The 57,122-nt window shown below is 64.5% G+C and carries 50 protein-coding genes (1 of these 50 running past the window's edge); 27 read left to right on the forward strand and 23 right to left on the reverse strand.

Annotated features, from left to right (window positions below):
* The first annotated feature begins 70 nt into the window (after positions 1–70).
* The gene (locus tag C2134_RS10975) at positions 71–916 is read left to right on the forward strand and encodes a transporter substrate-binding domain-containing protein (protein WP_103319984.1); all 846 of its coding nucleotides are present in this window, start codon (positions 71–73) and stop codon (positions 914–916) included.
* 6 nt (positions 917–922) lie between these two features.
* Here C2134_RS10975 and fumC read toward each other — a convergent pair whose 3' ends face one another.
* Positions 923–2,308: a class II fumarate hydratase gene (gene fumC / locus C2134_RS10980; protein WP_103319986.1), complete on the reverse strand. Its 1,386-nt coding sequence runs from the start codon at positions 2,306–2,308 to the stop codon at positions 923–925.
* Positions 2,309–2,450: 142 nt separating this feature from the next.
* Between fumC and acnA the strand changes: the two genes are divergently transcribed.
* The 8 genes from acnA to C2134_RS11020 all read left to right on the forward strand — a co-directional run bounded on the left by acnA (position 2,451) and on the right by C2134_RS11020 (position 12,790).
* On the forward strand, positions 2,451–5,123 hold the full coding sequence (gene acnA, locus C2134_RS10985) for an aconitate hydratase AcnA (protein WP_103319988.1): 2,673 nt from the start codon (positions 2,451–2,453) through the stop codon (positions 5,121–5,123).
* A gap of 119 nt (positions 5,124–5,242) precedes the next feature.
* Entirely contained in the window at positions 5,243–6,307 is a 1,065-nt protein-coding gene (gene hemE / locus C2134_RS10990; RefSeq protein WP_103319990.1) for a uroporphyrinogen decarboxylase, read from the forward strand.
* Positions 6,308–6,860: 553 nt separating this feature from the next.
* Complete coding sequence (locus C2134_RS10995; RefSeq protein ID WP_103319992.1) at positions 6,861–9,044, forward strand: primosomal protein N'; 2,184 nt, start codon at positions 6,861–6,863, stop codon at positions 9,042–9,044.
* 4 nt (positions 9,045–9,048) lie between these two features.
* On the forward strand, positions 9,049–10,449 hold the full coding sequence (gene dacB, locus C2134_RS11000; RefSeq protein ID WP_103319994.1) for a D-alanyl-D-alanine carboxypeptidase/D-alanyl-D-alanine endopeptidase: 1,401 nt from the start codon (positions 9,049–9,051) through the stop codon (positions 10,447–10,449).
* A gap of 55 nt (positions 10,450–10,504) precedes the next feature.
* On the forward strand, positions 10,505–10,762 hold the full coding sequence (gene grxC, locus C2134_RS11005) for a glutaredoxin 3 (protein WP_043620686.1): 258 nt from the start codon (positions 10,505–10,507) through the stop codon (positions 10,760–10,762).
* Between the two features lie 110 nt (positions 10,763–10,872).
* Positions 10,873–11,325 carry a protein-export chaperone SecB gene (gene secB, locus C2134_RS11010; protein WP_103319995.1) on the forward strand — a complete coding sequence of 151 codons (453 nt, stop codon included), beginning with the start codon at positions 10,873–10,875 and terminating at the stop codon, positions 11,323–11,325.
* A gap of 10 nt (positions 11,326–11,335) precedes the next feature.
* Entirely contained in the window at positions 11,336–11,776 is a 441-nt protein-coding gene (locus C2134_RS11015; protein ID WP_043620680.1) for an SH3 domain-containing protein, read from the forward strand.
* Positions 11,777–11,785: 9 nt separating this feature from the next.
* Positions 11,786–12,790, forward strand: coding sequence for an NAD(P)H-dependent glycerol-3-phosphate dehydrogenase (locus C2134_RS11020; RefSeq protein ID WP_103319997.1), 1,005 nt, complete (start codon positions 11,786–11,788; stop codon positions 12,788–12,790).
* A gap of 417 nt (positions 12,791–13,207) precedes the next feature.
* On the opposite strand, the gene C2134_RS11025 is transcribed toward C2134_RS11020, so the two are convergent.
* A complete protein-coding gene (locus C2134_RS11025; RefSeq protein WP_103319999.1) occupies positions 13,208–14,392 on the reverse strand; it encodes an FAD-dependent oxidoreductase in 1,185 nt (394 codons plus the stop codon).
* A gap of 41 nt (positions 14,393–14,433) precedes the next feature.
* Positions 14,434–15,399 (reverse strand): LysR family transcriptional regulator, encoded by a 966-nt coding sequence (locus tag C2134_RS11030; RefSeq protein ID WP_103320000.1) that lies wholly within the window; start codon positions 15,397–15,399, stop codon positions 14,434–14,436.
* A gap of 267 nt (positions 15,400–15,666) precedes the next feature.
* On the opposite strand from C2134_RS11030, the gene C2134_RS22065 reads away from it, so the two are divergent.
* From C2134_RS22065 to adhE, 5 genes are all read left to right on the forward strand, one after another.
* On the forward strand, positions 15,667–15,798 hold the full coding sequence (locus tag C2134_RS22065) for a hypothetical protein (protein WP_255408088.1): 132 nt from the start codon (positions 15,667–15,669) through the stop codon (positions 15,796–15,798).
* A complete protein-coding gene (locus C2134_RS11035; protein WP_103320002.1) occupies positions 15,795–16,211 on the forward strand; it encodes an ester cyclase in 417 nt (138 codons plus the stop codon). The genes C2134_RS22065 and C2134_RS11035 overlap by 4 nt, the downstream gene beginning before the upstream one ends.
* Before the next feature lie 87 nt (positions 16,212–16,298).
* The gene (locus tag C2134_RS11040; RefSeq protein ID WP_103320004.1) at positions 16,299–17,162 is read left to right on the forward strand and encodes a DMT family transporter; all 864 of its coding nucleotides are present in this window, start codon (positions 16,299–16,301) and stop codon (positions 17,160–17,162) included.
* 176 nt (positions 17,163–17,338) lie between these two features.
* On the forward strand, positions 17,339–18,373 hold the full coding sequence (locus C2134_RS11045; protein ID WP_233196418.1) for a carbonic anhydrase: 1,035 nt from the start codon (positions 17,339–17,341) through the stop codon (positions 18,371–18,373).
* Positions 18,374–18,737: 364 nt separating this feature from the next.
* On the forward strand, positions 18,738–21,401 hold the full coding sequence (gene adhE, locus C2134_RS11050) for a bifunctional acetaldehyde-CoA/alcohol dehydrogenase (protein ID WP_103320005.1): 2,664 nt from the start codon (positions 18,738–18,740) through the stop codon (positions 21,399–21,401).
* Positions 21,402–21,437: 36 nt separating this feature from the next.
* On the opposite strand, the gene C2134_RS11055 is transcribed toward adhE, so the two are convergent.
* Complete coding sequence (locus tag C2134_RS11055) at positions 21,438–22,250, reverse strand: substrate-binding periplasmic protein (protein WP_103320007.1); 813 nt, start codon at positions 22,248–22,250, stop codon at positions 21,438–21,440.
* A 232-nt stretch (positions 22,251–22,482) separates the two neighbouring features.
* Here C2134_RS11055 and C2134_RS11060 point away from each other — a divergent pair, with 232 nt between their 5' ends.
* Entirely contained in the window at positions 22,483–23,874 is a 1,392-nt protein-coding gene (locus C2134_RS11060; RefSeq protein ID WP_103320009.1) for an amino acid permease, read from the forward strand.
* A gap of 39 nt (positions 23,875–23,913) precedes the next feature.
* Here C2134_RS11060 and C2134_RS11065 read toward each other — a convergent pair whose 3' ends face one another.
* Positions 23,914–24,819 (reverse strand): LysR family transcriptional regulator, encoded by a 906-nt coding sequence (locus C2134_RS11065; protein WP_103320010.1) that lies wholly within the window; start codon positions 24,817–24,819, stop codon positions 23,914–23,916.
* 99 nt (positions 24,820–24,918) lie between these two features.
* Between C2134_RS11065 and C2134_RS11070 the strand changes: the two genes are divergently transcribed.
* Both C2134_RS11070 and C2134_RS11075 read left to right on the forward strand, forming a co-directional pair.
* Entirely contained in the window at positions 24,919–25,908 is a 990-nt protein-coding gene (locus C2134_RS11070; protein ID WP_103320012.1) for an aldo/keto reductase, read from the forward strand.
* Positions 25,909–26,212: 304 nt separating this feature from the next.
* On the forward strand, positions 26,213–27,415 hold the full coding sequence (locus C2134_RS11075; RefSeq protein WP_103320014.1) for a GGDEF domain-containing protein: 1,203 nt from the start codon (positions 26,213–26,215) through the stop codon (positions 27,413–27,415).
* Here C2134_RS11075 and C2134_RS11080 read toward each other — a convergent pair.
* The 3 genes from C2134_RS11080 to mfd form a co-directional block, all read right to left on the reverse strand.
* Entirely contained in the window at positions 27,412–27,930 is a 519-nt protein-coding gene (locus C2134_RS11080; protein WP_199152855.1) for a DinB family protein, read from the reverse strand. The genes C2134_RS11075 and C2134_RS11080 overlap by 4 nt on opposite strands.
* A 281-nt stretch (positions 27,931–28,211) precedes the next feature.
* Entirely contained in the window at positions 28,212–28,829 is a 618-nt protein-coding gene (locus tag C2134_RS11085) for a Clp protease ClpP (RefSeq protein ID WP_103320016.1), read from the reverse strand.
* 306 nt (positions 28,830–29,135) lie between these two features.
* Positions 29,136–32,525, reverse strand: coding sequence for a transcription-repair coupling factor (mfd, locus tag C2134_RS11090; RefSeq protein ID WP_103320018.1), 3,390 nt, complete (start codon positions 32,523–32,525; stop codon positions 29,136–29,138).
* Between the two features lie 287 nt (positions 32,526–32,812).
* On the opposite strand from mfd, the gene C2134_RS11095 reads away from it, so the two are divergent.
* Together C2134_RS11095 and rlmB are read left to right on the forward strand one after the other, a co-directional pair.
* Positions 32,813–36,079 (forward strand): bifunctional diguanylate cyclase/phosphodiesterase, encoded by a 3,267-nt coding sequence (locus C2134_RS11095; protein WP_233196419.1) that lies wholly within the window; start codon positions 32,813–32,815, stop codon positions 36,077–36,079.
* Positions 36,080–36,142: 63 nt separating this feature from the next.
* A complete protein-coding gene (rlmB, locus tag C2134_RS11100; protein WP_103320020.1) occupies positions 36,143–36,892 on the forward strand; it encodes a 23S rRNA (guanosine(2251)-2'-O)-methyltransferase RlmB in 750 nt (249 codons plus the stop codon).
* Positions 36,893–36,933: 41 nt separating this feature from the next.
* Here the strand turns inward: rlmB and C2134_RS11105 are convergent, their stop codons facing one another.
* Complete coding sequence (locus C2134_RS11105) at positions 36,934–37,824, reverse strand: LysR family transcriptional regulator (RefSeq protein WP_103320022.1); 891 nt, start codon at positions 37,822–37,824, stop codon at positions 36,934–36,936.
* A gap of 104 nt (positions 37,825–37,928) precedes the next feature.
* On the opposite strand from C2134_RS11105, the gene C2134_RS11110 reads away from it, so the two are divergent.
* Together C2134_RS11110 and C2134_RS11115 are read left to right on the forward strand one after the other, a co-directional pair.
* Positions 37,929–38,372: a CidA/LrgA family protein gene (locus C2134_RS11110; protein ID WP_103320023.1), complete on the forward strand. Its 444-nt coding sequence runs from the start codon at positions 37,929–37,931 to the stop codon at positions 38,370–38,372.
* 7 nt (positions 38,373–38,379) lie between these two features.
* Entirely contained in the window at positions 38,380–39,045 is a 666-nt protein-coding gene (locus tag C2134_RS11115; protein ID WP_103320127.1) for an LrgB family protein, read from the forward strand.
* A 76-nt stretch (positions 39,046–39,121) separates the two neighbouring features.
* Here the strand turns inward: C2134_RS11115 and C2134_RS11120 are convergent, their stop codons facing one another.
* The gene (locus tag C2134_RS11120; RefSeq protein WP_103320025.1) at positions 39,122–39,628 is read right to left on the reverse strand and encodes a Cd(II)/Pb(II)-responsive transcriptional regulator; all 507 of its coding nucleotides are present in this window, start codon (positions 39,626–39,628) and stop codon (positions 39,122–39,124) included.
* Positions 39,629–39,708: 80 nt separating this feature from the next.
* Between C2134_RS11120 and C2134_RS11125 the strand changes: the two genes are divergently transcribed.
* Positions 39,709–42,099, forward strand: coding sequence for a heavy metal translocating P-type ATPase (locus tag C2134_RS11125; RefSeq protein WP_233196420.1), 2,391 nt, complete (start codon positions 39,709–39,711; stop codon positions 42,097–42,099).
* A gap of 1 nt (position 42,100) precedes the next feature.
* Here C2134_RS11125 and C2134_RS11130 read toward each other — a convergent pair whose 3' ends face one another.
* Positions 42,101–42,823, reverse strand: coding sequence for a putative metalloprotease CJM1_0395 family protein (locus C2134_RS11130; RefSeq protein WP_103320026.1), 723 nt, complete (start codon positions 42,821–42,823; stop codon positions 42,101–42,103).
* 96 nt (positions 42,824–42,919) lie between these two features.
* On the opposite strand from C2134_RS11130, the gene C2134_RS11135 reads away from it, so the two are divergent.
* Both C2134_RS11135 and C2134_RS11140 read left to right on the forward strand, forming a co-directional pair.
* Positions 42,920–43,396 carry an acyl-CoA thioesterase gene (locus tag C2134_RS11135; RefSeq protein WP_103320028.1) on the forward strand — a complete coding sequence of 159 codons (477 nt, stop codon included), beginning with the start codon at positions 42,920–42,922 and terminating at the stop codon, positions 43,394–43,396.
* 71 nt (positions 43,397–43,467) lie between these two features.
* Positions 43,468–44,142 (forward strand): TIGR01621 family pseudouridine synthase, encoded by a 675-nt coding sequence (locus tag C2134_RS11140; protein ID WP_103320030.1) that lies wholly within the window; start codon positions 43,468–43,470, stop codon positions 44,140–44,142.
* Between the two features lie 14 nt (positions 44,143–44,156).
* Here C2134_RS11140 and C2134_RS11145 read toward each other — a convergent pair whose 3' ends face one another.
* The 5 genes from C2134_RS11145 to C2134_RS11165 form a co-directional block, all read right to left on the reverse strand.
* On the reverse strand, positions 44,157–44,966 hold the full coding sequence (locus C2134_RS11145) for a ChbG/HpnK family deacetylase (protein WP_103320032.1): 810 nt from the start codon (positions 44,964–44,966) through the stop codon (positions 44,157–44,159).
* A gap of 55 nt (positions 44,967–45,021) precedes the next feature.
* Complete coding sequence (locus C2134_RS11150; RefSeq protein ID WP_103320034.1) at positions 45,022–45,411, reverse strand: GtrA family protein; 390 nt, start codon at positions 45,409–45,411, stop codon at positions 45,022–45,024.
* The gene (locus C2134_RS11155; protein ID WP_103320036.1) at positions 45,408–46,418 is read right to left on the reverse strand and encodes a glycosyltransferase family 2 protein; all 1,011 of its coding nucleotides are present in this window, start codon (positions 46,416–46,418) and stop codon (positions 45,408–45,410) included. Before C2134_RS11155 ends, C2134_RS11150 begins: the two co-directional genes overlap by 4 nt.
* A gap of 14 nt (positions 46,419–46,432) precedes the next feature.
* A complete protein-coding gene (locus C2134_RS11160) occupies positions 46,433–47,902 on the reverse strand; it encodes an ArnT family glycosyltransferase (RefSeq protein WP_103320038.1) in 1,470 nt (489 codons plus the stop codon).
* A gap of 118 nt (positions 47,903–48,020) precedes the next feature.
* Positions 48,021–49,397: a peptide MFS transporter gene (locus tag C2134_RS11165; RefSeq protein WP_103320040.1), complete on the reverse strand. Its 1,377-nt coding sequence runs from the start codon at positions 49,395–49,397 to the stop codon at positions 48,021–48,023.
* Between the two features lie 584 nt (positions 49,398–49,981).
* Between C2134_RS11165 and C2134_RS11170 the strand changes: the two genes are divergently transcribed.
* Complete coding sequence (locus C2134_RS11170; protein WP_103320042.1) at positions 49,982–51,367, forward strand: tryptophanase; 1,386 nt, start codon at positions 49,982–49,984, stop codon at positions 51,365–51,367.
* A gap of 11 nt (positions 51,368–51,378) precedes the next feature.
* Here the strand turns inward: C2134_RS11170 and C2134_RS11175 are convergent, their stop codons facing one another.
* On the reverse strand, positions 51,379–51,954 hold the full coding sequence (locus C2134_RS11175; RefSeq protein WP_199179921.1) for a class I SAM-dependent methyltransferase: 576 nt from the start codon (positions 51,952–51,954) through the stop codon (positions 51,379–51,381).
* Between the two features lie 140 nt (positions 51,955–52,094).
* Here C2134_RS11175 and C2134_RS11180 point away from each other — a divergent pair, with 140 nt between their 5' ends.
* Together C2134_RS11180 and C2134_RS11185 are read left to right on the forward strand one after the other, a co-directional pair.
* Complete coding sequence (locus C2134_RS11180) at positions 52,095–52,571, forward strand: YbaK/prolyl-tRNA synthetase associated domain-containing protein (protein WP_103320044.1); 477 nt, start codon at positions 52,095–52,097, stop codon at positions 52,569–52,571.
* On the forward strand, positions 52,568–52,906 hold the full coding sequence (locus C2134_RS11185; RefSeq protein ID WP_103320046.1) for a hypothetical protein: 339 nt from the start codon (positions 52,568–52,570) through the stop codon (positions 52,904–52,906). Before C2134_RS11180 ends, C2134_RS11185 begins: the two co-directional genes overlap by 4 nt.
* A gap of 73 nt (positions 52,907–52,979) precedes the next feature.
* Here the strand turns inward: C2134_RS11185 and C2134_RS11190 are convergent, their stop codons facing one another.
* From C2134_RS11190 to ccoN, 6 genes are all read right to left on the reverse strand, one after another.
* Entirely contained in the window at positions 52,980–53,513 is a 534-nt protein-coding gene (locus tag C2134_RS11190) for a FixH family protein (RefSeq protein ID WP_103320048.1), read from the reverse strand.
* 4 nt (positions 53,514–53,517) lie between these two features.
* Positions 53,518–54,951: a cytochrome c oxidase accessory protein CcoG gene (gene ccoG, locus C2134_RS11195; protein ID WP_103320050.1), complete on the reverse strand. Its 1,434-nt coding sequence runs from the start codon at positions 54,949–54,951 to the stop codon at positions 53,518–53,520.
* 113 nt (positions 54,952–55,064) lie between these two features.
* Positions 55,065–55,994, reverse strand: a complete 930-nt coding sequence (gene ccoP, locus C2134_RS11200; RefSeq protein WP_103320052.1) for a cytochrome-c oxidase, cbb3-type subunit III — start codon at positions 55,992–55,994, stop codon at positions 55,065–55,067.
* On the reverse strand, positions 55,991–56,182 hold the full coding sequence (locus C2134_RS11205) for a cbb3-type cytochrome oxidase subunit 3 (RefSeq protein WP_103320055.1): 192 nt from the start codon (positions 56,180–56,182) through the stop codon (positions 55,991–55,993). Before C2134_RS11205 ends, ccoP begins: the two co-directional genes overlap by 4 nt.
* A gap of 3 nt (positions 56,183–56,185) precedes the next feature.
* Positions 56,186–56,800, reverse strand: coding sequence for a cytochrome-c oxidase, cbb3-type subunit II (ccoO, locus tag C2134_RS11210; protein ID WP_103320058.1), 615 nt, complete (start codon positions 56,798–56,800; stop codon positions 56,186–56,188).
* Positions 56,801–56,818: 18 nt separating this feature from the next.
* Positions 56,819–57,122 carry the 3' portion of a cytochrome-c oxidase, cbb3-type subunit I gene (gene ccoN, locus C2134_RS11215; RefSeq protein ID WP_103320060.1) on the reverse strand. It continues 1,121 nt past the right edge of the window, so the window shows 304 of its 1,425 coding nt (coding positions 1,122–1,425); its start codon lies beyond the right edge, outside the window; its stop codon occupies positions 56,819–56,821.

Here is a 57,122-nt window from a genome sequence, read left to right on the forward strand (position 1 = left end):
CGTGGCGGGCGGCTTGGGCTGGCTGTGATCTGCGGCCATAATGGCCTTATCGCTATGTAATGGACCGCATATGGCCAAGATGCTGAGTCTGTTGCTGCTGGGGTGCTGGCTGTCGCTGGCTCAGGCGGCCGGCGTGCAGATCAACTATGCGCTGGTGTCAGGCGACAACGATCCGCACTGGCCGTATATCCAGGCGCTGTTGCTGCTGGCTTGCGGCCAGATGAACCTGCGCTGCGAGCTGCTGGCCGCGCGCGACATGAACCAAGGCCGGGCGATGGAGCAGATGCAGCGTCCGGACAGCAGCGTCGACCTGTTCTGGGGCATGACCAGCCGCGAGCGCGAACGCAAGCTGTTGACCGTGCGCATCCCGCTGGACAAGGGGCTGATAGGCTGGCGCGTGCCCTTGATCAACGCCGACCGGCCGCAGCTGTTCAAGGACGTCAAAACGCTGCGGCAATTGAGCGCGTTCCGGGCCGGCCAGGGCCAGGACTGGCCGGATACTCAGATCTTGCAGCATGCCGGCCTGCCGGTGCTGACCAGCCCGGACTACCCCAATCTTTTTTCCATGCTGCGCCAGCGCCGCTACGACTACTTCCCACGCAGCGTGATCGAGGTGCAGCAGGAACTGGCATCGCCGTCCGGCAAGGGACTGATGCTGGACCCGTATCTACTGCTTCATTACCCCACCGCCTTTTATTTCTTCGTTTCGCCGCAGCGGCCGGAGCTGGCGCGGATGCTGCAGCAGGGTCTGGAGAAGAGCGTGCGCGATGGCAGCTTCGACCAGCTGTTCAAGACCTTCAACAGCGACCATCTGCGCGCCTTGAAGCTGTCCGGCCGCACCGTGATCGAGCTGGACAACCCGCTGCTGCCGGAAGGCACGCCGCTGGCGCGGCGCGAGCTGTGGTTCCATCCGTGAGGACGCTTAGATCATGTCTTCCGGTCTGACCCAGGCATCGAACTGTTCCGCGCTGAGATAGCCCAGCGCCAGCGCGGCCTCGCGCAAGGTGGTGCCGTGGTGGTGGGCGTGCTTGGCGATGGCCGCCGCCTTGTCGTAGCCGATGTGCGGGTTCAGCGCCGTGACCAGCATCAGCGAGCGCGCCATCAGCTCGGCGATGCGGCCGCGGTTGGCCGCCATGCCGTCCACACAGTGCTCGCGCAGGCTGTCCATGCCGTCGGCCAGCAGCCGCACGCTTTGCAGGAAGTTGTGGATGATCAGCGGCTTGAACACATTCAGTTCGAAATTGCCGGAGGCGCCGCCTATGGCCAGCGCCGCGTCGTTGCCCAGCACCTGGCAGCACAGCATGGTCATCGCCTCGCATTGGGTGGGGTTGACCTTGCCCGGCATGATGGAGCTGCCCGGCTCGTTTTCCGGCAGGGTCAGCTCGCCCAGGCCGCTGCGCGGGCCGGACGCCAGCCAGCGGATGTCGTTGGCGATCTTCATCAGCGCGGCGGCCAGCGTTTTCAGCGCGCCGTGGGCGAACAGGAGCGGCTCGTGGCCGGCCAGGGCGGCAAACTTGTTGCCGGCGCTGGCGAACGGCAGGTTGCATTCCTCTGCCAGCCGCGCGGCTACCTTGTCGCCAAAACGCGGATCGGTATTGAGCCCGGTGCCGACCGCGGTGCCGCCAACGGCCAGCTGGCACAGCATGGGCAGCGTCGCGCGCACGGCCTCTTCGGCCAGGCACAGCTGCGTCGCCCAGCCGGAGATCTCCTGACCCAGTGTCAGCGGCGTGGCGTCCTGCAGATGGGTGCGGCCTATCTTGACGATGTCGGCGAATTCGGCGGATTTGGCCTCAAATGCTTGCCGCAGCAAGGTCAGCGCAGGCAGCAGCCTGGCGTGCAGCTGCTCCGCCGCGGCGACGTGCATCGCGGTGGGGAAAATATCGTTGGACGACTGGCCGCGATTGACGTCGTCGTTGGGATGGACCAGGCGGCCTTCGCCGCGCTTGCCACCCAGCAGCTCGGAGGCGCGGTTGGCCAGCACCTCGTTCATATTCATATTGCTCTGGGTGCCGGAGCCGGTCTGCCAGACCGACAGCGGGAACTCGCCATCATGGCGGCCGGCCAGCACTTCTTCGGCGGCGGCGGCGATGGCCGCGGCCTTGACCTCGTCGAGCGTGCCCAGCTCGCGGTTGGCGATGGCGCAGGCGCGTTTGACCCGGGCCAGCGCCAAGATCAGCTCCGGCGGCATCTTCTCGCTGGAAATATGGAAGTGCGCCAGCGAACGCTGGGTTTGCGCTCCCCACAGCGCATCGGCGGGCACGTCTATCGGGCCGAAGCTGTCGCGCTCGGCGCGCATGGATTTTTTCATGTCATCATCCTTTCCTGGCAGAACCGCTGGCGGGGCGGGCTGTCCTACGTTTGTTCAGAAGCAGATCCCGCGGGCGGTCGGCAGACCGCTCTTCCATCGTGGTCTTTCCGGCCAGCACGGCCGGCGTTCACCGGAGTCGATCATGTCCCTGCAAGCTCAAGACAGTCTGCGCGAATTTACCCTGGCGTCGGGCCGGCGCGCGTTTTTCCACTCGCTGCCGGCGCTGGCTGCGCTTGGCGTCGGCGATGTCAGCCGGTTGCCGGTGTCGCTGCGCATCGTGCTGGAGTCGCTGCTGCGGAAGCTGGATGGCCAGCGTATAACCGAAATGCATGTTCGGCAACTAGCCGGCTGGCAGCCGCAAGCCGAGCGCAGCGAGGAGATTCCCTTCGCCGTCGCCCGCATCTTGCTGCAGGACTTCACCGGCGTGCCGCTGTTGTGCGATCTGGCGGCGATGCGCAGCGCCGCGGCGCGTTTTGGCAAGCCGCCGGCGCGGATCGAGCCGCTGGTGCCGGTGGACCTGGTGGTGGACCACTCGGTGCAGGTGGACTACTTCCGCGAGGCCAATGCCTTGGATCTGAACATGAAGCTGGAATTCCAACGCAATGCCGAGCGCTATCGCTTCATCAAGTGGGGCATGCAGGCTTTCGAGACGTTCAAGGTGGTGCCGCCGGGCATCGGCATCGTTCATCAGGTGAATCTGGAGCATCTGGCGCGCGGCGTGCTGCAGGATGGCGATGTCTACTATCCGGACACCCTGGTCGGCACCGATTCGCATACCACCATGATCAACGCGTTGGGCGTGGTGGCTTGGGGTGTCGGCGGCATCGAGGCCGAGGCCGGCATGCTGGGCCAGCCAGTGTATTTCCTGACGCCGGATGTGGTGGGCGTGCATCTGAAGGGCCGGCTCGCGGCCGGCGTCACCGCCACCGATCTGGTGCTGGCGGTGACCGAGCTGTTGCGCGGCGCGCATGTCGTCGGCAAGTTCGTCGAATTCTTCGGCGAGGGCGCCGCTTCCTTGTCCTTGCCGGACCGGGCGACGCTGGCCAATATGGCGCCGGAGTACGGCGCGACCATGGGCTTCTTTCCGCCGGACGAACGCACCGTCGATTATCTGGCGGCGACCGGACGCAGCGACGAAGAGATCGACGCCTTCCGTCGCTATTTCCAGGCGCAGCAGCTGTTCGGCATGCCGCAGGCGGGAGAGATCGAATATAGCGAAACCCTGGTGTTGGATTTGGCCTCCATCGTCCCCAGCGTGGCCGGCCCGCGCCGGCCGCAGGACCGCATCGCGCTGACAGCGTTGAAGCCGCGCTTCAGTGAGCTGCTGCGCAAACCGGCGGCGGATGGCGGCTATGGCAAGGGCGCCGCGGTCGCTTCCGGGCGCGCGCTTGCCGACGGCGCGGTGCTGATCGCGGCCATCACGTCCTGCACCAATACTTCCAATCCCGGCGTGATGCTGGCCGCCGGCCTGCTGGCGCAGAAGGCGGCGGCGCGCGGGCTGACCGTGGCGCCGCACATCAAGACCTCGCTGGCCCCCGGCTCCCGCGTGGTGACCGACTACCTGGGCAAGGCCGGCCTGCTGGCGCCGCTGGCGCAGCTGGGTTTCCGCGTGGTGGCTTACGGCTGCACCACCTGTATCGGCAACGCAGGCCCGCTGGATGTGGATATCGAGACCGAAATCGCCGCGCGGGAGCTGGTGTGCGCGGCCGTGCTGTCCGGCAACCGCAATTTCGAGGCGCGCATCCATCCGGCGCTGAAGGCCAACTTCCTGATGAGCCCGCCGCTGGTGGTGGCTTTCGCCATCGCCGGCCGGGTGGACATCGATCTGGACGCCGAGCCGCTGGGCATGGGTAGCGACGGCCAGCCGGTGTTCCTGCGCGAGGTCTGGCCCAGCCAGGACGACGTGGCCGCGGCGCTGGCCCAGGCGGCCGATCCGGAAACCTATCGCCGCCTGTACCGCGATCTCGGCAGCCTCAATCCGCTGTGGGGCGGCATCGTGGCCGATCGCGGCGAGACCTATGGCTGGGCGCTGTCCAGCTATATCGCCGAGCCGCCGTTTTTTGCCGATTTCGCGCTGACGCCGCCGGCGCCAAAGCCAGTGCGCGGCGCGCGGGCGCTGGCGATCTTCGGCGACTCGGTCACCACCGATCACATCAGTCCGGCCGGCTCGATCAAGCCGGCGTCGCCGGCCGGCCTGTACCTGCAGGCGCAAGGCATCAAGCCCGCGGACTTCAACAGCTACGGCTCGCGTCGCGGCCATCATGAGGTGATGATGCGTGGCACCTTCGCCAATGTGCGCATCCGCAACCTGATGCTGCCGCCCGGCGCCGATGGCCGGCCGGTGGAGGGCGGGCTGACGCTGCATCAGCCGAACGGCGCGCAAATGGCGATCTACGACGCCGCGATGGCCTACCAGGCCGAAGGCACGCCGACCGTGATCTTCGCCGGCGAGGAGTACGGCACCGGCTCCAGCCGCGATTGGGCGGCCAAGGGCACGCGGCTGCTGGGCGTGCGCGCGGTGATCGCCAAAAGCTTCGAGCGCATCCACCGCTCCAATCTGGTGGGCATGGGCGTCTTGCCCTTGCAGTTTCAGCCGGAGGACAGCGCGGCGGGCCTGGCGGGCGACGAAACGTTCGATCTGGAAGGGCTGGACGGCGAACTGAAGCCGCGCCAGGACGCGACTTTGGTGATCCGCCGCCCGGACGGCGGCGAGCGGCGGCTGCGGCTGACGCTGCGCATCGACACCCCGGTGGAGGCGGAATACTACCGTCACGGCGGCATCCTGCCGTATATGCTGCGCCAGTTGCTGGCCTGAGCCAACCGGCTGGCAGCGCGCGTCCTGACAAGGCTCGGCCGTTTTTTTGAGCGGCCGCAGTCGGGCCCCGGCGCGCGCTGCGCTATAATGGCCGCCGATTTCCATAGCCGCGTGACGCCATGACCCAGCTGAAAAACGATACCTTCCTGCGGGCTCTGCTGAAGGAGCCGGTTGAATACACCCCGATCTGGATGATGCGCCAAGCCGGACGCTACCTGCCGGAATACCGCGCCACCCGCGCCCGCGCCGGCAGCTTCATGGGCCTGTGCACCAGCCCGGACTACGCCACCGAAGTGACGCTGCAGCCCTTGGAGCGCTTTCCGCTGGACGCGGCCATCCTGTTCTCCGACATTCTGACGGTGCCGGACGCCATGGGCCTGGGCCTGTATTTCGCCGAAGGCGAGGGGCCGAAGTTCCAGCGCCCGCTGCGCGACGAAACCGCCATCCGCGCGCTGGTTCCGGCCGAGCTGGACAAGCTGCGGTATGTGTTCGACGCCGTGGCCAGCATCCGCCAGGCGCTGGACGGCCGCGTGCCGCTGATCGGCTTCTCCGGCAGCCCGTTCACGCTGGCCTGCTATATGGTGGAGGGCGGCGGCTCCGACGACTTCCGCCACGTCAAGGCCATGCTGTACAGCCGGCCTGAGCTGCTGCACCACATCCTGGAAATGAACACGCAGTCGGTGATCGCCTACCTGAACGCCCAGATCGATGCCGGCGCGCAGGCGGTGCAGATTTTCGACACCTGGGGCGGCGCGCTCAGCCATGCCGCTTACCGCGAGTTTTCGCTGGCTTATATGCAGCGCATCGTCGCCGGCCTGAAGCGCGAGGCCGACGGCCGTCGCGTGCCGGTCATCGTGTTCACCAAGGGCGGCGGGCAGTGGCTGGAAGACATCGCCGCCATCGGCGCCGATTGCGTGGGCCTGGACTGGACCACCGACATCGGCCAGGCGCGCGCGCGCGTCGGCGCCAAGGTGGCGCTGCAAGGCAATTTCGATCCCAATGCGCTGTTCGCCGAGCCGGCCGCCATCGAGCGCGAAGTGGCGCGCATCCTGGCCGGCTACGGCCAGGGCAGCGGTCACGTGTTCAATCTGGGACACGGCATTTCGCAATTCGCCGATCCGGCTCATGCCGGCGCCTTGGTGGACGCCGTCCATCGTTTGTCCCGCCGCTATCATTGCGATTGAGCGGCGCCGGCGGGCGAGATGGCGCGGCCCGGCGGCTGCGCCATCTTGGTGCGTTGGACGGTGTTTTGAAGGATTTTCTTCAAACAGACGGAAGACTCGATTGCAGAATTTCTTAGCGGCGCCGGGTGAAAGGCGCTTGATTTTTTTAAATTTTTATTAAATTTGCATCGCTTGCACGGCGCTAAGCCATTGCCGCATGGCAGGGTATTCTTGCCCGCCGCTAGGCTGTTCGAGTACGAATCAAGTCGTTGATGTCGATGCCCCAACATGCGGGTTGACAGCCGAAGCGGCTGGTGTTCCAGAAGTTATGCACACCGCCTAGTCCCTGCGTCCTGCCTTGTCAAGCATGGGCGGCAAAAAAAATGGCAACGATTTAAGTTGTTGAAAATAAAAGACTTTTACATTTGATTAATTTTTGTGCAATCCAGCGGAAACACTGATTTAGCGGCTTTTTGCTGGCTATCGCCAGGGTTGTTCACAAAGTTATCCACAAGATCTGTGCACAGCGAATGCAAAGCCTTGTCGCAGCAGGGTTTGCCGAGGAAGAGCATAAATGTCCGAGCGGGATTCTGTTCAAGTGGCGGTCGACGTGCCGCTGGCAGGAACGTTCAGTTACCTGACTGAATCGCCTGTCATGAGCGGCATGCGCGTCTGCGTCCCCTTCGGTCCGCGGCGGCTGTGTGGCGTCGTGGTCACGCCGATACCGGGGGAGGGTGTGCCGGATTGCGACAGCGCCAAACTCAAACGCATCGAAATGGTGCTTGATGGCCTGCCGCCGCTGCCCGAGGAGTTTCTCGCCCTGGTCCGTTTCGCCGCGGATTATTACCACCACCCGCTGGGGCAGACCTTGTTCACGGCCTTGCCGACCACGCTGCGCGAGCCGCGGGACATCAAGCGGCCGGACCGTCGTCCCTTCGCGCTGACCGCGCAGGGCCTGGCGGAGCCGCCGCCGGCGCGGCAGAAGGCCAGGCTGGCTTTGTGGCAGGCCTTGCTGGACGGGCCGTTGACCTTGGAGGCCGCCAAGGCCCATACGCCGCAGGCCGGCAAATGGCTGGCCGACTGGCTGGCCGAAGGCAAGACCGAGCGCGTGGCGTTGGAGCCGCCAGCCTTGCAACTGGGCGAATCGCCGGCGCTGAACGACGAGCAGCAGGCTGCGCTGGACGCGTTGCGCCGCAGCGAGGGCTTCCAGCCCTGGCTGCTGCATGGCATCACCGGCAGCGGCAAGACCGAGGTCTATCTGCGGCTGATCGCCGACAGTTTGGCCGCGCGCCGCCAGGTGCTGGTGCTGGTGCCGGAAATCAATTTGACGCCGCAGCTGATCGACCGCTTCGCGCGCCGCTTTCCCGCCAGCCGCATCGTGGTGCAGCACAGCCATCTGGCCGATGGCGAGCGCTTGCAGGGCTGGCTGGATGCCTGGCATGGCGAGGCCGATGTGGTGATCGGCACTCGGCTGTCGGTGTTCACGCCGTTGCCGCGGCTGGGGCTGATCGTGGTGGACGAGGAGCATGACGGCTCGTTCAAGCAACAGGACGGTTTGCGCTACCATGCGCGCGACCTGGCGGTGTGGCGCGCGCGCCGCGCCGGCATCGCCATCGTGCTCGGCTCGGCCACGCCCAGCCTGGAGACGGTGGCCAATGTCGAGGCCGGCCGTTACCAGAAGTTGGCTTTGAGCCGGCGCGCCCATGGCGCGGCGCGGCTGCCGGACGTCCGGCTGGTGGACACCCGCCGCAAGAAGCTGGTGGAGGGTTTGGGCGAGCCGGTGCTGGAGGCCTTGAAAACCAGGCTGGCGCGCAAGGAAATGAGCCTGGTGTTCATCAACCGCCGCGGCTTCGCGCCGGTGGTCGCCTGCACCGCCTGCGGCTGGACCAGCGGCTGTCCGCATTGCTCGGCCAAGCTGGTGGTGCACCTGATGGAGCGCAAACTACGCTGCCACCATTGCGGCTGGGAGGAGCCGGTGCCGCCGGCCTGCCCGGACTGCGGCGATCCCGACATCAAGCCGCTGGGCGAGGGCACGCAGCGGCTGGAATCGGCCTTGCAGCGCATGCTGCCGGAGGCGCGGGTGTTGCGCATCGACCGCGACACCACCAGCCGCAAGGATGCGTGGGACGAGATTTACCGCAAGGTGAACGGCGGCGAAGTGGACATCCTGGTGGGCACCCAGATGCTGGCCAAAGGCCACGATTTCGGCACGCTGTCGCTGGTGGCGGTGCTGGGGGCGGACGGCGGGCTGTATTCCGCCGATTTCCGCGCCTCGGAGCGCTTGTTTTCGCAGCTGATGCAAGTGGCCGGCCGCGCCGGGCGCGCCGAGTCGCCGGGCGAGGTGCTGGTGCAGACGCAATGGCCGGACCACCCCTTGTACCAGGCCTTGGTGGCGCACGATTTCGACGGCTATGCCGCCAGCCTGTTGAACGAACGACGCCAGGCCGGTTTCCCGCCTGGCGTGTTTCAGGCCTTGCTGCGCGCCGACAGCCCGCAGCTGGCGCAGGCCACGGTTTTTTTGCGGGAGGCGCGCCAGGCGCTGGAGCCGTTGGCGGAGGGCGTGCTGATCTCGGGCCCGGCGCCGGCGCTGATGGCGCGGCTGGCGCAACGCGAGCGCGCGCAATTGGTGCTGGAATCGCCGCAGCGCGCCGCGCTGCATCGCCTGTTGGATGTTTTGCCGCCGCTGCTGGATGGCTTGGCCAAGACGCATGGCCGCGCCCTGCGCTGGTCGCTGGATGTCGACCCGCAGGATTGGTGAAAGGATGAAAATGAAATACGCGTTTGTCGCGCTGATGCTGGCCGGGCTGGGCGCCCAGGCTTCGGCGCTGGACCTGCATGGCCTGAAGCCGGACGAGGTGGCGGTATGGGCGGCGCCGGTGGAGGGCGGCGCGCCGCTGGCCAGCCACCGCGCGGACAAGCCGGTCAACCCGGCCTCGACCATGAAGCTGCTGACCGGCTGGGCCGCGTTGAACCGGCTGGGGCCGGACTACCGCTGGAAGACCGCGTTGCTGTCGGCCGCGCCGGTGGAGGGCGAGGCGCTGAAGGGCGATCTGTACTGGCTGGGCGGCGGCGATCCGCGCTTCGACAACGGCAATCTGCTGAGCCTGTTGTACAGCTTGCGCTTGCGCGGCATCCGCCAGCTGGACGGCCGGCTGCTGCTGGACAAGCGGGCCTTCGGCAAGGTCGGCGGCGCCGATGATTTCGACGACGACGCCGGGCGCGCCTTCGTGGTCGGCCCCGATACCCATCTGGTGAATCTGAAGGTAGCCTGGCTCACCTTCTACCGCGACGGCCAGAGCGCGCGCGTGGTGCTGGATCCGCCGCTGGCCGGCGTGGAGGTCCGCAGCGAGCTGAAGCCGGGCGGCGACGAGCCGTGCCCCGATGTGCGGCGTTTTGTCTCCATCGCCAACGACGGCCGCCATGTCAGCGTTGCCGGCAGCCTGCCGCAGGCCTGCGACGGCCAGCGCGCCTACGTCAATGTGCTGGAGCACGACGAATTCGCCGCGCAGGATTTCGCGGCGCTGTGGCGTGCGCTGGGCGGCGTCGGCCCCTTGCGCACGGAGCAGGGCACGGCGCCGGACGGCGCGCGCGAACTGGCCACCTGGCAGTCTCAGCCCTTGTCGGTAGCGTTGGCCGACATCAACAAATACAGCAACAACACCATGGCGCGCACGTTGTTCCTGACGCTGGGGCGCGAGGCCGGAGGCGGGGACGATACCGCCGCCGCGGCAGAGCGCGCCTTGCGCGACGAGTTGCAGCGCCGCGGCATCGCCGACGCGGACGCGCTGCAGCTGGAAAACGGTTCCGGCCTGTCGCGGCGCGAACGGGTGACGGCCCGGTTGCTGGGAGAGGTGCTGCTGGACGCGGCGCGCGGGCCCTATGCCGGCGAGTTCATCGCCAGCCTGCCCATCGCCGCCACCGACGGCACGCTGAAGAAGCGCTTCGCCGATCTCGGCCCGCGCCTGCGCATGAAAACCGGCACGTTGAACGACGTCAAGGCGCTGGCCGGCTACTGGCAGGCCGCGGACGGCAGGCGGCTGGCCATCGTCGCCATCGTCAACGGCCCGCGGGCCAAGGCGTCCGGCCCGGCGCTGGACGCGCTGGTGTCGGACCTGGCCCTGAGTTTCAATACCGCCGCGATGCGACCCAGCGCAAAGCCTTGAGCGGCCAACTCAGGCTATAATCGTCGGCGATTGATATTTTACCCAGGCAATGAACATGAAACCGGTAACGATGTACACCACCGCGGTCTGCCCCTACTGCGTCCGCGCCAAACAATTGCTGGCCAGCAAGGGCGTCAGCGGCATCACCGAGATCCGCATCGACCTCGACCCGGCCGAGCGCGACAAAATGATGGCGCTGACGGGCCGCCGCACCGTGCCGCAAATCTTCATCGGCGAGACCCATGTCGGCGGCTGCGACGACCTGGTGGCGCTGAACCAGGCCGGCAAGCTGGACACGCTGCTGGCCGACTGAGCGGCGCGGCCATCCGCGGTGTTGGCCGTGGCCGGCTTTCGTGCGATGATGCCCGCCGTTGGACCGATAAAATTCTACCGTCATCGAGACGGTTTTTTGTGAGATAGAACATGAGCGAACAACAAGAGCTGCAACCGGCGTTTTCCATCGAAAAAATCTATGTGAAGGACTTGTCGCTGGAGGTGCCGAACGCGCCGCAGGTATTCCTGGAACAAGCCCAGCCGGAAATCGACATGCAGCTGGCCAGCGCCGGCCAGCAACTGGATGACGGCTTCTTCGAAGTGACCCTGACCGTCACCGTGACCGCCAAGCTGCCGGAAAAGACCCTGTTCCTGTGCGAAGTGGCCCAGGCCGGCATCTTCCAGATCCGCAACATCCCGGCCGAAGACCTGGACCCGATCCTGGGCGTGGCCTGCCCGAACATCCTGTTCCCGTACGCCCGCGAAGCGGTGTCCAGCGTGGTGAACCGCGCCGGCTTCCCGCCGGTGCTGCTGGCCCCGATCAACTTCGAAGCCCTGTACATGCAGCAGCGTGCGCAGCAGGCCGAAGCCGGCAACGCCTGAGGCTGACCGGATGAAGCGCCTCGTTATCACGCTGCTGCTGGTCCTGGGCGTCGCCCAGGCCGCCCAGGCCCTGGAGTTCCGCTCGGTCAAGGAAACCGGCGTCGCGTTATACGAGGCGCCCACGCTGACCGCCAAGAAACTGTTCGTGGTCAGCCGCTATTACCCGGTGGAAGTGCTGCAAAGCCAGAAGGAATGGGCGCGCGTGCGCGACGCCACCGGCGGCATCGCCTGGATTCCTTCCGCTGCGCTGTCCAAGCAGCGCTGGCTGCTGGTGGTGTCCGCCCAGGCCGGCGTGCGCGACAAGGCCGGCGAGGACGGCAAGCTGCTGTTCACCGTGCCCAAGGACGGGGTGGTGGAGATGCAGGACGCGCCGCAGGCGGGCTGGGTCAAAGTCCGCCACCGCGACGGCAGCGTCGGCTATGCTCGAATCACCGACCTCTGGGGTTTGTAAGGGCTTGCCATGAAACTGGCCATACTTGGCGCCGGCGCTTGGGGAACCGCGCTGGCGATCGCTTTTTCCCGCCACCATCAGGTGACGCTGTGGGGCCGCGACCCCGCGCAAATCCAACAGATGGCCGATGAGCGCGTCAACCGGCGCTATCTGGCCGATTGTCCGTTTCCCGGCGCGCTGAATGTGTCGGCCGATTTGGCCGAGGCGGCCGACGGCGCCGAGCTGCTGTTGATCGTCACGCCGATGTCCGGCCTGCGGCCCACGTTGCGCGCGCTGACGGCCCTGGACATCGCCTTGCCGCCCATCTTGTGGGCGTGCAAGGGCTTTGAGTCCGGCTCCAGCCTGCTGCCGCATCAAGTCGTGGCGGAGGAGCTGCCCAGCGATCACCGCTGCGGCGTGCTGTCCGGCCCCAGCTTCGCCCGCGAAGTGGCGCAGGATCTGCCCTCAGCCGTGACCATCGCTTCCGACGACGCCGAATTTGCCGCCTATGTGGCGCGGGAGCTGCACAGTCCGCGCCTGCGGCTGTACGCCAATAACGACCTGGTGGGCGTGGAAGTGGGCGGCGCGGTCAAGAACGTGATGGCGATCGCCACCGGCGTGGCCGACGGCCTGCATTTCGGCCTGAATGCCCGCGCCGCGCTGATCACGCGCGGCCTGGCCGAGATCACCCGCCTGGGCGTCGCGCTGGGCGCCAGCCAGCAAACCATGATGGGCTTGTCAGGCATGGGCGATCTGATCCTGACCTGCACCGGCGAGCTGTCGCGCAACCGCCAGGTCGGCCTGAAGCTGGCCGAGGGCAAGGCCTTGGAACAGGTGCTGCAGGAGCTGGGCCATGTCGCCGAAGGCGTGGCCACGGCGCGCGAAGTGCTGACCATGGCAGAACGCCTGCAGGTGGACATGCCGATCACCGCCGCCGTGTGCGGCCTGCTGTATCAGGGCAACGACCCGCAGCAGGTGGTGGACGGCCTGCTGGGCCGCTCGCCCAAATCCGAGTCCGGCGGCGCGCTGGACTGATCGCCGCGCCGAAAGCGCTTGAATGACCAAGGCCGCACCCGATCGGGGCGGCCTTTTCGTTTGCCCTAGGGGCTGTTGACGTTTGGTGAGTGGATCGCGTTTGCGCCGATTTGGGCCGGAAGCAAGGCGCACAGTCTGCCGCATAGTCATTCTATGCAAGGGCTGGGCAACGTGGCTTCCGGCCCAAAGCGGCCAAACCCGCAGGGCCGGGCGCCTTTCGTGCCGACTCTTCGTTGTTCCGCGCTGGCAGAGAATGACTATGCGGCGCGCGAAACGCCTCGATTCGGCGCAAAACGCATCCCGGCGCGACCGCTCACAAAACGTCAACAGCCCCTAGTGGCTTGGTGAGATGCCTAATCTGAGATTTTTCGTGCGATAGGCGATGTATGGAGCGCCCGGTTTGGCCGGGCTTGCGCGCTATTTTGAGGATAGGCCCAGCGCATAGCGTATCACGCCGCGCTTCAGCGGCCCGGCCTTGTCGGCTAGCCGCAAGCCCAGTCCGCGCAGCGCCTTGAGCGGCGGTATGTCGTTGCCGAATCCATAGCAGAACGCGTCCATGCCGGTCTGCATCGCCAGGTTGGCCGGCTTGCGCGCGCGCTGGTAGCGCGCCAGCGTCTTCTCGCTCGCCCAGTCCTCGCCCTTGGCGTGGGCGTCCAGAATGGTCTTGGCCAGCAGCGCGGCGTCCTGGAAGCCCAGGTTGACGCCCTGGCCGGCCAGCGGATGGATGGTGTGGGCGGCGTCGCCGGCCAGCGCCACGCCTTCGCGGACATAGCATTGGGCATGGCGGCGGGTCAGGCCGAAGCTGCCGCGCGCCGCGATGTGCTTGATGCCGGGCAGTTTGCGCGGGAAAGCCTGGCTGACGGCGGCGATCAGCTCGTCATCCGGCAGCGCCAGCAGCCGCTTCACCTCTTCCGGCCGGTGATACCACACCAGGGAAGCCGCGTCGCCGCACAGCGGCAGGAAGGCGAGCGGGCCGCTGGGGGTGAAGCGCTGCCAGGTGATGTCCTGCTGTTCGCCATCGATATGGCAGGCCAGCACCAGCGCATGCATCGGGTAATCCCAGCTGGTGATGCCGATGCCGGCCGCCTCGCGCACCTGGGAGCGCGCGCCGTCGGCGGCGACCAAGAGCCGCGCCTGCAGCTGGCTGCCGTCCGCCAGCGTCAGTTGCGAGGCCTGCGGCCGGTAGACGATATCGCGCACCGCCGCCGGGCAGCGATAGTCGATGTCGCCCTTGTCGCGCAGCGCCGCGGTGGCGGCCAGCTGCACCACGCGGTTCTCCACGATGTGGCCCAGCTCCGGCACGCCGGCTTCGGCGGCGTCGAACAGCGTGCCGCAAGACTCGTCCTGTTCCCATACCTGCATGCGCCGGTACGGCGCGGCGCGCATCGCCAGCACCTGGTCCCAGGCGCCGATGCGCTGCAGAAAGGCGGCCGATGCCGGACTGATGGCCGAGACGCGCAAGTCCGGCGCTTGTTCCGGGGCAAACGGCACCGGCGCTTCGCGCTCCAGCACCGTGACCGACAGTCCGCTGCCGGAGAGCGCGGCGGCCAGCGCGCTGCCTACCATGCCGCCGCCGACGATGACGATGTCGCGATGTTCCATTGCATTCTCCTTGCTGTGCCGGCCATCGGCGCAAATGGGCGTCATTCTGACAACGATGGCATGGCCGCGCCTTGGTCTGGATCAAGCCTGTCGTCCAGCAGCGCGCGCATCCGCGGCACCACGTACTGGATGAAAGCCTCGTACTTGCGCGGCAGCGGGTGGCGATACGGGTAGACCAGGAACACCGGCCAGCAATCATGGCTCCAGCCCGGCAGCACCGGTACGAGGCGGCCGCTTTTCAGGTGCTCGCTGGCGACATAGCGCGGCAACAGGGCGATGCCGCTGCCGGCAATGGCGCCGGATAGTAGCGGGGCATACTGGTGGCTGCTGAACACCGGCTGTATGCCGATCTGTTTTTGCACGCCGTCTTTTTCCAATAGCCATTCCGGCGTGGCGCGCAGCTTGGGGCGGCTGGTGTCCAGCAGGATGCGGTGGCGCGCCAGGTCTTCCGGCTCAGCCAGCGGCGGCGCCTTGGCCAGGTAGTCCGGCGAGGCGTAGGCCCATTCGCGCACAAAGCCCAGCGGTTTGGCCACCAGCGCGTCATCGTGGACGTTGCGGGTGCGGATGCAGAAATCCAGGCCTTCGGCTATCGGGTCTTGCAGCCGGTTTTCCACCTGCAGATTCAGCTTCAGGCCGGGATGCAGCACGGCCAGCTCGGCCAGGATGGGGGCCAGCAGGTACTGGGCGAACGAGGTGATGGAGCTGATCACCAGCGGGCCGCTGACTTCTCCCTCCGCCTCGTTGATGTCTATGCGCGCGCGCTCCAGCAGGCTGCGCAGCTCGCGCGCGTGCGCGGCCAGGCGCTGGCCGGTTTCAGTCAGCGCCACGCGGCGGGTGTTGCGCAGCACCAGCACGGAGCCCAGGTCTTTTTCCAGGGCCTTCACCAGTTGGCTGATCCGGCTCTTGGTGCAGTCGAGTTCCTCGGCGGCGGCGGTGAAGCTGCCGCATCGGACCAAGGCGTCGAAGGCCAGCAGCGCTTGGGCATCGGGTAGGTGGTTTGTTCTCATTTCTTGAACAGTGTGTCATGACATATGGGCTTTTTCAATCATCAAGCGCTCTATAGCATCTTGGCATGATGATTGATTGAACAATGGAGGCCGTAATGTGGGTGATCAGACCGTGGCGGAAGCTGCGCAGATGGCTGTGGAGATTATTGGGCGATGAGCGCCAGGTCAGGGAGCGCATCCATTGGGTAGAGGGGCGGCAGGGCTGAGCGCGGCCCAGACATGCTGGGCCGCGGATAGATCGGATAGGGATGGGAAAGGCGGGCGAAGATGGACAAGTTGCGTGCGGTGTTCCGAACGTGGGTGGATTGGTGGTGGCAGGGCATGACGATACATGCCCGCCAGGTGTGCCGAGACGAGTCGGAGATACTGGAGCGCATCCGCGACGGAGGAAGACGATGAGCAGTGAACAAACCCAAGCCGTGGTGCAAGGCTTTCTGACCGAGGTGCGCTCCGGCCGCAACCCAGACGCGGCAGCGCGATATATGGCGACCAGCGTGGCGGCGCATCAGCTGGAATCGGAAAATCCGCGCACGCTGGCGCGCAGCCCGGCGAATTACGCCGAGCACGTGCGCGATTTCCTGCGGCTGTTCGGCAATTTCGAGCTGCGCATAGACGAGCTGTTGGTCAACGGCGACCGCGCCTATGCGCGCTGGACCCAGTTTGGCCATCACCAGGCCGAAATCAACGGCGTGCCGGCCAGCGGCGAGCCGCTGGTGCTGATCGACAGCGCCTGCTACCGGGTGGCGGACGGCAAGATCGTAGAATACTGGATACAGGCGGACCGGATGGGCCTAGCGCGGCAGCTGGAGTGAGACAGCGTTCGACAGCCGTCATCGGATTCTGAAACAATGTCTCCTTAGGGCTGCGCAGACGGCCCGACTACCGCAACAGGAGACGCCTTGCCCTACCTCGCCCTGACGCTGGCCATGTTTCTATGGTCCAGCGCCTTCATTGTCCTGAAATACGTTTTCCAGTTCTACCACCCGCTGGCCGTGCTGTTCGCGCGCATGGCCGTGGCCACGCTGTGCCTGTTGCCGCTGGCGATGGGCGGCCGCATCAGCTGGCATTACCGCAAGGGCGACTGGCGCTGGCTGCTGGCGATGGGCCTGGCTGAACCCTGCCTGTACTTCCTGTTCGAGGCCAACGCCTTGACCTTGACCAGCGCCTCGCAGGCCGGCGTGATCACGGCCACGCTGCCGATGCTGATGGCGATAGGCGCCAGCCTGTTCCTGCATGAGCGCCAGCCGCGCCAGGTGTGGTTGGGCATCGCCTTGTCGTTTGCCGGGGTGATCTGGCTCAGCATGGACAGCCGCGCCGGACCGGGCGCGCCCAATCCTTCGCTGGGCAATGCCCTGGAGTTCTGCGCCATGGTGTGCGCCTGCGGCTATGTGCTGATCGCCAAACGGATGTCCGCGCGCTATTCGCCGCTGGCCATTACCGGCATCCAGACGCTGACCGGTTGCGTCTGGTTCGGCCTGGCCATGCTGACGCCGTGGGGCGTCTGGCCGGACACGCTGTATCTGATTCCCAGCCTGTGGGTGTTGTATCTGGGCGCGGTGATCACGCTGGGCGCGTATGGGCTGTATACCTGGGCCGTGTCGCGCATCCCGGTGGCCAAGGCGGGAGCTTTTAATAATCTGATCCCGGTGTTCACCGTGTTGTTGGCCTGGCTGCTGCTGAATGAGCGCTTCGAAGCCTGGCAGGCCGCTGCCGGCGCGCTGGTGTTCGCAGGGGTGTGGCTGAGCCAGCGGCGGCAGGGGTGAGGGGACGCGACAGGGGTAGACTCAGACGACACGGTTGTCAGTTTTGTCCTGCCTGCCAATGGATGGCTTAGGCAGTTTGCTGCCACGCGGCAATATCGCAATGACGCTGGCGGCTTCCCCGCCCATGGTCGATGATGCAGAATACAAACCATTGCGTATGACCTAAGGAATCGAGCATGAGTCCACGGCTGATCATAACTTGCATGGCGGTGCCGCTGATATTGGCCATGGCGATGGCGCGCGCCGAAGACACGCCCAGCGCGCCCCAGGTGCAGCAGGTGATCAAGCTGCCGCTCAAGGTCAAGCCGGCTGTCGCGGCCCCGACTACGCCTATGCCGGCGTCTTCGGGGGCGATGCAGGCCGCGCCGGCTGCCGCCGGCAAGATGGCTCCGGCGCAGGGCAAGTCCATGCAGCAGGCGGCGCCGGAAACGATGGCGCCGGGCGTCACCATGGGCCAGCCGCCTGCCCGCGATCTGTCGCAACCGAGCCCCGAGGTCCGGGCGCCGGGCGCCAAACCCAGAGCGGCGCATCGCGCCAAATCCAAGAAGACCAAGATGGCGCATGGCGGCGCCAAGACCATGGGCGAGGCCGCCCAGGTCAAGGATGTGGTGTCCAGCATTCTCAAGGCCAATAGCGTCGCCATCAGCAAGCATAATCCGGGCTATCTGGCCAAGCTCGGCGATCGCGTCATGCCCAAGGCCACGGTGGTGACCTGCTCCAGCCCGGGCGGCCAGTTGGGGATGTCGGGCGGCGATGCGGATCTGTTCGTGATCAGCAATATGGGCAACCAGCTTGCTACATCCGAGGGATCGGTCGAGTACGGCGTGCGCCATCTGCACACGCCCTTGCTGATGTTCGTCAGCCATACCGGCTGCGGCGCGATCAAGGCGGCGGCCGGCGACTACAGCAATATGGAGCCGTCCATCCAGAAGGAGCTGGACAGTATCGAGATCCCCAAGGGAATCGACGCCACCAACGGCGCGCTGATCAACATCAACAACCAAGTGGAGGGCGCCATCCTGAAGTTTTCCGGCGAGGTGGAGGCCGGCAAGCTGGCGGTGCTGGGCGGCTACTACGATTACAACAACGATCTGAAGCAGGGCCGCGGCCGGCTGGTGATCACCAATATCAATGGCGAGACCGATCCGGCGCGCATCCGCGAGCTGAGCAGCAGCGGCCGCTATTTCCACTATGGCTTCATGGGGCGTTGAGCGGCCCGGTAGCGATGCCGTTACAACCGTTCTGATCCAGACCATGCAGAGAGCGCCGATTCGGCGCTCTTTTTCATGGAAAACTGAAAATTGTTTGGCCGTGCGCAAAAACGAATATCCGAAAACGGACTACGATGGCAGGGAATCGAGCGAGTCATGGCCGATTGCCAGTAAAGCCCCTGAATTTTATAGGGGTATAGTCGGGCGGATGTAATGGCTCCGCTACAAAGGGTTTGATGGCGCCGTCATGGTTTGATGGCGCGAAATGGGTTTTTTGCCGGTTGTTTTTTCGATTGTGAAAATTTTTAGTCGAAAACGAACAATTAGGCGCTCGATATTTTCATTTGGTTTCTGGAGAGACAAAATGGCTGTTAGCAATCAAATCGAACTCGACGCCCTGGTGGCCCGCGTAAAGAAGGCGCAAGTCGCCTTCGCGCAGTTCACGCAAGAGCAGGTTGACCACATCTTCCGTTGCGCCGCGCTGGCCGCCGCCGACGCCCGCATTCCGCTGGCGCGGATGGCCGTCGCCGAAACCGGCATGGGCGTGATGGAAGACAAGGTGATCAAGAACCACTTCGCTTCCGAGTACATTTACAACAAGTACAAGGATGAGAAGACCTGCGGCGTGCTGTCCGAGGATGACACCTTCGGCACCATCACCATCGCCGAACCCATCGGCGTGCTGTGCGGCATCGTGCCGACCACCAACCCGACTTCCACCGCCATCTTCAAGGCGCTGATCTCGCTGAAAACCCGCAACGGCATCATCTTCTCGCCGCACCCGCGCGCGCGCCGCTCCACTTGCGAAGCCGCCCGCCTGGTGCTGGAAGCCGCCGTCGCCGCCGGCGCGCCGCAAGACATCATCGGCTGGATCGATGAGCCGTCCGTCGCGCTGTCCAACCAGCTGATGCACCACCCCGACGTCAACCTGATCCTGGCCACCGGCGGCCCGGGCATGGTGAAGGCCGCTTACTCGTCCGGCAAGCCCGCCATCGGCGTGGGCGCCGGCAACACCCCGGCCGTGATCGACGAAACCGCCGACATCAAGCGCGCGGTGGCCTCCATCCTGATGTCCAAGACCTTCGACAACGGCGTGGTCTGTGCTTCGGAGCAGTCCGTCATCATCGTCGACCAGATCTACGACGCGGTGCGCGAACGCTTCTCCAAGCACGGCGGCTACATCCTGTCCAAGAGCGAAGCCGAGGCCGTGCGCAAGGTGATACTGCAGGACGGCAGCTTGAACGCCGCCATCGTCGGCCAGAGCGCCGCCAAGATCGCCGCCATGGCCGGCATCACCGTGCCGCCCACCACCAAGGTGCTGATCGGCGAAGTGACCGAGGTGTCCGATCAGGAAGCCTTCGCTCACGAAAAACTGTCCCCGACCCTGGCCATGTACCGCGCCAAGGACTTCATCGACGCTTGCGACAAGGCCGCCGCGCTGGTGACCATGGGCGGCATCGGCCACACGTCCTCGCTGTACACCGACCAGGACCTGCAGGAAGAGCGCGTGCGCTACTTCGGCGACAAGATGAAGACCGCCCGCATCCTGATCAACACCCCGTCCTCGCAAGGCGGCATCGGCGACTTGTACAACTTCAGCCTGGCGCCGTCTTTGACCCTGGGTTGCGGCTCCTGGGGCGGCAACTCGATCTCCGAGAACGTCGGTCCCAAGCACCTGATCAACAAGAAAACCGTCGCCAAGAGGGCTGAAAACATGCTGTGGCACAAGCTGCCGAAGTCCATCTACTTCCGTCGCGGTTCCCTGCCAGTGGCCCTGGAAGACCTGGCCGGCAAGAAGCGCTGCCTGATCGTCACCGGCCAGTACCTGTTCGAACACGGCTTTGTGGACGAACCGATCCGCCTGCTGAAGAAGATGGGTCTGGAAGTGGAAGTGTTCTTCGAAGTGCCGGCCGACCCGACCCTGGCCGTGGTGCGCAAGGGCGCGGACCTGGCCCACGCCTTCAAGCCGGACGTGATCATGGCGATCGGCGGCGGCTCGCCGATGGACGCGGCCAAGATCATGTGGGTGATGTACGAGCATCCGGAAGTGCACTTCGCCGACCTGGCGCTGCGCTTCATGGACATCCGCAAGCGCATTTATCAGTTCCCGAAACTGGGCCAGAAGGCCATGATGGTGGCGGTGCCGACCACCTCCGGCACCGGCTCCGAAGTGACCCCGTTCGCCGTGGTGACTGACGAAGTGACCGGCGTGAAGTACCCGATCGCCGACTACGAGCTGACCCCGAACATGGCCATCGTGGACGCCAATTTGGTGATGGACATGCCGAAGTCGCTGACCGCCTTCGGCGGCATCGACGCGGTCACCCACGCGCTGGAAGCCTATGTGTCGGTGATGGCCAACGAGTACTCGGACCCGCAAGCCCTGCAGGCGCTGAAGCTCCTGAAGGAATACCTGCCGTCGTCCTACCTGAACGGCGCCAACGATCCGAAGGCGCGCGAACAAGTGCACAACGCCGCCACCATCGCCGGCATCGCCTTCGCCAACGCCTTCCTCGGCGTGTGCCACTCGATGGCGCACAAGATCGGCGCCGAGTTCGGCCTGGCCCACGGTCTGGCCAACGCGCTGTTGATCAGCAATGTGATCCGCTACAACTCTGCCGACGTGCCGACCAAGCAGACCGCCTTCAGCCAGTACGACCGGCCGAAGAGCGTGGCCCGCTATGCTGAAATCGCCCGTCACCTGGGCCTGGAAGCCAACCGCGACCACGAGCGCGTCGAGAAGCTGATCGAGTGGGTGGACGAGCTGAAGAAGACGCTGGGCATCCCGTCGTCCATCCAGGCCGCCGGCGTGGCCGAAGCGGACTTCCTGGCCAAGGTGGACGAAGTGGCCGAGGCCGCCTTCGACGACCAGTGCACCGGCGCCAACCCGCGCTACCCGCTGATCAGCGAGCTGAAGCAACTGCTGCTGGACAGCTACTATGGCCGTCCGTACAAGGAAGCCTGGGAACGCGAAGAGCCGGCTGCCAAGGCGGAAGCCAAGCCGGCCAAGGGCAAGGCCAAGGCCTGAGTGAGTTAAACCTGTATCAGACCCAACCGGTCGGCGTCAGCCGGCCGGTTTTTTCATTGCCGCTTTAGGCTGCGGCGGCGGGACGCCATCCAGCTTGTTGTCCATCAGATAGCGGTGGGTGATGGCTTCGACATTGATGCGCTTGAGTCCCTGATTCAGGATGTCGGCCAGCCTTTTGCCTTCGGCCGATGGTTTGAAGCAGACGTACAGCAGCTTCTCCTCCAGCAGATGCGGATTCATCCGCAGATTGCCGCGCGCGGTTTTCAATTTCGGATCGTTCTGCATCAGGTAGTCGAAGACATAGCGGTCTATCACCGCCAGGTCGATATGACGGCGATCGAGCTTCAACAGGTTTTGGGTGTCGTCCAAGGCCTCGTCCGCATTCTGCCGTTTGGTGGCAATGCGCTCGTCCAGTTCCGCGGTATTGACGTAACCCTGCACCACGCCTACGCGCAGGCGCGACAGCTCGGCCAGTTGTTGCCACTGATAGTGGCTATTCATGCGCTCGGCGAAGCCAAGGGGGCTGCGGCCAATCGGGTCGGAAAAGAAAAAGGACTTGCGGCCGGCGGCGGAGTCGTATTCCGGGAAGTAACCCGCCACCTGAGGATTGAGGGTGGCTTCGGCTACGGCGCGTTGCCAGGGCACCACCTTGATGCGCACCTTGTAGCCCATGGCGGCGTAGGCTGCGCGGATCACCGCGCTGTTGAGGCCTTGCTCGGCGAGCTGGCTGCCGGTGTAGGGCGGCCAGTCCAGCGTGGTCAGCGTCACGGTATGAGACGTGTCGGCCAGGGCGCTGCCCGCCGCGGCCAGCGACAGGATCAGGCAAAGGCCAGGCAGGCTTCGTATCACGCGTCCCTCCTTGTGTCTGTCCTATTGCATCATAGGTTTTCCTAAGTGGATAGGGGGGGACTTGTCGGTTTGCGTATTTGGTGTTTTCCGCTCTTTTTGCGCATTTCAACGGCGTTAAGTTTTGCTTGTTGGAATAATTTCATTTTATTCAAATAAAATATATCGATGACATGGCAAGTTGTATGTGCTAATTTCGCCGCGTCGATTGGGCGAGAGAAATTAGGAGAAAATCATGCAATCCACGCAACAGACCCTGCATAGAGGTCTGGAGGAAAGGCATATCAATTTGATGGCGCTGGGCGCCACCATAGGCGTCGGCTTGTTCCTGGGATCGGCCACCGCGATCAAGATGGCCGGTCCGGCCATCATGCTGGCCTACGGCATCGGCGGCCTGGCCATCTTCATGATCATGCGCGCGCTGGGCGAGATGGCCATCCACAACCCGGTGGCCGGCTCGTTCAGCCGTTACGCGCAGGACTACCTCGGCCCGCTGGCCGGCTACCTCACCGGCTGGAACTACTGGTTCCTGTGGCTCGTCACCTGCATGGCGGAAATCACCGCCGTCGGCGTCTACATGGGCATCTGGTTCCCGGACGTGCCGTCCTGGTACTGGGTGCTGGCGGCGATGCTGGCGATGGGCGGCGTCAACCTGATCGCGGTGAAGGCCTATGGCGAGTTCGAGTTCTGGTTCGCGCTGATCAAGATCGTCACCATCGTGCTGATGATAGCCGGCGGCTTCGCCATGATTGTTTTCGGCTTCGGCAACCACGGCGTCGCCACCGGCATCGCCAATCTGTGGGCGCACGGCGGCTTCATGCCGCATGGCTTTTCCGGCGTGCTGATGTCGCTGCAGATGGTGATGTTCGCCTACCTGGGCGTGGAAATGCTGGGCCTGACCGCCGGCGAGGCCAAGAATCCGAAGAAGGCGCTGGCACGCGCGGTGGATTCGGTGTTCTGGCGCATCCTGATCTTCTACATCGGCGCCTTGTTCGTGATTCTGTCCATCTACCCATGGAACGAGCTGGGCACGCGCGGCAGCCCCTTCGTGATGACTTTCGAGAGCCTGGGCATTCCGGCCGCCGCCGGCATCATCAACTTCGTGGTGCTGACCGCCGCCTTGTCCTCGTGCAATAGCGGCATCTACAGCACCGGCCGCATGCTGTTCAATCTGGCGGAGCAGAAACAGGCGCTGCCGCTGTTCGCCAAGGTTTCGAAAAGCGGCGTGCCGGTGCCGGCGCTGTTGTTGTCGATCGCCGCGCTGTTGGTGGGCGTATTGCTGAATTACCTGGCGCCCAAGGAAGTGTTCACTTGGCTGACCGCCATCTCCACCTTCGGCGCGGTATGGACCTGGCTGATCATCCTGCTGGCGCAGTTGCGTTTCCGCCGTTCGCTGTCGGCCGAGCAACTGGCCGGCATCAGCCATCGCATGCCGCTGTGGCCGTATGGCTCCTATCTGACGCTGGGCTTCCTGGCGCTGGTGATCGCCCTGATGGCTTACTTTCCGGACACGCGCGTCGCGCTGATCGTCGGCCCAGGCTGGCTGGTGTTCCTGGTAGCGGTGTATTACCTGCTCGGTTATCACAAGCAGGATGCGGCCTGGCGGCTGGCGCAGCAGGGACGCTGAGCATTGGACTGATCATTGAAACCCGCCGTTGGCGGGTTTTTATCCGGCTAGGCCGTTTGCGTCGCGCAGAAAGTCTATCAGGGCGCGCAGCTTGGCCGGCGGGCGGCGTTGCTGCGGGTAGAACAGGTACAGCGCTTCCGCCGGCGGCAGGTACGGTTCCAGCACGGAAACCAGCCGCCCGGCCTGGATGTCGTCGCGCACCAGGTTTTCGGCCAGATAGGCCAGCCCCACGCCGCCGCGCACGCCCAGCAGCCTGGCCTGGTTGTCGTTGGTGAGCAGCGGTCCGCGCAGCGCCAGTTGCCGCAGCTGGCCTTGTTCGATGAACTGCCAGCGGTATTGCGGCCCGCTGGCGCCAAAGCGGTAGCCTATGCATGCGTGCTCGGCAAGGTCGTCCGGCTTGGCCGGCACGCCGCGCCGCGCCAGATATTCTGGCGTGGCCGCCACGACGAAGCGGATGGGCGGGCTGACCTGCGCGGCCTGCATGCCGGGTTGTAGCCGGTCGCTGAAGCGGATGCCTGCGTCGAAGCGCTGGCCGACGATGTCGACCAGGCCATCGTTGATGTCCAGCTCCAGCGTGAGCGCCGGATGTTGCCGCAGGAAGCGGTCCAGATGCGGATACAGCACGATCTGCGCCGCGGTGTGCGGCAGGGTCAGCCGCAGCGTGCCGGCCGGCTGGCCTTGCTGCTGGCGCGCGTCGTCCAGCGCTTGCCTGATCTCTTCCAGCGCCGGGTTCAGCCGTTCCAGCAGGAGTTCTCCGGCTTCGGTCGGCGTCACCTGGCGGGTGGTGCGCGCCAGCAAGGGCACGCCGAGCTGGCTCTCCAGCTGGCGCATGGCTTGGCTCAGCGCCGAGGCGCTGACGCCGAGTTCGGCCGCGGCGCGGGTAAAGCTGCGATGGCGGGCGATCAGCGCGAAGGCTTGCAAGGCGTCGTGTTGGGGTCGCTGCATTGTGAAGCTCGGCTAATTAATGTTTGTCATTTTCGGCCATTTATCCTCGCCTGGCCATCACCTATGCTGACGTCACTTTCCAAACAAGGAGTAAGGGCGATGCAAAAACGCACACTGGGCCGCAATGGCCCGCAGGTTTCGGCGCTGGGCTTGGGTTGCATGGGCATGAGCGCCTTCTACGGCGCGCATGACGACGCCGAGTCGCTGGCGACGCTGGACCTGGCGCTCGACCTGGGCGTCAACCTGCTCGATACCGCCGATATGTACGGCCCCCACACCAACGAGCTGCTGCTGTCCAAGCTGTTGGCGCGGCGCCGCGACGAAGTGGTATTGGCCACCAAGTTCGGCATCGTGCTGGATCCGGCCAACCCGGCCAAGCGCGGCGTCAATGGTCATCCCGACTACGTGCGCAGCAGCTGCGAGGGCAGCCTGAAGCGGTTGGGCGTCGATCATATCGACCTCTACTACCTGCATCGCATCGACCCGGCGGTGCCGATCGAGGAAACGGTGGGCGCGATGGCGGAGCTGGTGCGGGCCGGCAAGGTGCGCTATCTGGGCTTGTCCGAGGCGTCGGCCGAGACGCTGCGCCGCGCGGCGGCAGTGCATCCCATTCATGCGCTGCAAAGCGAATACTCGCTGTGGACGCGCGATCCGGAAGACGGCGTGCTGGCCGCCTGCCGCGAGGTCGGCGCGAGCTTCGTCGCCTACAGCCCGCTGGGCCGCGGCTTCCTGACCGGCGCGATCAAGAGCCCGGACGACTTCGCCGCCGATGATTTCCGTCGCAGCAATCCGCGTTTCCAGGGCGAGAACTTCCAGCGCAATCTGCAATTGGTCGACAAGGTGAAGCAAATGGCCGCTGGCAGGGGAGGCAGCCCGGCGCAGCTGGCGCTGGCCTGGCTGCTGGCGCAGGGCGACGACATCGTCGCCATTCCCGGCGCGCGCAAGCAGGCGAATCTGCGCGACAACCTGGGCGCGCTGCAGCTAGCGCTGACGGCAGCCGACCTGTCTGAACTGGACGAGGTGTTTGCCGCTGGCCAGGTGAGCGGTTCGCGTTACGCGGCCGAGGTGATGCAGTTGTTGAATCGCTGAAGGCGGAAGGCATGGGCTGATGCCGGCGCGGAATGATTTTGCGCTCCCGCACGGATGCAAAATCGTTAATATCCCGGACCGGCAGCGAGCGGCATGGACGGGCCAGACGTCGGCAAAGCGCTTTGCCAGGCATCAGCCATCCGGCCGTTGCGGCAAAGACACGAGTGGCGGACGGAAGATGTCAAAAGCATCAATTGTCTTAAGCGTTGAGCGAAACGATCTGTTATGTTGTGAACGTTTTGATTCCGGGGCGCGGAGTTGACGCAGATGGCGAGCAGGCGCCAGCGTCGCACGGCCTGCATCCATGACCATCCAATCCGTTCATAGCATTCTAGATTTCAAAGCCACCTTGCTCAGCACCACGGGTTACACGCTGATGCTGACCTTGGTGGTGCTGCTGTTCTGGCGCTACAACCGGCGCGAGCCGGCCCTGTTGACGTTGGGGTTGAGCGGGGCGATCAGCGCTGCCGGCTCCACCCTCGCTTTCCTGCCTTTCCCGCTGGCGCCATGGCCTAGCTTGCTGCTGGTCACGCTGCTGTTGCTGATGTTCCACCCGATGGCGCTGCTGGCCACGCGCCAGCTGTTTGGTCTGAGGGACCGGGGCGTGTTTTGCCTGGGCAGCGCCGCGGCGGTGATGCTGGCGTTCATCCTGCTGGGCGGCGAGGCGAATTACGGCCATCGCGTCATGGTGACATCGTTCTCCCATGTGATTTTCTGGTCCTTGATTTTTGCGCAGTTTCTGCGCGCGCGCGGCCAGGCGACGCCAGTTGGGCACTGGCTGGCGGCAGGTTTGGCCACGCTGATCATCCTGATCTCAGTTTGCCGCTTCGCCGTGGCTTGGTGGATGGGCGATCCGGGGTTTGCCGAGCGCGGCGGGCTGTTCAATCTGTTTTCGTCGCTATGTCTGTTTTGGCTGACTTTCTGCTTCAGCCTCAGCATATTGTTCATCAGTTATGAACGCCTGCTGATGCAACTGCGCCAGCAGGCCGATCAGGATGGCCTGACTCGGCTGCTCAACCACCGCACGTTTCTGGAAAAGGCCGACGGAATATTCCGCCGCGCGGTCGACAGGGGGGAACCGCTGTCGCTTTTGCTGATCGACCTGGACCATTTCAAGAGCATCAATGACCGCTACGGCCATCAAGTGGGCGATGAGGTGCTGCGCCAATTGGCCGACTGCCTGCGCCGCGAGGCGCGCCTGGGCGACTTGCTGGGGCGGCATGGCGGCGAGGAGTTTGTGGCGCTGCTGCCGCAGACCAGCCGCCTCGACGCCTACCACGCGGCGGACCGGCTCAGGCTGGCCATCAGCACTTTGCAGCCGCGCATCGGCGAGTTTTCCTTGAGCATCAGCGCCAGCATAGGCGTGGCCAGTTTGCGGCCGGCAGAGCATGAAAGCCTGGCCAGCCTGTTTCTGGAGGCGGACTTGCTGCTGTACCAGGCCAAGCATAACGGCCGCAACCGGGTGGAGATGGAGCGCGTGGCCGCGCCGGTGGTAGCGGCTGTCTAGAGAGGTAGAGCGGCCTCGCGATGCACGTCGCGCAGGTAGACCGGCAGGTCGGTCGTGGGCGGCGTGGCCGGCAGCTGGTACAGCATGTCCGCGACAAAGCCGCGATGATAATTCTTGTGGTTGACGATGTGCAGCAGCATATCGCCCCGCCGCATTCTGCCCTTGCCGCCATCGACGAACAGGAAGTCGATTTCCGCCTCGCTGTCCGCCGCATTCAATCTGTCCGCATAATCGATATACCAGCGGTCCAGTTCCGTCTGGGCGGCGTCCAGCTCCGCCAGGCTGGGCGTCGCTTCGGTATTGCGGCTGGCATAGCCGTGGGGACGCTGCTGCAAATGGGCCTGCCAGATGCGGTCCACCACCAGATTGTGATTCAGCGTGCTGAGGATATTGCCGAAGACGGTGGCGCGAGGCTTGCTCAATTCGGCCTCGGGCAAGGGGTCCAGCGTATCGAACAGGCTGCGGTTGGCCCAGGCGTTATAGCGGACCAGCATGCGGATATGGCGCAGGGACATGGCGTGTGCTTTTGGAGTGGATTATCCTGATTTTAAATGACAATGGATTTTCAAGCGAGCCGGATAGCGAAAGCGGACGGGTGAGGAAGTCTTTAACGCCGTCTTGTGGCAATTGCTTCCCGACATAGGCTGGGGTCAGTGTCAACGCGGCTTCGGCTGGACCAGACTAGGTTGGATGGGAAATTAAACTGAACCAAGCGGCCAGATAATGGCGCAACGGCATGAGCCAAGTAGCCGTGATGCTTTGGTTATCCGCCAATCGTGGGCGCGGGCAAGGCTGTTCAGCCAGCGTTTGGTTTGGTTTTGGCATGCGCTGCCTTGCGTGGCGCGATGGCCGGCGCGCCTTTTTGGATGTTCCCCAGGCGACGGCGGATGTTGTCGCTGTCCAGCCAGATGTCCTCGCCCTTCAGGATGCGATCCAGCTCTTCATCGGTCAGGAAGGGGCGGCAGACATGGCGCATGACTTTTTCAAACCATTTGCCGCTGGCCATCACCTGCGCCTGCTGCTCGTTGCCCTTGCCGATCAGCGCCGAGGAGTAGTTGTGGAACATCAGCTGGCAGGTATCGTGCACCACCAGTTCGTCGCCGGCCAGGAAGATCAGCGCGCCCATGGAGTAGGCCCGCGCTTCCAGAATGGTGACCACATGGGCCTCGCTGGCGCGGATGTTGTTGATGATCTGCAGGCCGGCGTCGAAGTTGCCGCCGGGGGTATTCAGGTGCAGGTAGACGATGTCGTTACCGCTGGCGGTGCGCAGGGTGTACAGCAGGTCGGTGTAGTGGATGGCTGCGCCAATCTCCTCCGACAGATAGAACGAGATCTGCCGCACCGTGCCTTGGGTTTCGTACTGGCGGTACAGCGGGACGGGTTTGTCGTCGTCATCGGGATCGGTGCGGGGCATGATGGCTCCTCATTGCGCTGGTCTTTCCAATTTAGCCCCGGAGCGGGGGGCTTGCCTTGCATTGGCGCAAGTTGAGGGGGTAAGGAATCCGCTGCGCGGATGATGATTTGCATGGCGGGGCTGCAGGGGCGGCCAGGGGTCGTGAGGGGGCTGGCCGCACAGCCCCCTCACCCGTTTGCCGGGCGGAACCGGCATTTAATCATTATCCGCGGAGCGGATTCATCAGAAGAGATCGCGTGGATAGGAGAACCGTCAGTTCAATCGAGCCGGCTGCTCATTAGCGGCACTGATGGAAATCAAGCCAGCCTACGCGCCCAACTCCTTCAACACCTCTTTCACCTTCACGATCCGCTGCGCCACTTCCGGCAGCGCCTGCTCCACCCGCAGCTTGTCCTGCCCGGCCAGGCGATAGTTCTTCTTGCTCTGGATCAGCATGATGATTTTCACCGGGTCGATGGGCGGGTTCTTGATGAAGGCGATCTGCACCGCTACTTCGCTGGCGTCCAGCTTCTGCACCCCCAATTCCTTGGCCACCAGGCGCAGCCGGTGGCTTTCGATCAGCGTCTTCACGCTCTGCGGCGGCAGGCCGAAGCGGTCGATCAGCTCTTCGTGGATATCGTCGATTTCGCCCTCGGTTTCGCAGCTGGCCAGGCGTTTGTAGATCAGCAGCCGTTCGTGCACGTCCGGGCAATAGCCGTCCGGCAGCAGGGCCGGGCTGTGCAGATTGATCTCGGTGGTGACGCCCAAGGGCGCGTCCAGGTCCGGCGCGCGGCCTTTTTTCAGGTCGCGCACCGCCTGTTTCAGCATCTCGGTGAACAGGCTGAAACCCACTTCCTGCATCTCGCCGGATTGGCCTTCGCCCAGGATTTCGCCGGCGCCGCGGATTTCCAGGTCGTGCATGGCCAGATAGAAGCCGGCGCCGAGTTCGCCGGACAGCTGGATCGCTTCCAGGCGTTTTTGCGCGTCGCGGGTCATGCCGTCCGGCGTCAACAGATAGGCGTAGGCCTGGTGGTGCGAGCGGCCGACACGGCCGCGCAGCTGGTGCAGCTGCGCCAGGCCGAACTTGTCGGCGCGGTTGATCAGGATGGTGTTGGCGTTGGGGATGTCGATGCCGGTTTCGATGATGGTGGAGCACAAGAGCAGGTTGAAGCGCTGCTGCAGGAAGTCGCGCATCACCTGTTCCAGCTCGCGCTCGCGCAGCTGGCCGTGGGCCACGCCGATGCGCGCTTCCGGGATCAGCTCGGCCAGCTTTTCCCGCATGTTTTCTATGGTGTCGACTTCGTTGTGCAGGAAGAACACCTGGCCGCCGCGTTTCAGCTCGCGCAGCACCGCCTCGCGGATCACGCCGTTACTCAAGGGGCTGACGAAGGTTTTCACCGCCAGGCGGCGGCTGGGGGCGGTGGTGATGGCGGAGAAGTCGCGAAGGCCTTCCAGCGCCATCGACAGCGTGCGCGGAATCGGCGTGGCGGTCAGCGTCAGCACGTCGACGTTGGCGCGCAGGCGTTTCAGCTGTTCCTTCTGCCGCACGCCGAAACGGTGCTCCTCGTCGATGATGACCAGGCCCAGGTTCTTGAACTGGATATCGGGCTGCACCAGCTTGTGGGTGCCGATGACGATGTCGACGCTGCCTTCGGCCAATCCCGCCAGCGCCTGCTTGGTTTCCTTGCCGCTCTTGAAGCGCGACAGCTCGGCGATGCGCACCGGCCAATCGGCGAAGCGGTCGGAGAAGTTCTGAAAATGCTGTTCCGCCAGCAGCGTGGTGGGCACCAGCACCGCCACCTGCTTGCCGCCCATCACCGCGACGAAGGCGGCGCGCAGCGCGACTTCCGTCTTGCCGAAGCCGACGTCGCCGCACACCAGCCGGTCCATGGGTTTGCCGGAGCACATGTCCTGGATCACCGCCTCGATGGCGCTGGCCTGGTCCACGGTTTCTTCAAAGCCGAAACCGGCTGCAAAGGCGGCGTAGTCGGCGTGGGACAGCTGGAAGCTGTGGCCCTCGCGCGCGGCGCGCTGGGCGTACAGATTGAGCAGCTCGGCGGCGGTGTCGCGGGCCTTTTCCGCCGCGCGTTTCTTGGCCTTTTCCCAGGCCGGGTTGCCCAGCTTGTGCAGCTGGATGTCGTCGGTGGCGCCGCCGGCGTAGCGCGAGATCAATTGCAGCTGCGACACCGGCACGTACAGCGTAGCGCCGTCGGCGTACTCCAGCTGCATCAGCTCGGTTTCGCCTTCGCCCAGGTCCATGGTCACCAGGCCTACATAGCGGCCGATGCCGTGCGCCTCGTGCACCACCGGGTCGCCGGCCTTGACCTCGGCCAGATCGCGCAGCATGGCGTCGGACGCCGCCCGCTGGTGTTTGCGGCGGGTGTGGCTGCGCGCGACGTGCTGATACAGCTCGCTTTCCGTCACCACGGCGATGCCAGGCTCGGCCAGCGCGAAGCCGGAATACAGCGGCGCCACGGTCAGCGCCAGCGGCATCTTGCCGGCGATGAAGTCGGCCCAGCTGTCCACCGGCGTCGGCTTGAGGCCGTTTTCAGCCAGGAAGGCCAGCATGGTTTCGCGGCGGCCCAGGCTTTCCGCCGCCAGCAGGATGCGTTTGTCGCTGGCGGCGATGAAGCTCTGCAGCTTGTGCAGCGGCGCCTCGGCGCGGCGGTCCACCGCCAGTTCCGGCAGCGCGGCGCCCCCGGTTTCGCCTTCGCCGGCCAGTTCGATGCGGGCATACGGCTTGAGCCGCGCCATCAGTTCGTCCGGCCGCAGGAAGATGTCGGCCGGCGGCAGCACCGGGCGCTCGGTATCGCCGCGGGCCATGTCGTAGCGGCTTTGCGCGTCGCGCCAGAAGGTTTCCGCCGCGGCCTGCACGTCGTGGTGCAGCACCACCAGCGCGTCCTCGCCGACGTAGTCGAACAAGGTGGCGGTTTCGTCGAAGAACAGCGGCAGGTAGTACTCGATGCCGGCCGGCCACAGCCCCTGCGAGACATCTTTGTAGACGCGGCTCTTGCTCGGGTCGCCTTCCATCTTTTCGCGGTAGCGCTGGCGGAAGGCGGTGACGCCGCTTTCGTCGGCCGGATATTCGCGCGCCGGCAGCAGGCGGATTTCCGGCACCGGGTACAGCGTGCGCTGGCTGTCGGGATCAAAGGTCTTCAGGCTGTCGATCTCGGCATCGAACAGGTCGATCCGGTACGGCAGCGGCGAACCCATGGGATACAGATCGATCAGGCTGCCGCGCACCGAGAATTCGCCCGGCGCCATGACTTGCGTCACGTGCTGGTAGCCGGCGGTGACCAGATCGCCGCGCAGTTTTTCCACATCCAGCTGCTGGCCGGTTTTGAGGAAGAAAGTGCGGCCCAGCAGATAGCTGACCGGCGCCAGCCGGCTCAAGGTGGTGCTGACCGGCGCGATCACCACCTGGCATTCGCGCTGGCGGATCTGCCACAGCGTGGCCAGTCGCTCGCTGACCAGGTCGCCGTGCGGCGAGAAGTGGTCGTAGGGCAGCGTTTCCCAGTCCGGGAACAGGGCGATGGACAGGTCCGGCGCGAAGAACGGCAGTTCGGCCTTCAGCCGTTGCGCGGCCTGGGCGTCGGCGGTGAGGATCAACAGCGGTTGGCGCTGCGCGGCCAAGGCGGCGATGGCATGGCTATCCAGGCCGTCTGGCAGACGGCCGCAACGGGTTTTCTGGCCGGCGGGCGGCAGGGTCGGGTGCATATCCAACTTGATCTGCTTCTGTGCGGAGTTGTGCTTGTGGCGATTATAACAGCGCGCGCGGCGTTTCCCCGGCGGCGAACGCTAGCCGGCGCGGGCAATCCCGGCTATCGTATGCGTTTGGCTCAAATGTCATTTATCTCAATTAGAAGAAAAACAGCATGGGGCCAGGATTAGACATTCAAAAAAATAATGCATAACACCGCGACTCATGTCGAAATAAATGAAATTTGCATGATGCGGGCGTGGCCAAGATCCGGCAAACCGGACGACAGCTAAAGGATGGAAGCGTGAGAACCACACTAAGGGTGGAGGAGGGGTTGGTTTTCCTGGGGTTTGTCGGAGGCGTGGCCTTGTGGCCGCGCAGTCCCCAGGCGGCACTGACACTTGCCAGTTTTTTGCCGCATGGCCTGTTTGCCTGGCAACAGCTCGCGCGCGGCGCGCGGCGCAGCTGGTGGTGGCCGTTGGCCGCCTTGTTACCGGCGCTGTGGCTGATGCCGTCGCTATGGGGCATGCTGCTGGCCGGCTCCTTGTATCTGATTCCGCCCGGCCTGCGTTTGGGGCGTTTGACGGCCTGGCGGCCGCGTCCGGCCACGCCGAATCAGCTGCGCGATCTGCTGCTGGCCTTGATCGTCTATCCGGCGCCGCTGGCGGCCTTGCCGCTGGGCGTCTACGTCTGGGGCGCCGGCGGCGGCCATGTTGTCTGGTCATGGGCGTGGCAAGGCTGGGCCGCCCTGGCTTCCGCGCTGTTCTTGTGCGTGCCCCTGGCGTGGCCGTCTCCGCATGCACCGTCCTGGACGGTGCGTCTGGAGCAGGCGCTGATTCTGGCCTTGGTGGCCATGGAGGCCGGCTTGCTGCAGTCCAGCGAGATCAATCTGAACATTCCCAACCAGTTGTTGTTTTTTCCCTTCATTCTGTGGGCGGCCTGCCGCACCGGCTTGGGCGGAGCCGCGCTGACTGCCGGCGCGGTAGCGGTGGGCTTGTCGCTGGCGTCAGCCGGTGCCGGCGCCGTCAGCCACGCCATCATCGGCCATGTCTCCACCGATCTGCTGCTGGCGCTGGCGCTGAACGTCTCCGGCCTGCTGGTGGCGATTCTGATGGATGGGCACCGCGCCGACGAGGCGGCCTTGAAGACGTTCCGCGCGCGCATCGACTCCCTGGTCAACAACAGCCCGACCATGATGTCGCTGAAGGACATGGATGGCCGTTATCTGCTGGTCAACGCCGCCTATGCGCGGCGGGTGGGGGTCTCGCCGGGAGAGTTGCCGGGGCGGCGGCCGGAGGACGTGTTCGATCTGGACGATGCCCGGCAGATCCGCGAGCAGGACCAGCAGGTGCTGAACCTGCTGGCGCCGCGCCAGTTCGAGGAGCATTTCGTGCTCAACGGCGTGGAGACCTATCTTTTGGCCTCCAAGTTTCCCCTGTTCGACGCCGACGGACGCCCCGCCGGAGTGGGCAGCGTCGATACCGACATCACGCTGAGCAAGCGCGAGCAGCGCGCCAAACGCGAGGCCGAGGAGCGCTATCTGGCGCTGGTGGAGCAGTCGCTGGTCGGCATCTACATCATGCAGGACGAGCGGCTGGTGTATGCCAATCCCAAGCTGGCCGAGATCATGGGCCATGCGCCGGAGGAAATGGTGGGCATGACCATGGCCCAGTTGTTGGTGCCGGGCGAAGCGGTGCGGCTGCGCCAGCAGCTGCTGCGCCGCTTCCGCGAGAATATCGCGGTGATGCACTATTCCACCCGCGGGCTGCGCAAGGACGGCGTGGTGGTGGACATGGAGGTGCACAGCCGTCTGTTCGAGCTGGATGGCCGCAAGGCGGTGATCGGCGTGGTGATGGACATTTCGGATCGGCTGCTGGCCGATACCAATCTGCGGCTGGCGGCCAAGGTGTTCGAAAATTCGGCCGAGGGCATCCTGATTCTGGACGCCAGCGCCCGCATCATCGCCGTCAACGACGCCTTCACCCGCATCACCGGCTATACGGAAGACGAAGCGCTGGGCAAGCCCTCGCGCATCTTCCATCTGGGCGAGCGTGAGCGGGAGGCCATGCGCGAGGCCCTGGCCGGCAGCGGCCACTGGCAGGGCGAGATGCAGGACAGGCGCAAGAACGGTGAATGGTATCCGGCCGAACTTTCCATCTCCGCCTTGCGCGACGAAGACGACGAACTGTGCAACTACGTGGCGGTGTTCTCCGACATCACCCAGCGCAAGGAGGCCGAGGCGCGGCTGCAGTTCCTGGCCAATCACGATCCGCTGACCCGGCTGCCCAACCGCAGCAGCCTCACCGTGCAACTGGACGAGGCGCTGGCGCGCATGGCCAGCCAGGGCGGCCAATTGGCGGTGATGTTCATCGATCTGGACCGCTTCAAGCTGATCAACGACTCCTTCGGCCACCAGGCCGGCGACCTGCTGCTATGCGAGATCGCGCTGCGCCTGGCGCGCGTGGTGGGCGAGCGCGGCATGCTGGCGCGGCTGGGCGGCGATGAATTCACCCTGTTGATGAGCGGTTTCGACAGCCACACCCAGCTGGGGGAGGTGGCCACCGATATCCTGACTGAACTCGGCCGGCCGCTGAGCCTGGAGGCGCATGAGGTGTTCATCACCGGCAGCATAGGCATCAGCGTATTCCCGCATGATGGGCAGGATGCGCAGACCTTGCTGAAAAACGCCGACGTGGCGATGTACCGCGCCAAGGATTCCGGCAAGAACACCTACCAGTTCTTCGACGCCGGCATGAACACCCAGACCTTCGAGCGTCTGCTGCTGGAAAACGGCCTGCGCATGGCGCTGGAGCGCGGCGAATTCGAACTGCATTACCAGCCGCAACTGGCCGCTGACAGCCGCGTGCTGCAGGGCGCGGAGGTGTTGCTGCGCTGGCGCCATCCGCAGCTGGGCCTGGTGCCGCCGGTGCGCTTCATCGCGCTGGCCGAGGAAACCGGGCTGATCAAGCCGATCGGCGACTGGGTATTGGCCGAGGCCTGCCGCCAGCTGGCGGCCTGGGACCGCCAGGGCCTGGCGGTGCCGCGGCTAGCGGTGAACCTGTCGCCGCGCCAGTTCGGCCAGCCGTCGCTGCCGGCCAAGGTGGCCGGCGCCTTGCAGGCCGCGGGCCTGCCCGCCAGCCGGCTGGAGCTGGAAATCACCGAGAGCATGCTGATGCAGAATCCGGACGAAGCCGTGCAGCTGTTGGCGCAACTGAAAGCGTTGGGCGTATGGCTGTCCATCGACGATTTCGGCACGGGTTATTCCTCTCTGTCCTATCTGAAGCGCTTCCCGCTCGACACGCTGAAGATAGACCAGTCCTTCGTCGACGGCCTGCCCGACGACGAGGACAATGCCGCCATCGCCGAAGCCATCCTGGCCATGGCCAAGAAGCTGAAGTTCCACGTGGTGGCGGAAGGGGTGGAGAACGAGGCGCAGGCGGCCTTCTTGCAAGGCAAGGGCTGCCACACGCTGCAGGGCTACCACTTCAGCCGGCCGCTGCCGGCGGCGGAGTTCGCCGCGTTGGTGGCTGGCTGGCCGCAACCGCTTGCGGCGGCGGGCATCCCGGCGTGAAGCTGGGCCGTGGGGCGGCTTGCGGCTACAATGGCGGGAATTGTGAATTAGAGAATCTCCGCCATGAGCAACAAACGCCTGATACACGGCTTCCACGCCATCAACGCCCGACTGTGGCAGAACCCGAAGAGCCTGCTGGAAATCTGGCTGGCCGGCGGACGCCATGATGCCCGCGCCAAGGCGGTGCTGGACAAGGCCGGCGAGGAAAAGGTCAAGCTGCACATCGTGGACAAGGAACGGCTGGACAGCATGAGCGGCAACGCCCGCCATCAGGGCGTGGTGGCGATGATAGACGCCAGCATGAACTACGTGGATCTGGACGATGTGCTGGAAAACCTGTCCGAGCCGCCGCTGCTGTTGATCCTGGACGGCGTGACCGATCCGCACAACCTGGGCGCTTGCCTGCGGGTAGCGGACGCGATGGGCGCGCACGCGGTGATCGCCCCCAAAGACCGCTCCGCCACGCTGAACGCCACGGTGTCCAAAGTGGCTTGCGGCGCGGCCGAGGTGGTGCCTTACATCACCGTCACCAACTTGGCGCGCACCCTGCGCGATCTGAAGGATGCCGGGGTGTGGATTGCCGGCACCACCATGGAAGCCGATACCGACCTGTATCACTTCGAAGCATCCGGCCCGCTGGCCTGGGTGATGGGCGCCGAGGGCGAGGGCATGCGCCGCCTGACGCGCGAGCATTGCGACGTGCTGGTGTCCATTCCGATGTTCGGCACCGTCGAGAGCCTGAACGTGTCGGTATCGTCCGGCATGGTGCTGTCGGAAAGCCGCCGCCAGCGGGTGCTGAAGACGCAGGGTTGAGCTTTGGTTTAGTCAGAAAAAGGCCGCGCATGCGGCCTTTTTCATCCCTGTCCGCCCAGCCGTTCCCGCGTCAGCGCCAGCCAGGCGCGGGCGGCGTGGGACAGGTAGCCGCCGCGCTGCCAGATCAGGCCCAGGTGCCAGTACAGCTTGTTGTCGTACAGCGGGATCACGTCGTATTGCCCGCTGTCCAGCCGCGCCACGATGCTGCGCGGCAGCAGGGTGACGCCGAGATTGGCGCCCACCAGTTCGACGATGAAGTCCCAGTGCGCGCTGCGGCCGACGATATTGGGCGTTTTGCCCAGCTCGCGGAAGGCGTCGGTGACGCGGCGGCATAATGTGAAGTCTTCCGGATACAGCACCAATGGCTGGTCGGCGATGTCGGCCAGGCGCACCAGCGATTGGCCTTGCCAGCAGGAGCCGGCGGGCGCCACCAGGCACAGCGGGTCGCGCACCACCGAGTAGTGTTCGAACAGCTGGCTATCCACCGGCAGCACGGCCACGCCGATTTCCAGTTCGCCGCTCTTGATGCGGTTTTCGATGGCCAGCGCGCCGTCTTCCACCATTTTCAATTCGATCTGCGGATACAGTCGGCGGTAGTGGCTGACCACCGGGGCGAAGAAAGCCACGCCCACCATGGGCGGCAGGCCGACCACCAGCTCGCCGCGGCTGAGGCCGGACAGGTCGGTCAACTCGTTTTTCAGCTTATGCATCGCCGACAGCACATCCAGCCCGCGCTCGTAAGTGACGCGGCCGGCGTCGGTCAGCCGGAAGCTGCGGCCCTCGCGCAGGATCAGCGGCATGCCGAGTTCCTCCTCCAGCTGTTTCACCATCTTGCTGATGGTGGGCTGGGTGACGAACAGCGCGTCGGCGGCGCGGGTGAAGCTTTGGCATTTCACCAGTTCGACAAAATAGCGCAAGGCGCGGATGTCCATTTGCATTCCTGATTGGAATCGTAACGATAATTTTAATTCATTTTTAGAATGAAATACGGCTGGCTATACTAGCTCCAACTCCGTAAGTCGATGGAAGCCGAATCATGGCACGCCGCCTGTTTTACCGCCTGATGCCGCTGTTGCAAACCTGTAGCCAGGTTGCGCTGCTGAGCCTGGTGTGGCTGGCAGCCAGTCAGCTGAGCCACCGTTTTCTGCCGGCCATGCCGGCCGGCGTGCTGGGCATGCTGCTGGTGCTGCTGGGTTTCTGGTCCGGCCTGCTCCCGGTGAGCTGGTTCCGGCACGGCGCGCGTTGGCTGTTGGCGGAGATGCTGCTGTTCTTTATCCCGGCGGTGGTGGCGGTGGTGCAGTATCCGGAAGTGATTGTATCCGCCGGTGTCCGCCTGTTGTTGGTGATTGTGGCCTCTACCGCCTTGGTGATGGTGGTGACCGCTCTGGTGGTGGATCGCTGCTACCGCTTGGAAATCCGGATGCGCCGTCGCGCCAGCAACCGCAAGGCGCAGATGAGGGTTGAAGCCCATGGAGCATGAAATTGCCTTGATCTCCTTTGTACTCACCGTGGTGTTGTACTGGATGGTCAAAAAGTATTACCTGAAGACCCGCAGCTGGTGGAGCACGCCGATTCTGGCGGTGCCGCTGCTGGTCATCGGCCTGGTGGTGTTGGCGCGTGTGCCGTATCACACCTACTTTGCCGATACCCGCTGGCTGACCTGGCTGTTGGGGCCGGCGACGGTGGCGTTTGCGATACCGATTTACGAGCAGCGCGCGCTGATCCGCAAGCATTGGCTGTCCCTGAGCTGCGGCGTGCTGGTGGCGATACCGGTCGCCGTGGGCAGTTCGGTGATGCTGGCGCGCTGGTTGGATTTGTCCGAAGCCATGCAGAAGAGCTTGGCGCCGCGTTCGATCAGCACGCCGTTCGCCTTGGCGGCGGCGCATACGCTGGGCGGTTCGGCCGATCTGACCGCCTTGTTCGTGGTGGTGACCGGGGTGTGCGGGATGATGCTGGGCCAGCTGATGTTGACGATGCTGCCGATTCGTTCCGCCTTGGCGCGGGGCGCGCTGTTCGGCGCCGCGGCCCACGCGGCCGGCACGGCCAAAGCGAATGAGATCGGCGCCGAGGAAGGCGTGGTGGCCAGCCTGACGATGATGCTGGCCGGGGTGGCGACGGTGTTTGCCGCGCCGCTGATTGGATACTGGATGTAACGAGTTTGTGTTGTGACCTGGCTGCCGGTGGGGTGGTAGCCAGTGGGTTTCTCCTCTTCCCCAAAACGAGCGTTGATTACGGCCGGCCCTTTTGGGTCCGGCCATTTTTTTTGGCCGCGTGGTCGTGATCGTGGCTATGGCCGTGGTTGTCCTGGCCGAACGGCGTGTGGCAGACGCAAGGTTCGCCCTCGGCCGCCTCCACCAGCGTTTGCAGAATGCCGCAGTCGGCGGCGGCGTGGCTGTCGTGGCATTTGTCGCGTAAAGCCAACAGCTGCTGCTCCAACAGCCGCAGGGCCTCCACTTGCTGGTGCACCTTGGCGATCTGCTGGTCGATCAGCAGATTGATGTCCTCGCAGTCGTGCTCATGATCCGCCTTGAACGCCGCCAGGTTGCGGATGTCGGCCAGCGACATGCCCAGCGAGCGGCAATGCAGGATGAAGTTCAGTTCGCCCAGCTGCTCCGCATTGTAATGGCGGTAGCCGGAAGCCGAGCGCTGCGGCGCCGACAGCAGGCCCTCGCGCTCGTAATAACGTATGGTTTCCACCTCGCAGCCAGTCTTTTTGGCCAGTTCACCGATCAACATCCTGCCTCCCGCTCAAAAACGCTTGACCCTGTAGCAACTACAGGGTGTGCAATGTGCCCAGACTATCAATGGAGGCGCATATGTCAAGCGTTACGCGTTATCGCAAGGCGGGCAAACCGCATCAGAACCGGCCGCATAGCCATGGCGGCGATTGCTGCTCGGCCAAGGTGGAGGCGGGCCTGGCGCTGGCCGACGCGCAGCGTCACGACCACGCGCACGATCACAGCCATGCGCATGGCGCATCGTGTTCGCAAGAGCATGGCCACGATCACAAGCACGATCATAAACATGATCACGGCCATGGCGCCGGCTGTTCGCACCATCATGATGACGCGCCGGCCCGCGTGCAACTGGGCCAGGGGCAGGGCGCCAAGCGTTCCCGGCTGCAGATCCAGGCCATGGACTGCCCGACCGAAGCCCGCCTGATCGAAAAGGCCTTGTCCGGCATGAACGGCGTGGTGGCGCTGGAGTTCAACTTCATCGAGCGCGTATTGCTGCTGCAACATGATCTGCCGAATCTGGACGACGTCAAACGCGCCATCGCCAAAGTCGGCATGCAGGCGGTGGAACTGGGCGGGGGCGAACATGCCGCCGCGCCGATTGTCTCCACCCGCCGCGCCAATCTGCTATTGCTGGCCTCCGGACTGACCGCGGCCGCGGCGGAAGCCACGGCCTGGAGCCTGGGCGACGGCAAGCCGGCGGTGGCGGCGCTGGCGCTGGCTTCCATTTTGCTGGGCGGCACCGCCACGCTGAAAAAGGGCTGGATCGCGTTGTCCACCCGCACCCTGAACATCCACTTCCTGATGTCTGTCGCGGTGATCGGCGCCATGCTGATCGGCCAGTGGCCGGAAGCGGCGATGGTGCTGTTCCTGTTCGCCATTGCCGAGCGGCTGGAGGCGATGTCGCTGTCCCGCGCCGGCGAAGCGGTGCGCGCGTTGATGGCGCTGGCGCCGGAAACCGCCTGGGTGGCCGATGGTGCCGGCTGGCGCGAGGCGCAGGCCGCCGAGGTGGCGGTGGGCAGCCGCGTGCGGGTGCGTCCGGGCGAGCGCGTGCCGCTGGACGGCCGCATCGTATCCGGCCACAGCAGCTTCAATGAAGCGCCGATCACCGGCGAAAGCCTGCCGGTGGACAAGGGGCCGAACGACGGCGTGTTTGCCGGCAGCATCAACGGCAGCGGCGTGATCGAGATCGAAACCACCGCCGCGGCGTCCGGCTCGGTGCTGGCGCGCATCATCGCCACCGTGCGCGACGCGCAGGCCGCCAAGGCGCCGACGCAACGCTTCATCGACCGATTCGCCGCCGGCTATACCCCGGTGGTGCTGGCGCTGGCCGCGCTGTTCGCGGTGGGGGCGTCGCTGGCCGGCCTGCTGCCGTGGCATCAGGCCATCTACAGCGCGCTGGTGATGCTGGTGATCGCCTGCCCGTGCGCGCTGGTGATCGCCACGCCGGTGACGGTGGTCAGCGCCCTGGCTTCCGCCGCGCGCCACGGCCTGCTGGTGAAGGGTGGCGCGCCGCTGGAAATGGCCGCCCGCATCGATACCGTATGCCTGGACAAGACCGGCACGCTGACCCGCGGCGAGCCCAGCATTACCCGCGTCCTCCCGCTGGCCGGCGATAGCGAAGAAGCCGTGCTGGCCTGGGCGGCGGCGCTGGACAGCCATTCCACCCATCCGCTGGCGCGCGCGGTGCTGGACGAGGCCGCCAAGCGCGGTGTGGCCATCCCCGCCTCGGCGCAGGTGAGCGAGCTGATCGGCCGCGGTGTCAGCGGCCAGGTTGAGGGACTATCCCTGCAACTGGGCAGCCGTCGCCTGGCGGAAGAACAGGGCGCGTTGTCGCCGCAGCTGAAACAGACCTTGCAGGCGCTGGACGTCGCTGGGGAAGGCGCGCTGGTCTTGCTGAGCGGCGACAAGGCGCTGGCGGTGTTGGCGGTGGCCGATCAGGTGCGGCCGGAAGCGGCGGCTACGATTGCTCGGCTGAATCGCCTGGGCGTGCGTACGGTGATGCTCAGCGGCGACAGCCCGCAGGTGGTGACCGCCATCGCCAGGCTGACCGGCGTCGGCGCGGCCCATGGCGGCCTGCTGCCGCAGGACAAGCTGCGCCATATCGAAAGGCTGCAACAGGAAGGCAAGGTGGCGATGGTGGGCGACGGCGTCAACGACGCGCCGGCCTTGGCCCGCGCCGATCTGGGCATCGCCATGGGCGCCGCCGGTTCGGACAGCGCGCTGGAAACCGCCGGCGTGGCGCTGATGGACGACAAGCTGTCGCGCTTGGCCGACCTGATCGCCCATGCCCGCCGCACCGCCCGCGTGCTGAAAGTGAATATCGCCATCGCGCTGGGCATCAAGCTGGTGTTCTTCGGCCTGGCGCTGGCCGGCGTAGCCAGCCTGTGGATGGCGGTGTTCGCCGATGTGGGCACCAGTTTGATCGTCATCGGCAACGGCCTGCGGCTGGCGCGCAAAGTCCAGGCCTGATTCAGGCGTAGGTATCGATATGCTGCCCCGGTTGGGTTTGACTGCCCTCCGGGGCGCTGGCTTTTTGGGCTTTTTCCAATGGGCTGAGTTTGGAATTGCCGTTTTGCTGCGTCAGCTCTGCCTGACGCGCCTGTTGCTCCACTTGCGAAGCTTCCGCGGCCACCGCCCGGTCTTGTCCTGATGGGTCTGCCGGCGCCAGCGCCGCGGCGCGCACCGTTTCCGCGTTTTGTATCGTCTGCTGCGGCGTACTGCCGCGGCTCAATTGAATCGGCACTTCCCCGCCTATCGCGTACTGCTTGCCATCCGGCCCTTGCTCATAGGTGAAGCTGGCGGCGCCGGCCAGCGAGCCGCCAGCTGCCTGGTGCGCCGCCTCATGCCGTCGCACGTCGGTATCGCGCGCCTTCAGTTCCGTCACTTCCTTCTGCTGCGCATCGTTCAGCGGTTTGCCATCGGGAGCCTTGGGCGCGGCCGGGTTGGCGTTTTGAGTTTGGCTGGCGGCGGGTTTGCCGTTTTGGCTGTCCGGATTGCCTTGCTTGTCCGCCGAGCCGCTTTGGCTTGCACCGGATACGGTGTTGGCTGAGTTGGACTGGGAGCTGTCTGCGTTTGCGGCGGGCACGATGGAAGCATCCGCCCGCAATTGCTGGCAGGCGGGGCATTGGCAATTGGCGCCATGGACGGGCAGGGTATAGCCGCCATAGCCGCCGGAAATGCTGGAGATGGACATGGCGCAACTTCCTTCTAGCATTGCAGTATAGAAGCCGTTGCTGTTTATTCCAATCTACGTGGCAGAATGCCGGGTATTGAAACGAGGGAGACAAGAATGAGCGAACAGAGCCAGGGTCAGCGCGAGTTGACGATGTCGGTGTTGATGACGCCGGATATGGCCAATTTTTCCGGCAATGTGCACGGCGGCGTGCTGCTGAAGCTGCTGGACCAGGTGGCCTATGCCTGCGCCAGCCGTTACGCCGGCTGCTATGTGGTCACGCTGTCGGTGGACCAGGTGCTGTTCAAGCAGCCCATCCACGTGGGCGAGCTGGTGACCTTCCTCGCCAGCGTCAACCACGTTGGCCGCACCTCGATGGAGGTGGGCATCAAGGTGGTGGCGGAAAACATTCAGACCCGCGCCCAGCGGCACACCAACAGCTGCTATTTCACCATGGTGGCCTACCAGGACGGCAAGCCGATGACGGTGCCGACGCTGGTGCTGGAAACCGAGGAGCAGCGTCAGCGTTTCCGCGCGGCGGAGATGCGCAAGCAGTTGCGCATTGAGATGCAACAGCGCAAGGAAGGCGCCTAATCTTTCCGCGGGCGCTGTCGCCAGGACGGCGCCTGCTCTACAATGCGCCGTTTGTTTCTGGCGCGCTTCTCATGTACACCCTGATCCATACCGATCCCCGTTTCTACCTGCTGGACAAGCATCCCGGCGTCAGCTTCCATCGCGATGGCGATGCGCCGGGGCTGATGGAGGCGCTGCGCGCCGGGCTGGGCGACGAGGCGCTGTGGCCGGTGCATCGGCTCGATCGCATCACTTCTGGGCTGATCCTGGTGGCGCGTTCCGCGGAAGTGGCGCGCGCGCTGGGCGAGGCGCTGGCGGAGCGGGAAGTGGAGAAGTACTACCTGGCTTTGTCGGACCGCAAGCCGGCCAAGAAGCAGGGGCGGATCAGCGGCGATATGGTCAAGGGGCGCGGCGGCGCGTGGCGCTTGACGCCGACGCAGGCCAATCCGGCGGTGACGCAGTGCTTCAGCCACTCCCTGCGGCCGGGCGTCAGGCTGTTTCTGCTGCGGCCGCGCACGGGAAAGACGCACCAGCTGAGGGTGGCGATGAAATCGTTAGGCGCGCCGATACTCGGCGATGAATTGTACGGCGGGACGCCGGCCGACCGCGGCTATCTGCATGCCTACGCCTTGCGCTTTGAGCTGGATGGCGAACGTTTTGCCTTTATCCAGCCGCCTGACTACGGCGAATGGTTCACCGGCGATGCCTGCCGCGCCTTGCTGGCGCAGCTGGGCGAGCCGTGGTCGCAACCTTGGCCGGGCGCGTAAACACCCAGGCCAGATTAGGCGGCGACGGTTTCCGGCTGGAAGCGAGTCAGGCTGATCTGATGGCGCTGGCACAGCTCGGCGAAGGCGTCGCTGGCCAGATAATCGTATTCACGGCTGCGGCAGGCGGCGATCGGATCGTCGGCGTCCTGGCCCGGCAGGCCCGGGTGGCACATGATCAGGGCGTGATTGGGGCTGCGCGCCAGCCAGGATTGCATCAGACCGGCAAAGTCGGCCTGCGGCGTCAGCGAATACATGCCGCCGAACCACGGCGTGGTGGCGAAGCCGCGCTGCTGCGCCTGTTCGTCGAAGTTGGTGCAGACGCTGCGCAAAATCAATGACTTGAGCCGGTTGTCGCCGGGATGGCCCAGCTTGTCCGGCGCGCGCAGATACGGCAGCCGGTCTTCCGGCCAGCGGTGCTGGATGGCGTCGAACAGCGCGTCGCGGATGACCGGCAGCGCATGCACATGCTGGTGGCCGTCGACGAAGTCCGGCAGACGGCCGAAGTGTTCCGCGAAGCGGTCGATCTGGGCCAGCATCTCGTCGCGCAGCGTCGGTTGCGACAGTTGGCGCAGCTGGCTTTTCATCAGCCAGTGCGACAGCGGCTTGGCCGGCGCGCCAAACGCATGCGTGAGGTTGAAATGCAGGCCGACATCGACCCGGTTCGCCCGCGCCTTGAGTTCGCCAGCCAGTTCAGGCCAGTGCGGCGACTGGCTGAGCACGCTGGTAGCGGACAGGCGCCCGGCATCGATCAGTTGCAGGATGCCGGCGCTGATGCTGCCGGACTGGGCGAAGTCATCGGCGCAGAGAGTCAATCGTTTCGTCATGGATGGTATGACTGGCGGCTTTGACAAAAGTTTACGAAGCAATTTTGTCACGGCATTAATTTGTATGTGGCGCCGAGGCAAAGGCCCACAGCTTGCCCAGCACGAAAGTCAACACCGCCACCGCGAACAGCACAATCGCCAGCGAGACGCGGTAATCCAGCGGCGTGCAGCGCAGCAGCAGGAAGTACAACGCTTCGTTGACGCAGAAGCTGAGGCAGGAGACGCCGAAGAAGCGCGGCAGCGCCTGACGGTGCGGCACATGGCGCGCTTCGAAAGTGAAGCGACGATGGCCCCAGTAGCTGATCTGAAACGCGCCAAGGAAGCCCAGCACATTGGCGACGAGCGGCGCTACGCCCAGCGGCACCAGCGCCAGCGTCACCAGGGCGAAATGCAGCAGCATGGCGGAGACCCCCACCACGCCGAACCAGAACAGTTGCCGCGTCATGCCTGATCGTCTTCCCGTTTGTGGACCCGGCTGATCAGATAGGTAGGACGGCCCTTCACTTCATTGAAGATGCGGCCGACGTATTCGCCCAGAATGCCGATGGACAGCAGTTGCACGCCGCCAAGGAAGGTGACGGCGACAGCCAGCGTCGGCCAGCCGCTGACCGGGTTGCCGAACAGCAGCGTGTGCAAGAGTTCCCATAGCGCGTAGCCGATGGACAGCAGCGAGATGAAGAAGCCAACCAGCGTCCAGATGCGCAGCGGCATATTGGAAAAGGCGGTCAGGCCGGTCAGCCCCAGGCCCAGCAGGTTGCGGAAATTGAAGCTGCTTTTGCCGGCGCGGCGCTCCTGCGTTTGCGTCTCCAGCGCCAACTGGGTGAAGCCCACCCAGTTGTACAGGCCTTTCATGAAGCGGTTGCGTTCCGGCATCTGGCGCAGCGCGTCCAGAATGCAGCGGTCCAGCACGCGGAAGTCCTGGGTGTTCTCCGGGATCTTCAGCGGCGCGCCGGTGTTCAAGAGCGCGTAGAACACGCGGGTGAAGGCGCGCTTGGCCAGGGTTTCGTTGTCGCGGTTGGCGCGCACGCTGTACACCATGTCATAGCCTTCGCGCCATTTGTCCAGAAACACCGGCACCATTTCCGGCGGATGCTGGAAGTCGCCGTCTATCAGCACCGCCACGTCGCCCTGGATGTGGTCGATGCCGGCGGTCAGCGCGATCTCCTTGCCGAAGTTGCGCGACAGCTGGATCAGCGTCACCGGCAGGCGCTGGCTGGCCTGCAGCACCTTGGGCACGGTGTCGTCGCGGCTGCCGTCGTCCACTACCACCAGCTCATGGCGCAAGCCTTGTTCCGTGAGCAGGCGGTGCAGCGTCTCCAGCATCGGCACGATGTTTTCGGATTCGTTGTAAGCCGGGATGATGCAGCTGACCAGCGGGTCGGCCGGGCGCTCGGCGGCGCGCAGCGCCAGCAGATAGGGCGGAGTGAAGCCGTGGTTGAGGGTATCGGTCATGGTTCTATCCGGAATCAGTGGCCGGCTGCGGGCCGCAGCAGCAGCATGCGGTCCTTCATCACCGGAAACTCCGCCGCGCGGACGTAGCCGGCGGCGATGGCGGGCGGCAGGCTGGCGAAATCGCGCTGCTCGGTCACGATCCAGCTGCCGGGATGCGCCGCCAGCAAGGCGGTTATCGCCTGCGGATTGGCGGTGGTGCGCACCTTGCCCTGGCTGTAAAATTCCGCCGAAAACTCGCGGCGGCTGTCCCAGTAGAACAGCATGGCGCCGGCCTGTGGCTGCTGAGCCTGCCAGGCGGCGATCACCGGTTTCTGCGTGCGGAAGTATTTGGCGCCGTCATAGCGCTGCAAGCCGATGGCGGCCAGCACCAAGAGGCCGGAGGCCAGCGCCAGCCAGGGCAGGGCGCGGCCGGAGCGGGGGCTCAGGTCGCGCCGCCACAGCTCGGCCATCAGCAGGGCCGCGCCGGGCAACATGGGCAGGGAGTACGGAAAGATGATGTTGCCGGACATCGTGAAGAACAGCAGCGTCATCACGGTCCACAGCGAGAGATACAGCAGCCAGCCGTCGTTTTCGCCGGCGCGGACGATGGCCGGCAAGCGGCGGGCGCGGCAGGCCAGCCAGGCCAGCATGGCCAGCGACCACGGGAACAGCGCGCCCAACGCATAGGGCCAGATCATGCCGCGCGTCGTGGCGTGGGCGAAGCCGTACTTGTCGCCCTTCCAGCCGGAGTCGAGGAAGCGGCTGACGTGCTCGCCCATGATGAAGTAGTTGAGGAAGCCCGGCGTGCGGATTTCCGCCCAGACATACCAGGGCAGGGCGATGGCGGCGGCCAACAGCGTGCCGGTCATCCACGGCAGCTCGGTCCACAGCCGTTTCCACTCGTTGCGGATCAGCACCCAGAAGAAAATCGGCATGCCCACCAGCACCACGTCCAGCGGCCCCTTGGCCAGCAAGCCCAGTCCCAGGCCGGCAAAGAAGGCGTAGCGCCACAGCCGGCTGCCGCCGTTCATCGCATGCCAGAACGCCACCAGGCTCAGCGCGACGCAGAACAGCAGCGAGGGGTCGGTCATCACCGTGCCGGCGGCGCCGTAGAACAGCAGCCCGCCGGCCAGCATCAGCGCGGTGGCCAGGGCGGCGTCCCGGCCGGCGCGGCGGCGCATCAGGTCGGCCGTCAGCCAGAGCGTGGCGAGGGCCAGCAGCAGGGCCGGCAGGCGGGCGGCGAATTCATTGACGCCGAACAGGCCCATGCTGGCCGCGGACAGCCAAGTGGATAGCGGCGGCTTGGCCCAGAACGGCACGCCGTAGTCGTGCAGCGGCGTCACCCAGTTGCCGGTTTCCAGCATCTTGCGGGCGATTTCGGCGTAGCGCGCCTCGGTGGTGTCGGTGAGCGGGATGGCCCACAGCGCGACCAGACGGATCAATAACAGCGCCAGAAGCGCATAGCCGGCAGCCTTTTGCCAGGCAGAAGTTGCAGCGGATTTCATTCAGGATCAAAGAGAATCGATTCGGCGCAAGGCTATCACAGAGCGGGCTTGCCGTCTGCCCCGCGCCGGAATGCAAAACGCCACCCGAAGGTGGCGTTGAAGCGAGGGCGCGCGCCGCTTACTGGCGGCCGTGCATCATCTTCTTCAGCACGCTGGACAGCGCGAACAGGATCAGCGAGCTGGCGCCGGCCATGAACACGAACAGCATGAAGAAGTCATGCAGATTGTTGACTGCGTAGCCCAGGAAGTGCGGCACCGGTTTGGCCGGGTCCGGGTACAGTTCGGACAGCGTGCCGGCAAACTTGTTGGCGGCGGCGTTGGACAGGAACCAGATGCCCATCATCAGGCTGGTGAAGCGGGCAGGAGACAGTTTCACCACCAGCGACAGGCCGATAGGCGACAGGCTCAGCTCGCCGAAGGTGTGCAGCATGTACAGGCTGACCAGCCACAGCATGCTGACCTTGACGCCCGGCGCCAGGCCGTCCACGCCGAAGGCGATCACCAGGTAGCCGATGGCCAGGAAGAACAGGCCCAGGGCCATTTTGGCCGGAGACGACGGCTCCATGCCCTTGTTGCCCAGCTTGGTCCAGATCCAGGCGAAGATAGGCGCGAACAGCACCACCGAGATCGGATTGATCGACTGGAAGAACGAGGCCGGCACGGTGTAGCCCAGCAGATTGCGGTTGGTCTGCTCTTCGGCGAAGAAGGTCAGCGAGGCGCCGGCCTGCTCAAAGGCGGACCAGAAGAAGATCACAAACGCCGATACGATCAGGATCACCGCCAGACGTTGCTTTTCCACGCCGGTCAGCGGGGCGTGCACCACTTTCTCGCCGCTTTCGTGGTGGCGCTTCGGCGCCATGCCGATCGGCTTGCCTTCCGGCGTCACCAGATACTTGTTCTTGAACAGGCTGAAGATGACCAGCGACAGCAGCATGCCGCAGCCGGCGGCCATGAAGCCCCACTTGAAGTCCGACGGATTGCCGGTGTCGCCAAGCGAGCCGCACACCAGCGGCGCGAACAGCGAGCCGGCGTTGATGCCCATGTAGAAGATGGTGAAGGCGGAGTCCACGCGCTTGTCGCCCGGGGCGTACAGCTGGCCCACCATGGACGAGATGTTCGGCTTGAACAGGCCATTGCCGGCAATCAGCATGCCCAGGCCGCCGTACAGCAGCCAGGAGGCGGCGACGACGTTGGTTTCGTGCAAGGAGCCGGAGAAGAACAGCATGAACTGGCCGAGGGCCATCAGCACGCCGCCAGCCAGAATGGAGCGGCGGTTGCCCCAGTAACGGTCGGCGATGTAGCCGCCCACCAGCGGAGTCAGGTAAACCAGGCCGGTATAGGTGCCGTAAATGTCGGACGCATGCGCCTTGTCGAACAGCAGGGCCTTGATCATGTACAGCGTGAAGATGGCGCGCATGCCGTAGTAGCTGAAGCGCTCCCACATCTCCGTCACAAAGAGCAGATACAGCCCCTTGGGATGCGATTGTGTAGACATAAGGGTTTCCTTCGAGTGACTTGAGACATCACCAGCAACAAGCGATGTTTTTTGTTTTTTATTGAGTGCCTATGTATTTTGTAGGCAGCGCATGATCATATCGAGTAAATGTTGAGATGTGAAAATTTTTTTAGGAAAAATGTAATTACCATGTAATATTTAGAGCATTGACTTTGTTTTTTTGATGTTTTTTTCTGAGCTATTTAGCTGGGATTCATGAGTTTTATGCATTTTGTTCATTGAAGATTGTATACATTGTGTGTTGTTTGATAGTCACACCGTAAACGGTATGTGATTGCCATCCATATGGGATGACGCTATGGTCATTGTGGGCTTGCGCCCATAATTCCACTGCTCACGCAAGGTATGGCGATGAAGATCACAACTTGCCTGGCGCAGACCTTCCACGATGGCCCGCGCCCCAACTGGTACACGCTAGATATCATCCTGACGTTCGATTTCCCGCACGCCTGAAGCCTCCCCGTTCCTGCTTTTACCCCTTTGTTAAAAACGCAAGACGGCCCGCCAGCCGCGACCGCGCGTGACCATGCGCCGTCCGGCGGCGCGCCGCGAGGAGACGCATCATGGCACGACGCATACCTGAACCATTCCGCATCAAAATGGTGGAGACTATCCGCCAAACCACCGCCGAAGACCGCCGCCATGCGCTGCAGGAGGCCGGATGGAACCCCTTCCTGTTGAAGGCCGAGGATGTCTATATCGATCTGTTGACCGACAGCGGCACCGGCGCCATGTCCGACCGCCAGTGGGCTGGCCTGATGATGGGCGACGAGGCCTATGCCGGCAGCCGCAATTTCCACCATCTGGCCGATACGGTGCGCGAAGTGTTCGGCTATGCGCACACCATTCCCACTCACCAGGGGCGCGGCGCGGAGCAGATTCTGTTTCCGGAATTGGTGAAGCGTTGCCGCGGGCAGCGGCCGGTATTCCTGTCCAACTATCACTTCGACACCACCAAGGCGCATGTCGAACTGGCCGGCGCGCGCGCCGTCAACGTGCTGACGCCGCAGGCGCTGGATACCGGCACCGCCTATGACTGGAAGGGCGATTTCGACCTGCCGCGGCTGCGCGAGATCGTGGCGGAGGAAGGCGACAACGTCGCCGCCGTCATCATCACCATCACCTGCAACAGCGCCGGCGGCCAGCCGGTGTCCATGGGGAATATCCGCGCGGTCAGCGAGCTGGCGCGTGCGCATGGCATTCCCGTGGTGATAGACGCGGCCCGTTTCGCCGAGAACGCCTGGTTCATCCGCCAGCGCGATCCGGCCTACGCCGGCGCGTCCATCGCGTCCATCGTGCGCGAGATGTTCGACTGCGGCGACATGTTCACCATGTCGGCCAAGAAGGACGGCCTGGTCAATATCGGCGGCCTGTGCTGCTTCAAGGACGACGAGGCGCTGTTCCGCGCGGTGCAGGTCAACTGCGTGCCGATGGAAGGCTTTGTCACCTATGGCGGCCTGGCCGGGCGCGATATGGAAGCCTTGGCGATAGGCCTGAAGGAAGGGCTGGACGACGCCTTCCTCAGTTATCGCATCGGCCAGGTGGCGTATCTTGGCGAGCGTCTGCGCGAGGGCGGAGTGCCGATTCAGACGCCTACCGGCGGCCACGCGGTATTCGTCGATGCGCGGCTATTGCTGCCGCACATCCCTGCCGAGCAGTTCCCGGCGCATGCCTTGGCCTGCGAACTGTATCTGGAAGGCGGGGTGCGGGCGGTGGAAATCGGCTCGCTGCTGCTGGGCCGCAATCCGCAAACCGGCAAGCAGGAGCCATCGCCATTCGAGCTGATGCGGCTGACCATTCCGCGCCGCGTCTACACCAACGACCACATGGACTACATCGCCGACTGCCTAATCGAGGTGAAAAAGCACGCCGGCGCGGTCAGGGGCCTGACGTTTGAATACGAACCGCCCATCCTGCGCCACTTCATGGCGCGGTTGCGGCCGGTGTAAGGGGGCCATTGTCAGCCGGCGAAGGCCGGCTTGCGGATGCGCATGACGAAAGTGCAATCGCCTACCACGTTGTAGAAGTTCTGTACCGCCATGGCGATGTCCGCGTCCTGGAGCTGGCCGCTGTTGAAGCGGCTGGCCCAAGGCTCCAGGATTTTCACGTCCGAGGATTCCATCACCCAGTCCACGCCCAGATAGACGCCCAGCGGCGCGCTGGACCCGCCTTCCGCCATGCTCTGGCGGTTCAGCTCCTGATTGAACATCTGCAAGCCCATGGCAGTGATGGGGCGGACGTGCGTGGGGTCGGCCAGGTAATTGTCGCTGCGCGGATGGGGAATGATGATGGTGACGCGGGCATCCGCCGCGCACACGCGGTACAGCTCCCGGATGATGCCGAGGTACGCCTCTGTGCTGGCGCCCAGGTGTTCCAGCACATGGCTCATCACGACCTCGTCCACCGAGCTGTCGGCCCAGGGCCAGGGGAAATGCTCCAGATCGACCACTTGGTCCGGCTGGCAGGCGGCTTGGGAGTCCACATTGACGAAGCCGGGACGTTTGTCATGGCCGCAGCCGAGGTTGAGTTTGAGCATGATAGTAGGCGTCGCCAGTAGGAAGTGAGTTGCAGTCTAGCGGCGACCTCATTGGAGAAACAAGCATGGCTAGGCTTGTTCGGTCTATTTTTGGCCTCATATCACCAGGAAATGCTTGGTAGCCACAAAAGGAAGAGTTCATGTTCGAACGTTTGCGGCAGATGTTGGAGGACGGTGCTGCTTGCTTCCGCGTAATAGAACATCCGGCCGAAGGCAATTCGCGCATGGTGGCGGAGATACGCGACACCGAGGTGGGGCAGGGGGCCAAGGCCATGCTGTGCCGGGTGGCGGACGCGCCGGGCCAGTTTGTGCTGGCGGTGCTGCCCGGCGACGAGCGGGTGGACTTCTCCAAGGTGGCGGCCGCCGTCGGCGCGCGCAAGGTCAAGCTGGCGGATGCGGCAGACGCCGAGGCGGCGACCGGCTGCGTGATCGGCTCCATCCCGCCATTCAGTTTCGATCCCGCCATCCGGCTGGTGGTGGACCCGCAGCTGCTGGCGCGTTACGGCGAAATCGCGTTCAATGCCGGCAGGCTGGATGCTTCCATGGTGCTGGACTGCGACGATTATCTGCGTCTGGCCAAGCCGCTGCTGGCCGATATCCGCAAGGAGCCGGCATGAAGCTGGAGCCCTTGGCCGCCTACGCCCGCGCCATCATGGGCGGGGCCGGGGCGGAACGGATTATCGGGCGCGAGGAGAGGAGCGAGAACTGGCGCGAGGCCGATTGCGAAGTGATCTTGCGGCAGCGCGATTACCGCTTCGACAACGGCGTAGTCATCCGCCGCGGCATCGAGGTGGACGATTATCCCAGCGAGCTGGCCTGCTCCGAGTGCTGGATCACTTACGAAGTGATGGCTTTGGGCGAATCGCCGGGTATTGAACCGATGCGCAAGAGCTTCGACAATGCCTGCCGCGAGGCCTACTGGCTGCGCTACCATTCCGATTTGATCATTTGAGTATGACGCCGCGAGACGGCGCCATGCAAAACGGCCCGCTGCGCGGGCCGTTGGCGTTTCTGGACGGTTGGACTCAGTGTCCCGCCGGCTCCAGCTTGGGTTGGCCCAGCTGCACCATCGGGCCTTGGGCGGTTTTCCATTCGCCCTGAATGCGCCATTTCTTGTCGTGGTCCTCCACCAGCACATACCAGTGGTTGGCGGTGACCAGCGGCTGGGCCAGGATGCCCTGGTATAGGTTGGGGCCGGCCATGGTCATTTCGGCGCTTTGGTCGAAGTCGTCCTGCGCCGGGTGGACCATGCGCAGCGACAGGGTATCCGGCAGCTTGCTCTTGCTGCTGGTGATCAGGCGCAGGCTGCGGCCGTCAGAGCCGAACATCAGCTGGCCGGACAAGCCCATCTGCGCCGCCACCTTGTCGCGGTGCAGTTCCATATTGATGGCCTTGCCCTTCTTGTAATAGTCGTCGGTGACCAGGCCATCGTCCGATTTGATGGCGGCTGCCAGGAAGAAGATGCCGACGATGATGGACACCAGCGGAATGCCGAACAGGATCCAGGGCCAGGGCTCTTTGTACCAGGGGCGGGGCGGGTGGTGGGCAGTGTGCTGCATGCGTTTATTCTCCAATGAAACTGGATTTTTCTTCCACGCGCAGGGCGGGGTTGTTGAGCGACTGGATCACGAAATGGATTTCGTGGCTGCCCTTGGTCGCGTATTGCGGGTCGGCTTGCACCTGCACGGTAATCGATTGGGTTTCCGTGGCGCGCACCTGAGTTTCTGGCTGCTCCGCTTTAACCTTGATGCCGGGAAGGCCATTGGCTGTGATGGCGAAGCGCTGATTTTGTTCCGTGGTATTGATGATCTTGATGATGTAGCTGTTTTCCAGCCAGCCTTCTTCGGTTTCGCGCACCAGCGAGGCGCGGTCGCGGATGATGTCTACCTTGAAGGGTTTGCGCAGGGCCAGCGAGGTGACGGCGGCGCAGAACACGATGAGCAGCACCAGGCTGTACAGCACCACGCGCGGCCGTTTCAGCCGCGAGGCAATCGCCTTTTCCGGGTATTTGCCTTCCAGCGCGTTTTCCGTGGTGTAGCGTATCAGTCCGCGCGGATAGCCCATCTTGTCCATGACGTCGTCGCAGGCGTCGATGCAGGCGGCGCAGCCTATGCATTCGTATTGCAGGCCGTTGCGGATGTCGATGCCCACCGGGCACACCTGCACGCAGATGCTGCAGTTGATGCAGTCGCCCAGCCCCTGTTCCTTCGGGTCGGCGCCTTTTTTGCGCGCGCCGCGCGGTTCGCCGCGGGCTTCGTCGTAAGAAATGATCAGCGTGTCGGCATCGAACATCACGCTCTGGAAACGGGCGTATGGGCACATGTATTTGCACACCTGCTCGCGCATGAAGCCGGCGAACAGATAGGTGAAACCGCCGTAGAAGAACATCCAGAAGCTTTCCCACGGGCCGTAGCTAAAAGTGGGAAGCGCGGCCACCAGGCTGCGTATCGGCGTGAAGTAGCCCACCAGGGTGAAGCCGGTCCACAGCGAGAATGCGATCATGATGAAATGCTTGGTGAATTTCAGGCGCAGCTTGGTTGCGCTCATGGGCGCCGCATCCAGCTTCATGCGCTTGTTGCGGTCGCCCTCCACCCATTGTTCTATCCACAGCATGATCTCGGTGTACACCGTTTGCGGACAGGAATAGCCGCACCATAGCCGGCCGGCGATGGTGGTCCAGGTGAACAGGCCGAAGGCGCAGCACATCAGGAGCGCGGCGAGGTAGACGAAGTCCTGCGGCCATACGGTGAGGCCAAACAGGTAAAACTTGCGGTTGATCAGATCGAAGAACACCGCCTGGCGGCCGTTCCATTGCAGCCAGGGCAGGCCGAGGTACAGCAGCTGGGTGCCGATGACGAACAGGATGCGGAAGTTGTTGAACAGGCCCTTGACTGAGCGGGGATAGAGCTTTTTCTGGGTTTCGTACAGCGAGATGGTGGCGCTGTCCTTATCGGCGTTCTGGACTTTTATGGGGATCTTCTTCAGAGACTCTGACATTGTTTTTTCCTGAAGAGGACTTGGCTGAACTCACCTCTGCGATGCGCTGGGCCAAGGCCTCTGTGGGTGGGGAGGAAAAACGCCGCCTGCCGGAGCAGGCGGCGTAGCCAGGCTTATTGCGGCGCCTTGGGATTGTTGGACAGGCTCCAGACGTAGGCGGCCAGCAAGTGGACCTTGCCTTCGCCCAGGAAGTCCTTCCAGGCCGGCATTTGATTGTTGCGGCCATTGGTGACGGTTTCGATGATGGTCTTCTCGGTGCCGCCATACAGCCAGTTGCCGGACGGGTGGGTCAGGTTGGGCGCGCCCAGTTGCTGGTTGCCCTTGCCGTCCGCGCCGTGGCAGGCGGAGCACAGCGTGGCGAAGGTTTCCTTGCCGCGAGAGGCCCGCTCGGCGTCAAACTTCTTTTTGTTGACGGAGAGCGACAGCACGTAGTTGGCCACATCCTTGACCTTCTCCTCGCCCAGCACCGCGCCCCAGGCCGGCATCTGGCCGTGGCGGCCGTTCAGGATGGTGGTCTTGATGGTGTCGGGCTCGCCGCCGTACAGCCAGTCGTGGTTCACCAGATTGGGGAAGCCCTTGGCGCCGCGGGCGTCCGCGCCGTGGCACTGCACGCAGTAGGTCTGGAACAGGCGTTTGCCCATTTCCTGAGCCTGCGGATCGGCCGCCACCGCCTTCAAGTCTTGCTTGAGGAACTTGTCGTACAGCGGCTGGTACTTGGCTTCGGCCTTGGCGCGCTCGTCCTTGTACTGACCTACCTGGCTCCAGCCGAAGACGCCCTTGTAGTCGCCGAGGCCCGGATACAGCACCAGATACACGATGCCGAACAGCAGCGTGATGTAGAACATCAGCATCCACCAGCGCGGCAGCGGGTTGTTGTACTCCTCCAGGTCGCCGTCCCACACGTGGCCCAGGGTCTGGACTTCCTCGCCCTTCTTGACCGTGGTCTTGGACTGGGTGAATACCAGCAGGGTCAGGCCGATGATGCCGCCCAGCACGATCACGATAATCCAGATGTTCCAGAAATCGCTTGTGAATTGACTCATTTTCTTGCTCCGTTGGAAGCCTGGTCGTGTAGGGCTTCCTCTGCCTTGTCGTCATCCAGGAAGGGCAGATTCGCCGCTTCCTCGTACCGGTTCTTGGAGCGTTTGCTATAGGCGATGATCAGCACCACGATGAAGAACGCGAAGCAGACCACGGTGAATAGCGAACGTCCTATCGTTACCCAGTCCATGGCTCAACGTACATTCTTCAGTGCAAGGCCCAGGCCTTGCAGGTAGGCGATCAGCGCATCCAGTTCGGACTTGCCCTCCACTTGCGACTTGGCTTCGGCGATCTCCTTGTCGGAGTACGGCACGCCCACCTTGCGCAGCGCTTCCATCTTGGCCGGCACCACGTCGGCATCGGCCAGATTCTTGGCCAGCCACGGGAAGGCAGGCATGTTGGACTCCGGCACCACGTCGCGCGGGTTGGTCAGGTGCACGCGGTGCCATTCGTCGGAGTAGCGGCCGCCTACGCGCGCCAGGTCCGGGCCGGTGCGCTTGGAGCCCCACTGGAAAGGATGGTCGTATACCGACTCGCCCGCCACCGAGTAGTGGCCGTAACGCTCGGTTTCGGCGCGGAAGGGACGGATCATCTGCGAGTGGCAGTTGTAGCAGCCTTCGCGGACGTAGATGTCGCGGCCGGCCAGCTGCAGCGCGGTGTAAGGCTTGACGCCGGCTACCGGCTCGGTCACGGATTTCTGGAAGGCCAGCGGCAGGATTTCCACCAGGCCCGCCACGCTGATCACCAGCAGGGTCAGCACGATCAGCCAGCCGACATGTTCTTCGATCAGTTTTTGGATTTTGTCCATGATTTTTCTTTCGCCCCCTTAGTGTGCTTGTGCGGTGACTGCCGGAATCTTGGCATCCACGGCGCGGCCGGCGGAGACGGTGCGGAAGGTGTTGTAAGCCATCAGCAGCATGCCGGACAGGTACAGGGCGCCGCCAAGGAAGCGCACGAAGTAGTAGGGGTAGCTGGCCTTGACCGACTCGGCGAAGGCGTAGGTCAGCGTGCCGTCCGCGTTCAGCGCGCGCCACATCAGGCCCTGGGTCACGCCGGAAATCCACATCGAGGCGATGTACAGCACCACGCCGACCGTGGCCAGCCAGAAGTGCGCCTCGATCAGTTTGACG

It is taken from the genome of Chromobacterium sinusclupearum, assembly GCF_002902845.1.
Taxonomy (GTDB): domain Bacteria; phylum Pseudomonadota; class Gammaproteobacteria; order Burkholderiales; family Chromobacteriaceae; genus Chromobacterium; species Chromobacterium sinusclupearum.

Coding starts and splice junctions, on each gene's coding strand:
- C2134_RS22065 (WP_255408088.1), top strand. CDS start 15,667: ATGGACAAGTTGCGTGCGGTGTTCCGAACGTGGGTGGATTGGTGGTGG.
- C2134_RS11085 (WP_103320016.1), bottom strand. CDS start 28,829: ATGCCCCGCACCGATCCCGATGACGACGACAAACCCGTCCCGCTGTAC.
- C2134_RS11020 (WP_103319997.1), top strand. CDS start 11,786: ATGAAACTGGCCATACTTGGCGCCGGCGCTTGGGGAACCGCGCTGGCG.
- C2134_RS11205 (WP_103320055.1), bottom strand. CDS start 56,182: ATGGACTGGGTAACGATAGGACGTTCGCTATTCACCGTGGTCTGCTTC.
- C2134_RS11030 (WP_103320000.1), bottom strand. CDS start 15,399: ATGAGAACAAACCACCTACCCGATGCCCAAGCGCTGCTGGCCTTCGAC.
- rlmB (WP_103320020.1), top strand. CDS start 36,143: ATGAGCAACAAACGCCTGATACACGGCTTCCACGCCATCAACGCCCGA.
- C2134_RS11145 (WP_103320032.1), bottom strand. CDS start 44,966: ATGACGAAACGATTGACTCTCTGCGCCGATGACTTCGCCCAGTCCGGC.
- C2134_RS11080 (WP_199152855.1), bottom strand. CDS start 27,930: ATGTCCCTGCGCCATATCCGCATGCTGGTCCGCTATAACGCCTGGGCC.
- C2134_RS11120 (WP_103320025.1), bottom strand. CDS start 39,628: ATGTTGATCGGTGAACTGGCCAAAAAGACTGGCTGCGAGGTGGAAACC.
- C2134_RS11150 (WP_103320034.1), bottom strand. CDS start 45,411: ATGACGCGGCAACTGTTCTGGTTCGGCGTGGTGGGGGTCTCCGCCATG.
- C2134_RS11130 (WP_103320026.1), bottom strand. CDS start 42,823: ATGTCCATCTCCAGCATTTCCGGCGGCTATGGCGGCTATACCCTGCCC.
- C2134_RS11135 (WP_103320028.1), top strand. CDS start 42,920: ATGAGCGAACAGAGCCAGGGTCAGCGCGAGTTGACGATGTCGGTGTTG.
- C2134_RS11070 (WP_103320012.1), top strand. CDS start 24,919: ATGCAAAAACGCACACTGGGCCGCAATGGCCCGCAGGTTTCGGCGCTG.
- C2134_RS11170 (WP_103320042.1), top strand. CDS start 49,982: ATGGCACGACGCATACCTGAACCATTCCGCATCAAAATGGTGGAGACT.
- mfd (WP_103320018.1), bottom strand. CDS start 32,525: ATGCACCCGACCCTGCCGCCCGCCGGCCAGAAAACCCGTTGCGGCCGT.
- C2134_RS11035 (WP_103320002.1), top strand. CDS start 15,795: ATGAGCAGTGAACAAACCCAAGCCGTGGTGCAAGGCTTTCTGACCGAG.
- C2134_RS11140 (WP_103320030.1), top strand. CDS start 43,468: ATGTACACCCTGATCCATACCGATCCCCGTTTCTACCTGCTGGACAAG.
- secB (WP_103319995.1), top strand. CDS start 10,873: ATGAGCGAACAACAAGAGCTGCAACCGGCGTTTTCCATCGAAAAAATC.
- C2134_RS11110 (WP_103320023.1), top strand. CDS start 37,929: ATGGCACGCCGCCTGTTTTACCGCCTGATGCCGCTGTTGCAAACCTGT.
- adhE (WP_103320005.1), top strand. CDS start 18,738: ATGGCTGTTAGCAATCAAATCGAACTCGACGCCCTGGTGGCCCGCGTA.
- grxC (WP_043620686.1), top strand. CDS start 10,505: ATGAAACCGGTAACGATGTACACCACCGCGGTCTGCCCCTACTGCGTC.
- C2134_RS11175 (WP_199179921.1), bottom strand. CDS start 51,954: ATGCTCAAACTCAACCTCGGCTGCGGCCATGACAAACGTCCCGGCTTC.
- C2134_RS11125 (WP_233196420.1), top strand. CDS start 39,709: ATGTCAAGCGTTACGCGTTATCGCAAGGCGGGCAAACCGCATCAGAAC.
- C2134_RS10995 (WP_103319992.1), top strand. CDS start 6,861: ATGTCCGAGCGGGATTCTGTTCAAGTGGCGGTCGACGTGCCGCTGGCA.
- ccoP (WP_103320052.1), bottom strand. CDS start 55,994: ATGAGTCAATTCACAAGCGATTTCTGGAACATCTGGATTATCGTGATC.
- C2134_RS10975 (WP_103319984.1), top strand. CDS start 71: ATGGCCAAGATGCTGAGTCTGTTGCTGCTGGGGTGCTGGCTGTCGCTG.
- C2134_RS11190 (WP_103320048.1), bottom strand. CDS start 53,513: ATGCAGCACACTGCCCACCACCCGCCCCGCCCCTGGTACAAAGAGCCC.
- C2134_RS11065 (WP_103320010.1), bottom strand. CDS start 24,819: ATGCAGCGACCCCAACACGACGCCTTGCAAGCCTTCGCGCTGATCGCC.
- C2134_RS11075 (WP_103320014.1), top strand. CDS start 26,213: ATGACCATCCAATCCGTTCATAGCATTCTAGATTTCAAAGCCACCTTG.
- acnA (WP_103319988.1), top strand. CDS start 2,451: ATGTCCCTGCAAGCTCAAGACAGTCTGCGCGAATTTACCCTGGCGTCG.
- C2134_RS11025 (WP_103319999.1), bottom strand. CDS start 14,392: ATGGAACATCGCGACATCGTCATCGTCGGCGGCGGCATGGTAGGCAGC.
- fumC (WP_103319986.1), bottom strand. CDS start 2,308: ATGAAAAAATCCATGCGCGCCGAGCGCGACAGCTTCGGCCCGATAGAC.
- C2134_RS11105 (WP_103320022.1), bottom strand. CDS start 37,824: ATGGACATCCGCGCCTTGCGCTATTTTGTCGAACTGGTGAAATGCCAA.
- ccoO (WP_103320058.1), bottom strand. CDS start 56,800: ATGGACAAAATCCAAAAACTGATCGAAGAACATGTCGGCTGGCTGATC.
- ccoG (WP_103320050.1), bottom strand. CDS start 54,951: ATGTCAGAGTCTCTGAAGAAGATCCCCATAAAAGTCCAGAACGCCGAT.
- C2134_RS11015 (WP_043620680.1), top strand. CDS start 11,336: ATGAAGCGCCTCGTTATCACGCTGCTGCTGGTCCTGGGCGTCGCCCAG.
- C2134_RS11185 (WP_103320046.1), top strand. CDS start 52,568: ATGAAGCTGGAGCCCTTGGCCGCCTACGCCCGCGCCATCATGGGCGGG.
- C2134_RS11045 (WP_233196418.1), top strand. CDS start 17,339: ATGAGTCCACGGCTGATCATAACTTGCATGGCGGTGCCGCTGATATTG.
- hemE (WP_103319990.1), top strand. CDS start 5,243: ATGACCCAGCTGAAAAACGATACCTTCCTGCGGGCTCTGCTGAAGGAG.
- C2134_RS11180 (WP_103320044.1), top strand. CDS start 52,095: ATGTTCGAACGTTTGCGGCAGATGTTGGAGGACGGTGCTGCTTGCTTC.
- C2134_RS11155 (WP_103320036.1), bottom strand. CDS start 46,418: ATGACCGATACCCTCAACCACGGCTTCACTCCGCCCTATCTGCTGGCG.
- C2134_RS11160 (WP_103320038.1), bottom strand. CDS start 47,902: ATGAAATCCGCTGCAACTTCTGCCTGGCAAAAGGCTGCCGGCTATGCG.
- C2134_RS11165 (WP_103320040.1), bottom strand. CDS start 49,397: ATGTCTACACAATCGCATCCCAAGGGGCTGTATCTGCTCTTTGTGACG.
- C2134_RS11060 (WP_103320009.1), top strand. CDS start 22,483: ATGCAATCCACGCAACAGACCCTGCATAGAGGTCTGGAGGAAAGGCAT.
- dacB (WP_103319994.1), top strand. CDS start 9,049: ATGAAAATGAAATACGCGTTTGTCGCGCTGATGCTGGCCGGGCTGGGC.